The sequence below is a fragment of the Pantoea sp. BS_8 genome, from assembly GCF_041954965.1.
GTDB lineage: Bacteria > Pseudomonadota > Gammaproteobacteria > Enterobacterales > Enterobacteriaceae > Pantoea > Pantoea stewartii.
In genome coordinates this window covers 1-56,121 of sequence record NZ_JAVAXU010000002.1, presented here as the reverse complement: position 1 = coordinate 56,121, position 56,121 = coordinate 1, and the positions used below count along the sequence as shown (strand labels likewise).

Sequence of the window (56,121 nt, the reverse complement as noted above, 5' to 3'; positions counted from 1 at the left end):
TACGCCTACGGTTGGCATGAGTACAACCGGTGCACTCTCATTGCCATTCACGCTAACGGAACAGGTTTCATCACTGACTTCACCTTTAAAATTAATAGTGTTAGCTGAATCCGCCAGTGCTTGTCCTGATACCAGCGCTGCACTAATCAACAGAGGTAAGGTCATAGCTTTAGTATTTAACATGATTGTATTTTCCTTTTACATTTTTAACTGGAGAACAACTGATTCAGGCTGCTTCCCGTCTTACGACGCACCGAATCTTTAATGCAGTAGATCTTTTTTACGCCAAGTTGCATTTTTTTTGATATTTCACCCAGAGATAACCCATGATTCACCAGTTCCAAAAAATTAACCTCATCGCTGGTTAACGGATTAACACCTTTTTTCTCACCTCCTTTTAAACCGTAGTAACATGCGTTAATAGATTTTTTAATCTCGGCAATGCCCGTCCCCGGATAAATGACCGTATTGATACTTTTATCCTGCTGTTTCCAGAAGGCTGCTAAGGATGCCAGGCGGCGATCGCAAATCAGAATAATAATTAAACCTGGAGACTTCAGGTAGTCGAGCCAGTTGTGATTAGTAAAGTAGCGAATGTTGTGTGCGGAAAAGTCTACAAAAATGCAACCTTTCATATATAAGCTTTCATAACGGCCAGTGACTACTGACAAAATTCCTTTAACTAAAAAAGAATTCCTTGCTGGCCAGATGGCTACTTTCTGTATCGGACAGCGTTTGATTTCTGCTGTAAGTTCATTCACTAATTCGCATCGATAGCGGCAGCTAAAACAGGAAATCCTTTCTCGTGTAATCCTTCTCATAAGCTGATTCTGATGCTCTTTAAGAAAGGTGAGGTAAACATAGCATCATTAAGCTTTATAACTCAACGCGTTGGAAAGGCGCAGTATATAATATGTGCGGAATAATCCGAAAGAGTTATGTTTCATTTTTGAGCGGTGTCGAAAAGAGATTTTTCTCACAACAGGGCAATTTCATACGAACTGTCAAAGATGGCACTTTTTTCGAAAGTAAGATAATTCCGCGCTTTCCAGGATTTTTCAATTAATTCTTTTTAAACGATCAATAAAATTATCGCACTTTAAGATAAAATCACTTTTCTGGTTAATTTCCTGTTATGGTTATATTTAAATGATAATAAATCATGGTGTAATGTTAAAATCCCTAGTGTTGGTAATTAATAATGCCGAAATTTTGATGTTATATTTATAATTTATGCTTAAATGTTATCTTGATTAATTTTTGCGCAATAATGCACGAGATACGCGATGGGGTTTGATCCATACGTGTTCATTTACAATTGGAGAAGTTTTCTTAAACTTTTTGACATCACTGTAATGTTTCGCCTTCGTTTGTAAGGTATGAGACCATAAATGCAAACTTGATGAAAAGCTATCACAATATTTGGCCTGTCAGATCAATGATAATGAGAAGACAGCATCGCCGTTTTAAGGCCTCGATAAGAAGCTATGTTGCGCTTATGTAAATCGCCTGTAATGGTGTGTTCTGAATTATAAGGCAAAGTTCTGATAACCGCGGGCTATCACACTAAACAATGATAACAATTTGCCGCATCTGCCCGTCAGCGTGACTATGGGGACATGAAGACATATCGTATTAAAGTGGGTTACCACAACCCCTCTCCACTTACATTCATGCAACTGGATGAGCAGCTTGCTGATCACGCTTTTTACAGCGCGCGTACCGATGCTGATAATGGCGGGTTTCGCTATTTCCAGGAATATGAGTATCAGTCTGATTCTGCCGATTATTGTTCAGTGTGTTCCATGGCTTATCATCACGCCTGCCAGGTCCGAAAATGTCCGCTGGTGCTGGTGGAGGTAAAAGAAGATAGCGCCGGATGACAGGCGCTATACATAAAGCCTGTCCGGGACAGGTCGCAGTATCCCTGTACTTCCTCGGTATTCAAATTTTCCCGGCTGGCATACACTGACCACGTATACAACGAGGGCTAAGCGATGCCATCCATCAAACACATAACCTCCGATTGCTGTATTGTCGGTGGTGGCCCGGCAGGTCTGATGCTGGGATATTTATTGTCACGTGCCGGTTTGCAGGTGGTGGTGCTGGAAAAGCACGCTGATTTTCTGCGCGACTTTCGTGGCGATACCATTCATCCCTCCACCCTTCAAATTATGCACCATCTGGGCTTACTTGATGCGCTGCTCACGCTGCCGCATCAGCGCGTCGAAAAACTGCAGGCAGAAATGGGTGGTGAAGAGGTCACGATGGCCGACTTCTCCCGCCTGCCGGTGCGTTGCCGCTTTATTGCCTTTATGCCGCAGTGGGACTTTCTGAATTTCCTGGCGGAGAAAAGCGCGCAGTTTTCAGGTTTTACACTGCTTAAATCGACCGTTTGTCGTCAGTTGATCACCGAGAATGGTCAGGTGTGCGGCGTACTGGCGGAGCAGGCAGGCCAGCCAATGGAAATTCGCGCCCGTCTGGTGGTGGGAGCGGACGGACGGGATTCTGTTATTCGTGCCCAGGCCGGGCTCAGCAGTCAGCATTTCGGCGCACCGCGCGACGTTCTCTGGTTCCACCTCAATAAACAGCCCGACGATCCGCTGACCGGCATGGGCCATACCGGCCCGCGCAACAATTTTATCGTCATTGATCGGGGGGATTACTGGCAGTGTGGTCTTACCATTCCCAAAGGCCAGTTTGAGGCCTTACAGGCGCAGGGGCTGGATGCGCTTAAAGACACTATTGCGGCGGTTTCGCCCTTTGCCGCTTCACGTCTGGCGGAGGTCGACAGTTGGGAAAAACTCAAACTGTTGTCTATCCGGATAGACCGTCTGGATCAGTGGGCAAAACCGGGCGTGCTGTGCATTGGCGATGCGGCGCATGCTATGTCACCGATCGGCGGGGTTGGGGTTAACCTGGCGATTCAGGATGCGGTGGCAGCGGCAAACCTGTTAACGCGACCACTGCGCAGGGGAACGCTGAAGTTAAGCGATCTCCACAAGGTCCAGAAACGCCGTCAGTTTCCTACCGTGGCGACCCAGTTCCTGCAAATTAAAATGAGCAGCAACAAGCCTCGTGCCAGCGGCCAAAGTAAGATGCCCGCCATGATGCGTAAATTCCCGTTTCTGCGCTTCGTATTTGGCCGGCTTATTGGTTTAGGATTCAGAACGGAAAGGCCGAGGGAATGCCGTTGACAGATGCCTGACTGACGGCAGCAGTCGGCGCTAACGCGGCTCAGGCTGTTTCCGTCAGGTCGACTACTAGCAAACGCGCAATTTTCTGCCCGTATGTCATAGCCACAGGCAGTGGCAGACAGTAAAGTCATTTCTTTTATCTTGTAGGTGTTCTGATGAATCGCAGCGAAGAAATTCTTGATGCAGCCGAATACTGCATGCGGCAAAAAGGGTTTTATCAAACCTCCATTCAGAGTATCGCCAGTCAGGCAAATGTCAGCATCGGATTGATTTATAAATATTATAAAAATAAGGAAGCGATCGTTGAAGCGCTGGTCACGAAAGTGGTGCAACGGATGATTGTTTTACTGAAGGCCGACTTCGAGAAAATGGCGGAGTCGGGTAAGCTGACGCATTCGCCCGGGGATACCGCGTCGCCAGAAGTTGAAAAAAGCATTGTGTTGCTGATCGAAATATCATCAGAATCGACCCGGAATGCGCGAGTTCGTCAGATTCTTCATCATGCCTGGCAAGTACTAAAAGACAATTTCATTGTGCAGCAACAGGCGCTTAATCCGGCACTGCAGGCGAATATCATTCATACGCGGTTATATGTGATTTCGCTGGCGATAGACGGCATGATCATTCGTCGCTTCATGAAGCAACGTGATATCGACACCAGCTTTATGTCGTTCTTTGAGACGATTAATCATGACGTCAACCACCCGAACGCCGGGTAATGCATCACAACAGATGACGATCAAGAACGTCGTAAATCCGGCTCAGTTCCCGCTGGTCAGCGCTTTTATCCCCAAACGCACGACAGGCGACGCCATCCACCAGCATCAGCAAAAACTGAATACGGTTGCTGCGCTGTTGTGGGTTTTCGTCGGGCATTTTTTGTCTGAAAAGCCTGTCTAAATCCGTGATCAATAATGTTTCTTCGCGCGCCAGCACGGCGCGCACCGATTCATGACGCGAGGCCTCGGAATACATTTCAAGCAATAAACACCGGTCCTCAGTTGACCAGTCCTGCCAGAACGAAGATGCCGTATCGATAACAGGTGCGATATGGGTCAGACGGGGTAAATGAGTCAGTAAAAACAGCCGCCAGTTTTCTGCGATACTTTTTATGGTTTCACTGACAATCAATTCTTTACTGCTAAAGTAGCGATAGAGTTGACCCGCACCCAAACCGGACTCACGGCTAATATCGGCCATACTTGCACCGTGAAAACCGGAACGACTGAAGCAGTGTTTCGCGGCTGAGATGATCAACTGCTGCCGCTGCTTAAAGAACGTTTCATTATCGGGCTTACTCAAAATATCTCCCGCATACAGACCGGCATGCGGTCCTTTTTATTGACTTATCACGGCATGGTACGCGAGCCATCAGCGCGAAGGAATCGCCGTCACACATTCTGATACAGAATGGCCGTGCATCACGGCCTGCTGGTGTAATGCGTTTAACGCGTAGCCCTGCGATGTGATTACGCGCACCTGAGTGTCCCAGTAAACCCATTCGCCTGTCGGACGCTTATAGCTTCAGTTCAGACTCTTTTAGCGCCGAACCGCCCCCCATCACTTTGTAGAAGGTATTGAGGTTCTGGTAGTACGCCTGCTCCACACTGACCAGACTGGTTCGGGCAGAGTAGAGCGTACGCTGCGCAGTTAGCGCGTTCAGCCAGGTATCCACGCCGCCCTGATAACGCCTGTCTGCCAGTTGGGCGTAAGTCTGTGAGGCCGCCACATTATTACGCTGGCTGCTTAGCTGGTCTTTGATGGTCCCCCGACGGGCCAGAGCATCGGCGACCTCCTGGAAAGCAGTCTGCACTGACTTCTCGTAGGCCGCGACGTAATAGGCTTTTTGCGCTTTAGTGTAATTCAGGTAAGCAACGTTGTAGCCGCCTTTGAAAATGGGAAGGGTAATGCTCGGTGAAAACGACCAAATGCCCACCCCGTTTCTAAACAGCGACGAAAGATCGGCACTGCCGACACCACCGCTGGCGGTCAGTGAAATACTTGGGAAGAAGTTAGCCCGCGCCGCCCCGATGTTGGCATTCGCCGCCTTCAGGTTGTGCTCAGCCTGCAAGACATCAGGACGATTATTCAACACATCCGACGCTATTCCCGCCGGCACATCGCGCAACGCCTGGCCAATCGACTCAAGGTTTTGCGGCAGCAGCCTGTCGGGAACGGTTTTCCCTACCACCACGTCCAGCGCGTTTTTATCCTGCTCCACGAGAGTGGTATAACTGGCCACGTCGGCCTGTGCTGACTGATAGGTGGTTTCCGCAGAAGCCACATCGACCATCGAATCTACGCCGTTTTGCATGCGTTTCCGCGTGACCTCCAGTGACTGCCGCGCATTTTCTGCCGTCTCTTTTGCAATGGCCAGATTGCTGCGATCCGCCGCCAGCTGTAGCCAGTAATTAATGGTGTTATACAGCACCGTCAGGCGCGTACTTCGTGCGCCTTCCAGTGTACCGAGGTAAGTTTCATACTGCTGGCGCGACAGGCTCTGGTTTTTACCAAATAGATCCAGCTCAAATGCGCTGACGCTGCCCTCGGCAGAGTAGGAATTGCCCAGTGCTGTCTGATTGCCTTCCCCGGTCAGTGCGCGAGAACGTGTCCCGCTTACTCCGGCGTTGACTGCCGGGAAGAGATCGGCACGTTGCTCCGCGTATTGCGCATGCGCGGATTCCACGCTCGCCACGGCTTCACGTAAGTCGCGGCTGCTGTCCAGCGCCATCCCGACAACCTGGCGGAGCTGGCTGTCCAGGACATAATCCTGCCAACCGATATCCCGATAATTAACGGTTTTCCTCTCCAGATTGCGATAGGCATCTCCGGTTGGGGTTACCGCATTCACGGCATCCGCAGGGCGATCATAATGCGGATCCAGTGAGACGCATCCTGCAAGAAGGCAGGGTAAGAACAGGGTGAAAAGTTTTGCAGTCATTGTCATTATTCCTTCGCCTTCACCGCTGATTCGGTTGACGGTACATCGTTGTGCGGTCGGCCAGGAAAGACACGGCGCACCAGCACAAAGAACAGCGGGACAAAAAAGATAGCCAGCAGGGTTGCGGTTAAGGTGCCGCCGATAATGCCCGTACCAATGGCGATACGGCTGTTGGCTCCCGCACCCGTGGAGATCGCCAGCGGCAGGACGCCCGCAGTAAACGCCAGCGAGGTCATGATGATGGGACGCAGGCGCAGTGTTGCTGCATGCACCGCCGCGCTGATCAGGCTTTCGCCTTTGCGGTAGTGCTCCTCGGCAAACTCCACGATCAAAATGGCGTTCTTCGCTGAAAGCCCGATAATGGTGAGCAGGGCCACCTGGAAGTAGACATCGTTTTCCAGACCACGCAGTGTAATCGCCAGCAGCGAACCGATAACGCCCAACGGCACCACCAGCATCACCGAGAGCGGCACTGACCAGCTCTCATACAAGGCGGCCAGGCACAGGAAAACGACAATCAGTGAAATGCCATACAGCGACAGTGCCTGATTACCGGCAAGTTTTTCCTGATATGAGAGCCCGCTCCATGAGAACGTGTAGCCAGCTGGCAAGGTCGCGGCGAGTGTTTCCATCGCGGTAATGGCATCACCGGAACTCTTCCCCTCGGCGGCCGATCCCTGAATTTCATAGGCGGCCAGGCCGTTATAACGAGAGAGCACATCCGGACCATAGGACCACCCCGACGAGGCAAAGGACGAGAAGGGCACCATGGTGCTGTTACTGCTGCTGTCGGTACCACGTACATACCATTGTTCGATATCCTCTGGCTTGCTGCGGAACGGTTGATCGCCCTGAATATAGACTTTCTTCACGCGGCCACGGTCGGTGAAGTCATTCACATAACTTCCGCCGATCGCCGCGCTGAGTGTGGTGTTAATATCGCTGATAGTCAGGCCCAGTGACTGTGCTTTGGCATCATCAATGCTGACATCCAGTTGAGGGAGATCTGGCAGGGAGTTGGCACGGACGGCACTGAGTCCCGGATCCTGATTTGCTTTTGCAATCAGCTGGTCACGCATTTTCAGCAGGTTATCGCGAGTGGTGGCACCGCGCGCTTGCAGTTCAAACGTAAAGCCGTTGGACTGACCCAGACCGGAAACGGACGGCGGCGACAGCACAAAGATTCGTGCATCACGGATACGCGACAGCGCCGCCATCGCCCGGCCTGCTATAGCATCGGCACTGTTCTCGCTGCCTTTACGCTCACTCCAGTTCTTCAGCGAGATAAACCCCACCCCTGCATTCTGTCCGCTACCGGCAAAACTGAAGCCATCCACCAGCATGCTCACGTTGACGTTGGCTTTCTCCTGGGTCTCAAAGTACTGCTGTACCTGACGACGGACTTCACGGGTACGATTTTCTGTCGCACCCGGCGCCAGTTGATACTGCACCATGATATAGCCCTGGTCTTCGGTCGGCAGAAAACCGGTCGGCAGGCGCATATAGAGCACGGCACAACCGATCAGCAGCACGCCGTACAGCAACAGATAACGTACGGAACGGTGCATGACATGGCCGACGCCACGTTGATAGCGCGCCTGCACGTTGTCATAGCGGCGGTTAAACCAGCCGAAGAATCCCTTGCTGCCACTGCCGTGAAGATGCGGTTTGAGCAGGGTGGCACAGAGTGCAGGCGTGAGCGTGAGCGCCACAATAACCGACAGCACCATGGAAGAGACAATTGTGATGGAGAACTGACGGTAAATCACGCCCGTTGAACCGCTGAAAAAGGTCATGGGCAGGAACACGGCAGAGAGAACCAGCGCAATCCCGACCAGTGCCCCTGTAATCTCCTTCATGGATTTCTCAGTTGCCTGACGCGGCGGTAATCCCTCTTCGCGCATCACCCGTTCAACGTTTTCAACCACGACGATCGCATCGTCCACCAATAAGCCGATGGCGAGTACCATACCGAACATGGTGAGCGTGTTGATGGAGTAACCGAAGAGGGACAGTACGCCAAAGGTGCCCATGAGCACTACCGGAACGGCTATCGTGGGAATCAACGTCGTGCGAAGGTTTTGCAGGAACACAAACATCACTATCACCACCAGAACCACCGCCTCGATCAGCGTTTTCACGACTTCTTCAATCGAGATTTTGACAAAGTCTGTGCTGTCGAGCGGGTACGCAATTTCGTAGCCGGCAGGCATGCTGCTCCGGAATTCATCAATGGTGGATTTCACCTTTTCGGCGGTAGAGAGTGCGTTGGCCCCCGATGCCAGCTGGATAGCCATACCGGATGCCGGATGGCCGTTTGCCATGACATTGGCACTGTAGTCTTCATCGCCCATTTCTACGCGGGCGACGTCGCTCAGACGTACCACAGAACCATCGGCCTGGCTTTTCAGCACGATGTTGCGGAACTGCTCAGGCGTTTGCAGGCGCGAACGCGAGCGCACAGTCGCGACCAGTTGTTGCGTGTTGCTGGACGGTTGCGCGCCCAACTGCCCCGAAGAGACCTGGGTGTTTTGGCTCTCCAGGGCGGTGGTGATATCCGAAGGCATAAGCGAATACGACGCCAGCTTGCTGGGATCGAGCCAGATACGCATCGCGTACTCGGCACCAAAAACCTGTACGTTACCTACGCCTGTCACGCGCGCCAGCGTGTCTTCCATGTTGCTGACCATATAGTCAGCGACATCGGATGAGCTGCTTTTATTACGCGTATCGTACACCGCCAGAATCAGCAGAAAGTCGCTCTGGGCTTTCTGCACATTCACGCCCTGTGCGGTCACGGCGCTCGGTAAGCGGCTCTCGGCCTGCTGCACCTTATTCTGCACCTGGACCTGGGCAATATCAGGATCGGTGCCCTGTTTAAACGTGACATTAATTTTTACCTGGCCGGTCGAGGCGGTGCTGGTCGAACTGAAATAGAGCAACCCATCCAGTCCGGTGAGCTGTTGCTCAATAACCTGGGTCACGCTGCTTTCCAGCGTTTCCGCCGATGCGCCCGTGTAGGTGGCCTGAATACTGATTTGCGGAGGGGCGACATCGGGATACTGCGCCACCGGCAGACTGACAATACTCAGGATACCGAACAGCATGATGCAAAGGGCGATCACCCAGGCAAAAACGGGCCGCCGAATAAAGAACTGCGCCAACATATCAGTGGCCCTCACTGTTGGCGGCGGTATCGCCCGGCGTCACGTCCACCGCCTTGACGACACTGCCAGGCTGGACTTTCGCGGTGCCTTCAATGATCAGCTTGTCACCCCGGTTAAGTCCCGAGCTAATCAGCCAGTTGTTGCCAATCACGCGATCGGTTACCACATCGCGGCTTTCGACTTTGTTCGCTTTGTCGACCACCAGCGCTGTCGCATTGCCTTTGGCATCACGGGTGATGCCTTGCTGAGGTGCCAGAATGGCATCGCTTTTCACGCCGTTGACAACGCTGGCGCGCACATACATGCCAGGCAACAGTTCATGTTGGGGATTGGGGAAGATCGCGCGCAGTGTGACCGTGCCGGTGGCTTCATCTACCGAGACTTCCGTCAGCTCCAGCTTGCCGGGATGATCGTAGGTCGTACCATCTTCCAGTTTCACCGTCACGGGTACGCCATCTTTGTTCTGCTGCAGTGACGCCTGCTGGCGTCTCAGTTTGAGTAACTGAACGCTGGATTGCGTGAGATCGACATAGATGGGATCCAGTGCACGAATCGTCGCCAGTGCTGTGGTCTGGCTGGCGGTCACCAGTGCGCCGGGCGTCACCGACGAAATACCGATACGACCGCTAATCGGCGCTTTGATTTGGGTATAGTTAAGGTTGATACGCGCACTTTCCACGGCAGCACGGTACTGATCGACGGAGGCGACGTTCTGTTGATAGGTTGCCAGCGCATCATCCGCATCCTGCCGCGACACGCCGTTATCTTTTACCAGCGCCGCATAACGTACGGCTTTCAGTTTACTGCTCTTCACGAGGGCCTGCGCATTCTTCAGTTGCGCGACGGCCTGATCATAGCTGGCCTGATAGCTTGCAGGATCAATCTGATACAGCACCTGTCCGGCTTTCACGTCATCGCCCTCGGTGAACAGGCGCTTCTGGATGATACCGTCAACCTGCGGCCTGACATCCGACGTCATACTGCCGGTGACGCGTCCGGCAAGCTGGCTGGTCAACGTTACCGATGTACTTTGCAACGTTTTCACCCCGACCTCGGTGGTCATGTCTGCATCAGGTTGGTGACCGCTTTGATCGCAACCCACCATGATCAACGCCAGCCCGGCGATCATACTGCGCTGAAAATTTTTCATGAATTACCTTGTAATGAACGTTCATTCTCAGCGCGTAGTTTAATAAATACGCAGAAATTAGTATGTCAGCAAAGCGAAAAGAAGCATGTCCAGAAATGAGCTGCGCCAGCCGCTTACGGCAGACTCTTCTGACTAAACGAAGCGGTGGTTTATTGAAGTTAATAAGAACGCTGGATGGCGAATACGCGTTGTCGTGTGCTTTGCGATTAGTAAGCGTGACGTCGGGTGCTCACTGCACTTTTTCCGCAATCTCCACATCGCAGTGCATCCGGCGTTTTTACAGCCACAGGGTGTCCGGTTTTCGCCACTTAACCCAACCTGTTGTGAAAAGCCGTGCGGTCCTTTTAATGACTATTCCAGCGCGCTGCAAATCGGTGTGGCATAGCCGCGCGAATGATTCCGTCCTGCGCCAGGGTATCCATCGCTTTGCGTACTCTGATGCGTAAAAAAATTCAACGGCGAAAACACTCACGCTTGCCTGACAGGGCGTCTTCATTACGTAGCAATGCCTCACGCACGGCGCTTTTAATCCCCTACGCGAACCGTTTATCCGACGGTATATTGCTGTCGGCACTGCGCGCAGGGCAGGGCAGGGCGCCAGGGTGTGATGTGATTATTTTCGTCCGGGAGACAAAATCGTATCGGCTGAAATTCTATACTCTCACTGTCAACGCCGTACTGATTTTGTATAAATCCCGGAGGAACCCTGAATGGTGACGCCTCTTTCACCCGTAAAACACTCAAAACGCGCTCTGATCGCGGGTGCGGTAGGCAACTTTATCGAATGGTATGAATTTGCCATCTACGGTTTCCTCGCCACCATTATTGCGCACAATTTTTTTCAGCTTCAGGGCGAGTCTGCGCTGAGTGGCCTGATCCTGACCTGGGCGTCCTTTGCCATTGCGTTCTTTTTTCGCCCCCTTGGCGCTCTGGTGTTTGGCCGACTGGGCGATCGCCTGGGCCGCAAGCCTGTCCTGATCACCGTCCTGATATTGATGACGCTGGCGACCACCGCTATCGGGTTAATTCCCACCTATGCGACGGCGGGCATTCTCGCGCCTGTGCTGCTTACGGCACTGCGTATCCTGCAAGGGTTATTTGCCGGCGGCGAATACGGTGGAGCGGTGGCGCTGATAACCGAATTTGCGCCGCGCGGTCAACGTGGACGCTATGGTGCCTGGCAGTCGCTGACCGTGGCGTTTGGCCTGTTGGCTGGCGTGGGGCTGGTGGCGCTGCTGTCCTGGCTGCTCAGCCCGCAGGCGATGCTGGCATGGGGCTGGCGCATTCCGTTTTGGCTGGCGTTACCGCTGGGCCTGGTTGCGCTATGGTTGCGTATGGCAATTACAGAAACGCCGGACTTTGCACGCCAGCAACAACAGCGCGTCAGGGCTGCACCGCGCCAGACGATAAAAATTATTTTCCTGGCGATCGCGCGCGTCATGCTGTGGTCCTCCGCAGGCTATACCTGTCTGGTGATCATGCCCGGCTATTTGCAGTCGGCGCTACATACCGGTATGAATCAGGCGCTGCTGATTGCCGTGATCGCTAATGTGGGCTTCGCATTGACAATTATCCCGGCGGGCATCGTCAGTGATCGCGTTGGTCGGCGTCGTGTCATGGTTAGCGCCAGCGTACTCCTGCTACTTATGGCGATGCCGCTATTGAAAATAGTGCAGGCGGATGGCGTGAGTTTGCTGCTAAAAGCGCTGGTGGTGCTGATAGCGGGGGGACTGGTTGGTTTGCTCGCCGGGCCGGGGCCTGCGATGCTGGCGGAAATGTTTCCAACAACGGTACGTTATACCGGGCTGGGTGTCGCCTATGCGTTATCCAATGCGGTGTTTTCCGGCTGTGCGGGTTTAATTATTACAGGGTTGATTAAGCAGACGGGCAATCTGGATATTCCGGCTTGGTATATGATGGCAACGGCACTGGTTTCCATCCCGGCCCTGATGACACTCAATAAAGACGACCACACGCGGGAGCTGACATAAAGGAAAAACGGGAGCAAACGCCCCCGTTTTGAACTTACTTACGACCGAGCAGGAAACCCAGTACGACGCCCACACCGGCCGCAACCGCCAGACCCGCAAACGGGTTGGACTGCATCTGATCTTTGATGCAATCGGCGGCATCGCGTGCGGCATAGGATGCCTGGTTGGTGTAGCGGCGGGCTGCACCACGGGCGCGGTGACGCGGCGAATCGGTGACTTCACCCCATTGTTGCTCTGCGGCACCGGCGACTTCTTTTACGGCATCTTCAATTTTTCCTGACATGCTTCATCTCCTTGGTTATCACAGTCATTTAAAGCGTAGCAAACCTTCGCCACTGTGCTGCGTTTAGACGCATTAATCGTCTGTCAGGGGGGAATTGACCAGATGAAAACTCCGCCTGGTGATGGCCATCGGACTGGCGGAAGGCGCGGAGAGACGGGCATGAAGCGGACAGGGCGCGTTAACGCCACCACGCGGAGGGCCCGGCGAGGAAAATTATTACCAGCTGTTTCACCTGACGGGATGAAGTGGATGGGATCGCGTGTTGGGATACCAGCTCACCAGAAAATGCCGCAGATGGTCAAAGCACCACTCGGCATCCTCGGCCTGCTGGCAGTAATACTGAATCGTGATTTTTTCATAATGGCGCTGGCGTTGCTGTAGCGGTGACCAGCCCCAGTCGAGTACACAACGGGCAAAGTTCACCAGCGTGTCGGCTGCCAGCGTGTGCTGCTGCTCTTGTTCCTTCAGATAGTCATAAAAGGCGGCTTCTAGCTGGAGTGCCTCCTTGTGAGAACAGTGAAGGAGTTCGGGCCGAAAGGCGATATCAATGAATCCGCATACCGCGTTTTCCTGCTGCTGCCAGTCGCAGGCCAGGGTCATAAACAGGCCTTCCTGCAGATTCACCTCTTCCAGTAAACGTTGCAGGTTAGGGGAGTGACGAATCACGGTGATCTCGTCCAGCCGTTCTGTCTCCAGGGTCAGGTCGATACCGCAGGGATTGACAGAGCCATCTGCATTGCGGGTAGCAGGGAACGGGAAATCAATATAACCGTTGTTATCCAGCCGTTTTTCCATGATGAGCCTGACCTGTCGCTTGACGTTTCCTGACACTATATCACGCAGTGTCAGGATTGCCCGCTTTACGGACAGGTCCAGGTAATCATGGTGTCCTGATAAGGGTTGATCAGACGAAACTGTTTATCGGACAGGCGCTGGGCGTAGTAACCTTCAGACGTCACCGCAGAGGGGACATACTGAAAGCGATCCAGCGACTGAAGCGGCCCGCTCTGCACGTTTACGCCATCCCGACTGACGCTGAACGCGGTGACCAGATCGAATACCGTTCCCTGCGTTTGCCCCAGTGACTGACCGTAAATTGTGCTGACGTCGCCCGGACACTCCACGCCTTTCGGCGAAGAGGAACAGCCTGAGAGCAGTGCCATAAAAATGAAAAATCCTGGTCGCAACATAGCCTGCTCCTGCCCCGGTCGATAGAATGAATGATCGATTTTAGCCTGAAACGCGACAAATAACATGATCATAGCGTTTACGCGCGCCGGGTTGATTTGCCGTTTGTTCAATCGTTAAGCAGTGGGAATGTAAAAGATGACTTTCGGTGCAAATAAACGTTATTCTTGCCATCTTTGCGCGTCGCTTAAGCAAATTCAGGGATAAAAGATGAAAGAAGAAGAAGCCAGTCTAATGATTATTCGCCATGCCATCGATGCGCTGGACGCAGAGAAAAGGCAGCAGGTGATTGCCTGTGCGACAGAAATCCGCGATGTCATGAGCAGTTTCGACAACGAACCTGCCGGTCTGGCCTTGATGCTGGTCGCGGCGGAGGTTGCGGCAGAGTAAGTTTCATCCGTCGCGCCTGGCATCCGCATGCGCGAGTGTCATCCCGCTGGCGGCAGCCAGTCACGCGTCTCTTACGGCCTGATGTGCCGTTTTTTATTGCGCGGTCGCGCTCACCGCGCGATGCTTTACCCCTGCTTACAGCGTCTTAGCGCCACCTGACATGTGGCCGCCCTTATTTTCAGTGGAGGAATCAGATGAAAGCAGCCCGTCTTGCCCTGTGCCTGATCGCCGGTTTCAGCGCGTCCGCATGGAGCGAAAGTGAGTTTCAGATCCAGTGTCCCGGACGCTCCGTTATGACCGTCTCGCGGGCGCAATATGGGCTCAGCACGCTTTACTGGCCGAAACAGCATTTCCAGATTGCCGCAGGCCAGCTGCAAACCCGCACGGATAACGGCGACAAGGTCGCGATTACACGCTTTCGCAACGGCGATCAGTTGATCGTGAACAAAAGCAACCTCGACACCTTCTTTGTCTACCATGACAGCGACGATCTGATCCCGTGCCGCCGTACCACGACGCGTGAGGTCGATGCGCTGAGCCTTGAGCGCTACGATGATCGCCAGCGCAACGACTCCTGACCCACAGCGATAAGGAAGATAAATGCAGATTACCCTGACTGACACGGTGAGCAGTAAGGATCTGGATGAAATCCGGCTGGGCCTGAATGCCTGGAACAGTCAGTTTTACGATGCTGACCTGATTAAACCCCTTGGGCTGTTCATCTGCGATGCGCAGGGCAGGAAACTGGCCGGATTGACCGGCACGACCACCGGCAACTGGCTACGCATTGATTTACTCTGGGTCGCACAGGCGCTGCGTGGGCAAGGCACCGGTCGCCAGTTGGTGCTGGCGGCTGAGCAGGAAGCCCGCCAGCGCGGCTGCCGTTTTGCACAGGTGGATACCGGCAGCTTTCAGGCAAAGCCGTTTTACGAAAAGCTGGGTTACCGTGTCCGGCTGACGCTGGGCGAGTACATTATGCATCATCAGCGTCACTATCTGACGAAAACGCTATGCTGAGGGCAGCGCCTGCTGCCGCAAATCCAGCGGTTGCTGCTCAGCCTCATCAATCGCGGCCAGCCAGCAGGGCAGTGTGACCTTTTGCCAGGACAGGTGACCACGCGTGGTGCTCATCAGCACCACATCGGGACGCAGGCTACGGTAAAGCTCCAGCGACGCCGCCAGTTCGGCAGGATTGCTGTCGGGTACCAACACCGTTACCCAGCGGTCATGATCACGCGTCAGCGTATCCCCGACAAATAAATAGGTCGGTCCCTGCGGCGAATGGTAAAGGTAGCTGCAGCTGCCGGGCGTATGGCCGGGCGTGGGCAACAGATGAAAATCACCGAAATGGGTTTCCTGCTGGGTAAAGGTGTCGTCCGGCTCCACAAAGCGGCTGATTTGCCCGAGCGAGCGGCTGTGACAGTACAGCGCGCTGCTAAAACGCCTCTGGATTACCGCTGCGCCCGGTGCAGACTCATGCCAGTGAGTCAGATAATGGCGAATCACGCCGTTCTCATCGGCCAGCACTTCATGATCGAGCGGATTTTCCACCCGGCCAATCAGTAAATTACCGCGCGGATGGCGCAGTAAAAACCCATGCATCATGATATCGACGGCATCGTCTTCCGGAAACTCCGGCGTAGAGATCCACAAATCGTCATACAGCGGCTTCAATGTCGATCTCCTGCAACTCCAGTTATGTGCGCAATACGGGATGCCCGCTTGCCTGTAAACTGACCTGTCCCTGATGTACCGCTAAGGTCGCCCTGGCACCCAACGGCAGGGTCACGGTGTCAGGGCCGTGACCGAAATCCAGATCGCTGATAACGGGCAGACCGCTCAGATCGCGGAGGTACTGCCAGACCGTGGCGAAGTCAAACCCGTTATCGTAGTCGGACAAGGCGGTGCTGGTGAAACTGCCGGTGATAATCGCCCGTTGCTGCGCCAGAATCCCGCACTGGTGGAGCTGCAGCAGCATACGTTCAATCCGGAACGGATGCTCATTCACATCCTCAATCACCAGAATGCCGTCTGTGATGGCTGGCATCCACGGCGTACCGATAAGCGAGCTGATCATCGCCAGGTTTCCTCCCCATAACGTACCGTGCCAGGTGCCGTTATCGGGCGTCTTACTTTTCCAGTTCACACTGACTGTAGGTGATGTCAGCGCCTGCCAAAAGTGCTGCAGGGTAAATTCGGATAAAACCGCAGCGCCAAAGTTGCCCGCCAGCATTGGCCCACTGAAGCTGATTATTCCGGCGTGTTGCAGTAAGGCCAGTTGAATCACGGTGAAGTCGCTATGGCCACACAGTGCCAGCGGCTGGTCCGCTAAGCGGCGCTGTAACGCGGCATAGTTGATTGAGGGCAGCAGGCGCGTGGCACCGTAGCCGCCGCGCACTGCCAGCACAATATCAGGTAAGGTCGCCAGATCGGCCAGCGCATTGATATCGTCTAAGCGTTCCGAATCCGTACCGGCAAAACGTTGAAAACGCCGTGCGATTGCCCCCGTATTTTCAACCTGGTGCCCCGCTGCGCGCAGGCGTTCAACCCCCAGATGGGCTGCAGGCTGATTGTGGCAATAACCTGAAGGGGCGATAAGACGGATTGAACGTGACGTCATAGTAAATTCCTGAAATTAGTCAGTGACAGACGTCACGATAATGACGAAAAAGTGCCAATAAGTCATCCGACTACTGTAATTAGGATAAACGGTAATTTTGCAATTTACCCTGCCAGGTATGATAGCTTCCGCCACTTCTGCGACGAGATAAAAAATTGCTTAAAATTCGCTACTTTGTCATTTCAGCACTTTTGCTGACAGGCTGTGCCAGTGAACCGCCGCATACGTATGTTAAAGAGAAGAATACACCGCTGACGCAGGCACCACCGTCGCGTATTTCGGGCACATGGTCACTCTTTACCGAAAGCGCGGCCAGCCAGTACGGGGTGGATGAGAAACTGATCAGCGCGATTATTAATGTGGAATCCGGAGGAAATCCGGGCGTGGTCAGCCGTTCGAATGCTGTCGGGCTGATGCAAATCAAAGCGGCAACGGCCGGACGTGAAGTGTACCGCACCCAGGGGCGCCGGGGGCAACCGACCACCGCTGAGTTACGCGATCCCGCCAGGAATATTGAGATCGGCACCGCCTATATCAAAATCCTCCAGCAGTCTGCGCTGTCCGGCATCCGCGATCCACTCACGCTGCGTTATGCCACGATTGTTTCTTACGCTAACGGTGCCGGGGCATTGCTTCGCACGTTCTCGCGCGATCGTGACCGCGCGATTGCCATGATTAACGCCATGACGCCGGACGAATTCTACCAGCACGTGCAGAACAAGCATCCGGCGGCTCAGGCACCGCGTTACTTATGGAAAGTCACCACGGCCTACCGGGCTATCAGCTGAGTCGCGTTTTTTCTCCTCACCTGACAGAAGGTGAGGAGAAAACACTTAACCCACAAGCAGCCGGGCCGTCGGGTAATCGACGATCAGCACATTGACATAACCGCCGCGCAGGGCTCCGCGAATCGCCTGGGCCTTCTCTTTGCCACCCGCCAGCGCCACCACCTGCGGACACTGTCTGACCTGTTCCAGCTCCATACCAATCACCGGATCTTCGTCGGCCTGCAGCACGGGCTGGCCTTGTTCGTCAAAATAATGCAGACAGATATCGCCGACCGCGCCGCGCGCTGCCAGCGTGCGCAACATGGTTGCATCGTAATAGTTACCGGAGTTGCGCAACAGGGCGGACGGCTCCAGGTCGCCGATGCCGACAATCGCCAGGTCTACTTCGCCGAACTTATTCAGCACCTCGGCCACCTCCGGATTGGCCGCCAGCCGCTGACGGTCGCTCACCGAATGTTCAATCGACTGCGAAGGCAGCAGCCAGGCCGGACAGTTCAGCAGCGCGGCCAGGTTTTGCGTCAGGATAGTCGCCTGCACGTTGCCGTTCGCCCCCACGCCGCCCAGAAGCTGAATCACCCCTTTGCATGAGGCATTCAGCGGATGCAACGCATCGACCATACAGCGAATGGTGCCGCTCCAGGAAGAGATGCCGATCAGCTCATCGGGGCGCAGTCGCGTCTCCAGATAGTGAGCCGCCGCCGATCCAATCGCCTGTTTAATTTCGCTGACAGAAGCCTGTTCTGCCACATCCACTACGATAGCCTGAGGTAACTGATAGGTTTGCTCGATCGCTTTTTCCAGTTCAGGAAAAACGTTGGCGGGGGGAACCACGCTAATTTTCACCACGCCTTCTTTCACACTGCGGGTCAGGATGCGTGAAACAAACGACTGGGACAGCTTAAGTAACTGCGCAATATCGGATTGCTTCCTGCCTTCGACATAGTAGAGCGTGGCAATTTTCACCATGAGCCGCTGTTCGTCCTGCTTCGCCATCTGTTTTTCCTCTCGTATTCTGCCCGACATTGTTAACCACTGACGTGAAAAGCACAATCCAAGGCAATTTGTGATCGTTTTCGCTTTTTATCACTTCGTGCATAGACGCCGTCGTTCGTCGGGCGCATAGTAAGTGTGAATATAAAATCATTATTGAATATATATTCATAATTGTTAAAGCTGTTGTGTTTCTGTGCGTGACAGCAGTCGATGAAAGGGTAGGTTATTGCTGTCATCACGGCGAAAGAAGGGAGAGTTGTACCCTACCTGAATATATATTCAAGTTCGACTTAAAATTCAAAGGTGAAATATGAATCCATTTACGCTTTCTGTGGATGCGCTCGAAAAAAAGGCCCGGGCCGTACGCCGCCGCATCATCCAGCTTAACGCGGGCAGTCCGGCAGGCGGGCATACCGGTGCCGATCTGTCACAGGTTGAGATTCTGACCGCGCTCTATTTTCGCATTCTGAATTGTGCACCGGATCGAACGGAAGACGATCAACGTGATATCTATATCCAGTCAAAAGGTCATGCTGTGGGAGGATACTATTGCGTGCTGGCGGAAGCCGGCTATTTCCCGCTGGACTGGCTGCCTACCTATCAACATGCCGATTCTGCGTTGCCGGGCCATCCGGTACGGCAGAAAACCCCGGGCGTTGAACTCAATACCGGTGCGCTGGGTCACGGATTGCCCGTGGCGGTGGGCATTGCGCTGGCGGCGAAAAAGAGCCACAGCCCGCGCCGTGTGTTTGTGGTGACCGGCGACGGTGAGCTGGCAGAAGGCAGCAACTGGGAAGCCGCGCTGGTAGCCGCGCACTATGGCCTGGATAACCTCATCATCATAAACGACAAGAACAAGCTGCAACTGGCGGGTGCAACGCGTGACATTCTCAATACCGATCCACTGGCAGAAAAATGGCGCGCCTTTGGTCTGGAGGTCAGGGAATGCAACGGCAATGACATGGCCGCAGTGGTGAATACGCTGGAAAACCTGCCTGTGAACGGTAAGCCACAGGTCATTATCGCGCACACCGAAAAGGGCTTTGGCATCTCGTTTATTCAGGGACAAGCCGAATGGCACCATCGGGTGCCGAAAGGGGACGAGATTGCGCGGGCACTGGAGGAATTAAACGATGAGTAATGCACAACACCTGGCCAACGTCATGGTCGACGCGTTAACAGATGCCGTACATCGCGGCATCGATGTGGTGCCGGTCGTGGCGGATTCGACCTCCACGGCGAAGATTGCGCCCTTTATTGACGCCTTTCCCGGTCGTCTGGTTAACGTCGGTATTGCTGAACAGGCGCTGGTCAGCACAGCCGCTGGCCTGGCGCTGGGCGGCAAAATCGCCGTGACCTGTAACGCCGCGCCCTTTCTGATTTCGCGCGCAAATGAGCAGATTAAAATCGATGTCTGCTACAACAACACTAACGTGAAGCTGTTTGGACTGAATGCCGGTGCCAGCTATGGTCCGCTTGCCAGCACCCATCACAGCATCGATGACATCGCCGTCATGCGTGGATTCGGCAATATCGAAATTTATGCACCCGCCTGTCCAGTCGAGTGCCGCCAAATTATCGACTATGCGCTTGACCACAGGGGGCCGGTTTATATCCGGCTGGACGGCAAAGCGCTGCCGTCGTTGCACGACGAAAATTACCGCTTCCGGCCCGGTCAGATTGACCGGCTGCGAGAAGGCCACGATATTGCGCTTGTTGCCATGGGCTCGACGGTACATGAAGCCGTGACCGCCGCAGAGCAACTGGAAAAGCAGGGCGTTTCTGTCGCCGTGATTTCGGTTCCGTCCATTCGCCCCTGTAATACGCAGCAGCTGCACAATCTGCTCAGCCACTTCCGCGCCGTGATTACGGTGGAAGAGCATAACATTAATGGTGGCGTAGGCAGCCTGGTGGCGGAGGTGCTGGCGGAACACGGCTTGCCGGTTAAGCTTCTGCGGCTGGGGATTGCCAACGGCGAATATGCCATAGCCGGCGATCGGGCCGCCACGCGCGCGCACCATGGCATTGATGCCAGCAGCATCGCCGCGCAGGCGTTACGCCTCTGTGCAGGAGGCTGACGATGCGGGAGTCGGTGATTCTGGCCATTGATGAAGGCACCACCAATGCCAAAGCGGTCGCTGTCGATCGAAAGGGACGCATGGTGGCGCGCGGCAGTCAGGGTTTAACGTTACAACATCCGCAACCCGGCCTGGCAGAACAGGATCCCCAGGCGATATGGTCAGCCGTCAGGCAGGCCATCACCGACTGCCTGGCGCAGTGCGACGGAGCAAGCGTGGCAGGGGTGGCTATCAGTAACCAGCGCGAATCCGTACTGATCTGGCAGCGCCGTGATGGCGTGCCGTTAACGCCGCTGGTGAGCTGGCAGGATCGTCGGTCAGAATCGTTTTGCCGGGATTTACAGCAGTCGGGCAGCGCCGCGCGCATCAGCGCTCTGACGGGCCTGGCGGTCGATCCGATGTTCCCGGCCGCCAAACTGACCGGTATGCTGGCAGCCATACCGGACGGTTTCGCCCGGGCAGCGGCGGGGGAACTGTGCATCGGCACCGTGGACAGCTGGCTGACCTGGCAACTGACGGCGGGCACGACATTTGTGACCGATCATGCCAATGCCGCGCGCACGCAGCTTTACAGCCTGCACCGCAATGACTGGGACGATGAACTGCTGTCACTGTTCAGCCTGCCGCGTGCGGCGCTGCCACAGATTACCGCGTCGGCGAGCGTGGCAGGCATGATATGCGTGAGCGATATACCGGGACTCGCACCCGGCACACCGATCCTGGCGCGCATCGGCGATTCTCATGCCGCGCTTTATGCTCAGCGACGCGGCACGGCGGAAGTGGTCAAAGCCACTTACGGCACTGGATCATCGCTGATGATGTCGATGGCCACGCCGCTGCTGACCGATAACGGGCTCAGCACCACCGTTGCCTGGCACGACGGCCAGGCGCGCTTTGCCTTTGAAGGTAATATCACGCACACCGGGTCCGGGGCCGCCTGGCTGGGGACGATGCTGGGCATTCACGATCCCCGGCAACTTACGGCACTGGCTGAAGGCTGTGATGATAATCAGGGCTGCTATTTTGTTCCGGCGCTGTCGGGGCTGGGGGCGCCGTGGTGGGATCTCAAGGCCAGAGGCCTGATCTGCGGCCTGACCGATGCGGCCACGCCCGCCGTACTGGCGCGGGTGGCGCTGGAATCCATCTGCTGGCAGATTGCTGACGTGTTTTTTGCCATGGAAGAGGCCTGCGGCACAGCGCTTCCGGCCTTGTGCGTTGACGGCAGCGCCACGCAAAACCCCTGGCTGATGCAGTTTCAGGCCGACGTATTGCAACGTCCGCTGCACTGCGCGCCGACCGCCGAAGCCTCTGCGCTGGGGGCGGCACTGCTGGCAGGAAAAGGGCTGGGATGGTGGCAGCAGGGCGACGATATGCTGGCCTTGCAGGGCGGGCCGATCATCATGCCGCGCACCCATCTGGCGCAGCACATGCAGGATAACTATCAGGGCTGGAAAAACGCGGTGACCCGCTGTCGCTATCAGCCACAATGAACGGAAAATGAGGGCCAGACTGTAACAGCCAGCCCTCAGTACAGCGAGGTTAACGACTGACGCGTTGCGGGACAGTCTCTTCATCATCCGGCACCGGTTTAAGATCGACCGGCGGTAAACTTCCGCCGCTGAATTCGACCTGACGGATCGGAAAGGCAAAGCGAATATTGCGTTCTTCCAGCGCCGCCATCAGTTGCAGGTTAATCTCCTGCTGAATATCCATGTAGACGTTGTAGTCGGCGCTCAGCACAAAGTAGACCACTTCAAAGGTCAGCTTCGAGTCATCGAAGGCCAGAAAATGGGCGCGGTCAAAGCGCGTCATTTCAATACCCTGAATGATGGTTTTCACCAGTTCGCTGATTTCTCGCACCTGCTCAGACGGCGTGGCGTAGCTGATACCGAATGTAAACACCAGACGACGTTGCTGCATCCGCTTGTAGTTATGAATCGTCTGCTGCAACAAAATGGTATTGGAACAGACGATCTGCTCACCGCTCAGGCTACGCAGCCGCGTGGTTTTCAGGCCTATATGCTCAATAGTGCCGGCAATATCGCCAAATACGATAAAATCGCCGTGCTCAAAAGGCTTATCAAAGCCAATCGCCAGGGAAGCAAACACATCACTCAGGACGGTCTGAATCGCCAGGGCGATGGCAATACCGCCCACGCCCAGGCTGGCTACCAGCGCCGTGATATCGATGCCCATATTCGACAGAATCGCCAGCAGCATCATGACCCACACCACGACCCGCAACAGAATGCCCAGAATGACGGTCGTCACCGGATTGCGCACGTGAAGCGGATCGCGCAGCAGGCTTTTTAACCACAGGCGAATGCCGCAGTCGATCCACAACGCCAGTTGCACAATCAGCGCCAGGAACCAGCTGTGAGAAACCGTCGAGCGCCACGAGTCGGGCAAATCGATGAAACGCAGGGCAATCAGCAGCGAAAAAATCAGCAACAGCAGGTGGCTGGTGCTGCGCAGTATTTCCACCAGGATGCCGGTAAAGCGAACGTGGCGGTCTTCGCTGAAGTGCGCAATGCGGTTGGACACGAAACTGATCAGGCTGCGCAGCAACCAGTAAATAACGAGGGTGGCAACGATGACGATGGCGCTGTTGATCCACAGCGTTTGATTAAAAAGAATGGACTGAAAATGACGCAAACTGAGCCAGTTTTCCATTGGGGAGTGTCTCCTTGCTGGTTCCGGTTAAACGAGAAAGCAAGGAAAGCATAGCCTGGATGCGCCGCGGATGTGCGGCGCGGAAAAAGAGCGGAGGTTACTGAAAGCGTTGCGCTTTGTCGCGCGCCAGCCGCTCCAGGCTAAAAATCACCTGCTGCAACTGCCGTTCCTGATGGGGTTCGAGTGCCGTAAAACGGAAGCTCAGCCGCGGCGTAACTTTGGTTTCATTTTTACTGGTAATCATGCTGCGTTCACCAATATGCATTAACGTCGCATTGACGTTGAACTGGCCGTATTCACCCAGTTCCACCTGCAGATTTTTAAAATCGTCGCCGCTTTTCAGGCCGTCCGGCATCGCGTCGTCCACCAGCACGCCGATACCGCCTAACGATAAATCCTGTAATCGCAGTCGGGCAGCCGAGCCGTCAGGCCATGTGCAGTGACACCAGAACTGCGGGTCCATCGGTGCGCTGATGCGGAAGAATTCACGCCGCTGAATTTGCCAGAGCACCTCCGGTAACGTTGCCTGAAATGCAGGCAGGCCGTCGAATTCCGTTTTCTCCAGCCCGGGTAAGGCAAATTCAACCTTCGCGCCCTGGGTTTCGGCAAACACGGTAATATCGTTGCACTGCAGTGCGTAGTCGTTATCCAGATTATTACTGCCCAGATCAAAAACAATGCGGTTTTCATCCGCCGCCAGCATACGGCTGATAAACTGCCCACGTGAGAAATTCACCAGCAAAGGTGTTTGCGCCTGAAGCAGGTCTTTCATGACGCCCAGAACCGCCAGCGTGCCACGTTTGAGATAATGTTCTTTATCGGCTTCTTTCACTTGCTGGCCCCCGATGAGCAACGCTTTATCATTTGTATTTATCCTGTTACTACCCGTTCGTTATCGGCTGACAATAATAAAGCTTTAACACAATAACCACTATCATAACCTTCACGCGCAGCATTTTTAAAAATTGCGACTATACTAAGCGCGTGAACCGCTTGATTAATCAGGCGATCGCCATTGACTAACCAAAAGGAAGGAGTAACAGATGGGTATTATTTCATGGATCATCTTTGGTTTAATCGCTGGTATCCTGGCGAAGTGGATCATGCCAGGCAAAGATGGTGGTGGATTCATCATTACTATTATTCTGGGTATCGTGGGTGCCGTTGTCGGTGGATGGATCAGTACCCGCTTAGGTTATGGAACTGTGGATGGATTCAACTTCGGTAGCTTCGTTATCGCGGTTATCGGCGCGCTTATTGTGCTGTTTATCTACCGCAAAGTACGCAGTTAACGTACGCAGATAACCAAAAAAGGCCCGCCTCGCAGCGGGCCTTTTTTATGTTAACGCGATCTCTCGCCTGTTCGCTTTATTTCGCGCTGCTTTGCGCCTCGGGAATATCGTGGGCGCTGTTACAGGTTTTATCTTTCGGACAATATTTATCCAGCAATTTTAACGTGACCCCGTTCGTCCAGCCAAAACCGTCCTGAAGCGGATATTCACCACCGCCGCCGCCGCCAAGATTGTTGCCTTCGACCACGTATTTTTCGACCAGCTTATGCTCTTTATCGTACGTCAGCTGAACGTTACGCAGGAAACGCAGGCCCACCTGCTGCGCCAGCTGCGGCTTTTTATAGTGCTCCAGCCCTTCAACGGCCACCCACTGCAGCGGTGCCCAGCCGTTGGGAGCATCCCATTGCTGGCCGTTGTTCACTGTGGTGGTCACCAGACCGCCCGGTTTCAGCAGCTGTTTTTCCACCGCGCTGGCGGTGCTGTCAGCCTGTTTGTCACTGGCAATCTGCATATAGAGCGGAAACAGCGTAGCAGCCGTTAGCTGCGGATGAATCTTACGCGTTTTCCAGTCGTAGTCGGCGTACCAGCCCTGTTTGCTGTCCCACAGATAGCGGTTAATCGCCGCCTGACGTTTTTCAGCCCGATCGGCAAAGGCTTTAGCCTGCGCATCCTGTTTATTCAGGCGATACGCCGTCGAGAGCGTTTTTTCCAGATGGAACATCAGGCTGTTGAGATCGACCGGGGCCAGTTGCGTGGTGCGGATGGTCGAAAGGTTATGCGCATCGGTAAACCAGCGCGAGCTGAAATCCCAGCCCGATGCCGCACCGGCGCGCAGATCGCGATACATCTCTGCTTTGTTGCGCTGTGGCGCTTTGTTTGCCGTTGCAATGTCGTCCATCCATGACTCGGTACGCGGCACGTCGCGTGCATCCCAGTAGCGGTTCAGCACTGTCCCGTCGGCCAGTTTGAGCACCCGCTTGCTGGCATTACCTGCGGCGACGCTGTCGCTGTCCGCCATCCAGTAATCGTACTCTTTTTGTAACTGCGGCAAATAACGCACATAGACGTTATCGCCTTCATGCGTCGCCAGCAGATCTACCATCAGGCTAAAGAATGGCGGCTGTGAGCGACTCAGGTAATAAGTGCGGTTGCCGTTGGGAATGTGGCCATAGCGATCCAGCAGCGAGGCGAAGTTGTCCACCATATCCTGCACTTTATCCCAGTGGCCGCTTTCCGCCAGGCCGAGCATGGTAAAGTAGCTGTCCCAGTAGTAAACCTCACGGAAACGCCCGCCTGGCACCACATAGGGTTTGGGCAACGGCAGCAACGAGTCATATTTTCCTGTGTTACTTGTCGTCCGCGTTAACACCGGCCACAGGCCGTTAATATGGTCACGAAGGTTCTGGCCCGCAGGCGGCACATATTTGTCACTGTCGGTGGGCAGGGTGAAATTCGCGGCGACGAAGCGCTTTAAATCAAAACCGCGCTGATTCTTCTGCATCTGCCAGTCGGCCAGAATGGAGGACGGATCATATTTAGGCACGGCATCTGCAAACGTTTTTTGGTCAGGGTAAAATTTTGCCTGTTGTACGGCATTGAACAACGGTCCTAAACGGACATCGGGCGGCTGGGGTTGACTGGTCAGTAATCGGGAATCCTCGGCTGCCCAGGTGCTGAAAACGGTCGCACTTAACAACACGCCAAGCAAAACGGGCGCATGACGTTGAGACCGTTTAGTCGTTGTTACCTCAGTGTTTCTCATCGGTGTTTCTCCTTGTCCGAAATGTGATCATGTGTCACGCATTGACCACTCTCCAACTTTAGACCTTAACCGCAATTTTCACCCTTTCGTCCGGCGGAAATGTGAAGCCGCGTAACTTATTGATGATCATAGCCTGCGAAATTTTGTGCTTTTTTTTCAGGCTCCGCTTGCCCTGAGACCACTTTTCCCCGAGGCTGAGAAAAAAAGAGGATCACTATGGACATCATCTGGTTTCATCCATCGCAACCTGCTGACGACTGGATCAGCGGATTACAGCAGCGCTTACCTCATGCACGTGTCCGTCACTGGACGACCGACGATACGTCCCCGGCAGATTATGCGCTGGTCCGTTCGCCGCCGCCGGCCATGCTGCGGGGCCGCAACGATCTGAAAGGGGTATTTGCGCTGGGGGCGGGCGTCGACGAAATTTTGCGTCAGCTGCAGCAAAACCCGGACATGCTGGCAGACAGTGTTCCCCTTTATCGTCTGGAAGACACGGGCATGGCGCAACAGATGCAGGAGTACGCGGTCTGTCGGGTGCTGGGCTGGTTTCGTCGCTTTGATGATTACCAACAGCAGCAGCAGTCGGCCCGGTGGCAACCGCTGCCGTCGTATTCGCGTGACCAGTTTCATATCGGGATTTTAGGGGCGGGCGTGCTGGGGCAACAGGTGGCGAAAAGCCTGACGGCCTGGGGATTCCCGGTGCGCGTCTGGAGCCGTTCAGCCAAGCAGATTGCCGGTGTGACCAGCTTCGCCGGGCGCGACGCGCTGGACGATTTCCTGCGTGACACTCAGGTGCTGATCAATCTGCTGCCCAGCACCGCAGAAACGCGCAATCTGATTGATCAGAAACTGTTAGCCCGGTTGCCGCAGGGCGCGTTTTTCCTTAACCTCGCTCGTGGGGATCAGGTCGTGGAAGCCGATTTGCTCATCGCCCTGGATAGCGGGCAAATAAAGGGCGCCGCACTGGATGTTTTCCAGGTCGAGCCACTGCCTGCCGATCATCCGTTGTGGTTCCATCCGCGCGTCACAATTACTCCGCATAATGCGGCGGTCACCCTGAAAGAGGAAGCGATGGACTACATTGCCCGCGCGATTACTCAACTTGAAGCAGGTGAAAACCCACAGGGCTACGTCGATCGCCAACGTGGCTATTAACGATTCGGGCCATAACCGGCCCCTACAGGAGCAGACAATGTATCCCGTCGATCTTCACATGCACACAGTTGCCAGCACCCACGCCTACAGTACGCTACATGATTATGTCGCGCAGGCTAAACTGAACGGACTGAAACTGTTTGCCATCACCGATCACGGCCCGGATATGGCCGATGCACCGCACTACTGGCACTTTGTGAATATGCGTATCTGGCCCCGTATCATTGACGGCGTGGCGATCCTGCGCGGCATCGAGGCCAACATCAAAAACCAGCAGGGCGAGATCGACTGTTCCGGCCCGATGCTGGAATCGCTGGATCTGATTGTGGCGGGCTTCCACGAACCCGTCTATGCACCGCGCGACCTTACTCAGAATACCGAGGCGATGATTGCCGCCATGGCGGGAGGGTTAGTGCATATCATCAGCCATCCCGGCAACCCGAAATATCCCGTTGATATCCCGGCGATTACCGAAGCGGCCGCACACTACGATGTGGCGCTGGAGCTGAACAATTCCTCCTTTACCCATTCGCGTCCGGGCAGCGAACCGAACTGCCGGGCGATTGCCGAAGCCGTCGGCAAGGCGGGTGGACGCCTGGCCTTCGGCTCTGATTCCCATACGGCATTTACCCTGGGCAATTTTGAGCACTGTCTGCGTATCGCCAGAGAAGTGGATTTTCCGGAGGATCGCGTGTTAAATGTCACGCCGCGTCGCCTGCTCGATTTTCTGGCACTGCGCACGGGCAAGACGATCCCCGAGCTGGCGGACTTTTAATTTTTCTCCTTCAAGGGATTGCTGGAAATTACTTCACTAAAAGATATTAGCGGCGCGAGATTAACTGACTTACAGGCTGGTCTTTTTTTAGATGCCTGCCATCTGGCGTTACTAAGTTTAGAGCCAGCCTGTGACAGATAAATAAGAGGTAGGAAAAGCATTTTGAACAAACAATGCATGATTATTATCGCGCTTGATAGTTCTGGTGACGCGGTTACCGGTTAGTCGACTCGTGGCCCCGTCGAAATTCCCAGGCGGCGATATACACCTGTTTGAAAACAGTCTTGTATCTCAGATAAGATTAAGCATTGCTCACCTTAAGGATGAAGACATGGACGCATCGAACATCGCACATGGCATATGGGACAGCATCAAGGGAATTCCTCAGAGCGCCTACTACGGAGCTAAACGCACTTACATCAGTACTGGTGCATTGGGTTATGATCGGCAGCTCAGAAATGAGCGGGAAAACGAGCGGTTCTATCAGGTCGTCAAATCACTTGCGAGCAATGAAGAACCTTTACGTCGTCTCGTCACCACTGTCATTACGGAGTTTTACAACAAACTTGATGAGCAGGGGAAAGAGAAAGTTCAAAATCAGGTAGCCTATGGTGCTGGACGTATCGGTGGACGAATTGGCGGTCAAGTGGTCGTGTCTCAGTCGATCGCAATGTTAATCATTAAAAATGCTCGCAGTAGCTACGCATACAAAGCACTGTTCCGCTTCAGTACTTCATTTGCTGTCAGTACTGCCTTGTGGCAAGGACTTATAGAAGAAGCAGCCCTTGCCAGCAGGCGTATGGCAAATCATTACAGTTCGACGTATTGGAAGGTACAGCCGCAAGGGCTTGATATGATTTACTTCGTAGTTGAAGATCAATTGAAACCCTACCTGGACTTTATCAGCAGCCATCCACAGACATGTAAAAGGATTAACGATGAAATCTGTAAATTTGCTGGCTAAGCTCTCGGCACATCTTCTTGAAGGAACAATTACAGTGATAATGAGTTTTCTTGCTCTTGCTTCGCTGTACGTCTTCGATAGCTGGCCATTGAAACTCTGCGGCTTCGTCGGATGTTTCCTCGTAGGTTATGGTGCTGCTTACTGGCTTGGTAAAGTCAGGGGAGAGCACAAGGAATGAATTAACGCTTTTTATCTTTAGCTCTGACATTGATAAATAATTATGCTGATCCAGCTTACTATTTTGATGTTGGCGAAAACGTAGCAAAAAGAAGGGGATTCTATTTTTTAATAATAGTAGTGATTCTTTTACAGAGTTAGTTCCAATGATCGTTGTTTCAGCAGTGTTAACCGAGCGATGAGCTTCTTTATCTCTCTAGAACTATGTTTCTATGTCGAGAAAAATTAAACCTGAAATTTATATGATGAAATAAATTTAATTTCTGAAGTCGTCTTTTTCTGCTCCTGAAGCCCAAGGTCCAATAACAGCATAAATAGCGATAGCATTGAAAATATCTATCTTACGCCTTTGCTATTGATCTTATTCCCATTTTTTAGTCCATCAGCCTAAACCTAACAGGGTGAGGATTAAAGATTCGACACCAAATATAAAGCTTCTTTATAAATTGATGAAAAGCATTAAGAATGCATTGGTTACTAGAAAAAAAGGGGGTAAAAATTAAAATGAACATTAACTCCTGTCCTTAATAGAATATTTCTACTTTATGGAATTTTTTATGTGAATCTTTATGTCCTGTTAAAGTTACTATATACACTAGCTCATCGGTTTACTTTAAGTTAATCTCAACCTCTTCAAGTTCGTGTTGATCCATAGTTCCTGTTAAAAGAATGTTGAGATTTATGTATTGGAATAATTTATGCGTGAAAGTAAGTTAAAATCATTAATTATATATTTTTATTGTCTGAGAATGATCATCACATGCTCTGATTATTAATCTTTCTTGTGCGTTTTAACAGAAAAATCGATCATTCTATAATGAGTTTTAGATAACAAGAAAATTTTAAAGTTAATAGGGAGTAAGAGGGTGTCTCTTGTTTAAAAAATTTTGAAATAGAGCTTTATCATTATATTCTGTATAGGATTTCCTCTTGGCACCCGAAATATCCCGTTAATATCACGGCGATTGCCGAAGCCGTCGGCAAGGCGGGTGGACGCCTGGCCTTCGGCTCTGATTCCCATACGGCGTTTACCTTGGGCAATTTTGAGCACTGCCTGCGTATCGCCAGAGAAGTAGATTTTCCGGAGGATCGCGTGTTAAATGTCACGCCGCGTCGCCTGCTCGATTTTCTGGCACTGCGCACGGGCAAGACGATCCCCGAGCGGGCGGACTTTTAATTTTTCTCCTTCAAGGAATTCTGACTCATGAATGAGTTTTCCATTCTGTGCCGCATTATCGGCTCGCTGTTTAACCGCCATCCGCAGGATCCCCTGCTGGCACCGCTGTTTACGCTGATTCGCGAAGGCAAACTGGCGGCGCAGTGGCCGCTGGAGCAGGATGCGCTGTTGAAACGGTTACAGCAGAGCAGCGATCCGCAGGCACTGACTGCCGACTATGAGGCGCTGTTTGTTAGCGAATCATGTAACGTTTCGCCCTTTGCCTCACACTGGCCGGAAGGAAAGCCGGAGTCCGAGATCCGCGCCTTTTTAACCTCGCGCGGTATGCCTCTGGGTGAAGCACCGACGGACCATTTTGGCGCGCTGTTGCTGGCGGCGTCATGGCTGGAAGATCAGTCTGCGGCAGACGAAAGCGCCGCTCAACTGGCGCTGTTTGATACGTTTCTGATGCCGTGGTGCGGCGCATTCCTGGGCAAAGTCGAGGCGCATGCCACTACCGCCTTTTACCGCACCCTGGCCGAGCTGAGCCGTGAAGCGATTCAGGCCATGTACGATGAGCTGGTGGAAAGCGCCAGCGAGCAGGGCGACGACGCCTGATTTACCACGTCGCCGGATGGCTGCCGGGTGGGCAGCCGGGCGTGGCACACTTCAGGGCGGTGCCGGGCAGCCATGCGGCGGAGTGCAGACGTACGCCGATTCCCCACGGTGTCAGTTCCAGGCTGGGCTGATTGTCGCTGTGCTGCGGGATGATCCCCGAATGGGCCATGTCGCTGGCGTAACGGTGCTGCTCCAGCAGCCAGGCGGTGCGCGCCAGCGAGAGGCGCGTCTGACTTCCGCTGCCTTCATGAAGGCAGCGGAAGTCAGACCGGCCAGCACGGCCGCCGCTATCAGGTAACCCGTGGCATGATCCAGCGCCTGAACCGGCAGAGGCACCGGTGCAGTATGTTGCTTCCAGCGCATGCCCTGTTCGGCAATACCGCAACCCATCTGCACCAGACTGTCGAAACCGCGCCGGTTGCGCCAGGGGCCCTGCCAGCCCCAGGCATTCAGGCCCACGTCCACCAGGCCGGGACACAGGCTTTGCAGCGATTCCGCATCAAATCCCAGCTTTTCCAGCGCATCGGCACGGTAACCGTGCACAAGCACATCGGCCTGTTTCAGCAACCAGATAAACTGCGCACGGTCAGCGGGCTGTTTCAGGTCCAGCACGGCGCGGCGCTTGCCGCAGGCAAGCTCCTCATCCGCGCCCGGCTCCTGCCAGCCGGGTGGATCGATACGCAACACATTTGCCCCCAGGCTGGCGAGAAAGCGCGTGGCCACCGGGCCCGCGATGATGCGCGTCAGATCCAGCACCCTGATGCCCAGTAACGGACGCGCGTCGGGCAACGCCCAGTCGACCGCAGGGCCTTCGGTCATGGTCTGCCGGGCAAACAACGGTTCATGTATGACGGCCAGTCCCTGCGGGTGCTGTCGCCAGGCTTCAGCACTGCGCATTTCGGCAGCGCAACCGCCAGCGTCAATCACGGCCTGCTCCAGCTCGGTAGCCTGCCACTGCGCCACTTCCCGCGCCAGCGCATCCCGATCCGGATGCTGACCCAGCACGCTCTCCATCGCCAGGCGATGGTGGGGCGCATTGGTATGCAGACGGATCCAGCCGTTGCGGCAGGCGTAATCGCCCGCGAAGGCATCCCACAGTGCGGGTGCAGGGCGGTTAAGCGGCATAAAACTGTGCTGGAACCAGCGTGAGGCAAGGCGGACATTGATCTGTGCACGGACAGGACGATTGAGTAATTCAGCGATGCCCTGCGTCGCTAATCCCAGACTGGTGGCCGCCAGTTCACTGACGGCATAGGCGGAGGAAAAGGTCGCGTGATCGGTGAAAACGGGCAGCGCGTGTGGCGCAGGGTTGCCATGCAATCCTTGCCACATCTGCTGCCAGAGTGCGTTGGCCAGATGATTCATGCTACAGGCTCCTGAAGCGGACGATTCCTGAAGCATAGCATGTGCCTTTAACGACGTCGTAAGCGCGGAAACCGGGCGTGCATGCGCAGATTACGCAGGTTGATTACCGCAATGGTAGTGCCGAGGATCACCAACGAGGCACCAATAATTTTGAAACTGTTCAGGCTGTCGCCCAGCACTACAATGCCCATGATCACTGCCAGCACCGGTGTCAGCTGGGAGTAGGGCATAATCAGGTTCACGTTGTATTTCTTCAGCAGTGAATACCACAAGGTATAGGCGACTACCGAAGAGGCAATCGCACTGTAGAGAATGGCAAACCAGCCGCGCCAGCCCGCATGTTGCAGGGCATAAAGCTGATGTGATTCGGACATATAGCTGGCCGCGCCGACAATGGGCAACGCCAGAAACGCGATCCAGCCCGTCATGGTCAGCGGCTTAATCGGGGGCGATTTTTTCACAATCAGATTGCTCACCGCCCAGCCCGTGGCGCTGCACAGCAGGATACAGAGCACCCACCAGGCGGGGATCGTCGGGCTGCCGGACAGCACCACTACACCGCTCAGCGAAATCATAATGCCGATAAGCTGGATAAGCCGCAGCTTCTCTTTCAGGAATACCATCGCCAGCAGCATCGCAATCGGCGTGCCCAGTTGCACCACAATCGCTCCTGTTCCGGCATCGGTGTAACGCATGCCGAGAAACAGCAGCGAGAAGTGCATAAAGCCAAACGTAAAGGCCAGCAGTAACAGCCAGGGAAACTGTTGACGGTTAATCCGGCAAAACGGTACCAGGACAATCGCCACGACGAAAAACCGCATCCAGGTCAGGAACAGGGGCGGTAAATCCACTAAGCCCCATTTCACCGCCACGTTATTAAAGGCCCAGATGGACACGACCATCAGAACCGTAAAGAAATGCCGCACTGCCACAATGTCATCCTTTGAAAAAACACGTTACCCGATAATCATGGCATGAACCCGCGCGGTTAAGACAATGATTAACGTTTTTTTTATTTAGTTAACTCTAAAAATTCATAAGACTTTTACAACAGTTGCTGTCAGACTGATTTTCCGAAACGTTAACGCCTGTGAGGATCCGATTCGGTATGACTTATGCACCTGCCTTGCCGCTTGCCCTGATTCAGTTAGATGTTCCTCCTGCCAGTGTGGTCGAAAAAATCGGTGAACAACCGGTCTGGTTTATTGATGCTCTGAATTTACAGCCTGAAGATTACCTTATCGTCCGTCCGCATCTGGGTGAGCCGTTGCCGCAGTTTACTGAAATCTCCGGCGCGGTATTAAGCGGTTCGTGGGCAATGGTGACTGACCATGAGGAGTGGAGCGAACGCACCGCCGCCTGGGTTCGCGCGGGGATGGACGCGCAGTTGCCACTACTGGGCGTGTGTTACGGGCATCAGCTCATGGCGTATGCGCTGGGAGGTAAAGTCGCGGACAACCCTCATGGCTGGGAACGGGGATTACTGGCGCTGAACACGACGACCGCGGCGAAGCACGATCCCCTGCTTGCGACCCTGCCGGAACACTTCGAGGCCTGGCTTTCTCATCGTCAGTCGGTGGTGATACCGCCGGCGCAGTCGACGATTCTGGCACAGTCAGAAAAAGATCCCTGCCAGGTATTGCGCTATTCGCCGAATGCGCTGTCCATGCAGTTCCATCCCGAATTTGATCGCCAGATTATGGATGCCTGTCTGCCCGACGATGTAGACAGCGATGGCGCCGAACTGCATGGGGCGGACTGGGCACGCAGCATTTTAACCCATTTCTGGCTGCAAACGCGCCCGGCGGTCGACAGCGCTCAGGGCGCATAGTGACGGGTGCAGCGGTAAACCCAGGCGGGCGGCACGTTTTTTAAAACCCGCTGACGTTCCCAGGTAAAGTAACGGGACAAATCGGGCTGGGTCAGGGATGTGTACTGAAACTGTACAAAGACGCCGTTGGGGCCCAGCGCGTGGAAAACCGCCTGTAAAATCGCCTCGCGCAGTTCCGGCGACAGCGACAGAAGCGGAAGGCCAGAAAAAATAGCGTCATAGCTGCCGTTCAGGTACTCCGCCGAACAGGTGCGTACCGTCATGCGTTCATCATCCAGCGCGTTAAGCTTTTGTGCCAGCGCGCTGCTGATTTCAAATACGTCCAGTGTGGCCTCAGGTGCCATCTTTGCCAGCAGGCGACGCGTCAGCACACCATCGCCTGCGCCTAACTCAGCGATCCGGAATTGATGACGCCAGTCGACCGCTTCCACCATGGTGCGACACAGCGCTTCGGAAGACGGGGTGATGCTGCCCATCTTGCGCGGATTGCGGATGAACTGGTGGACAAAATCTGCTTTTGCGCGCATTAACGTGAAAGCCGAAGCCAACATGCTGACCTACCTCCAGAGTGAACATATCCTCATATTGACCTCACTCGCGCCGAAAGTTTCCAGTTAACAGACGAAGCGGTAAAAAGTCGGAATTATCTGTAGTGGCTCTGGCGGGTATTTCCTTCGCCGCGGTCACAGTTTAGGGACAACAAACCTGTCAGGCTGGCGCTGATCGAATATGTTAACAACAAGTTTCATAGTTGTTTCACATCACACAGCGTAAGGAGATCCAGCATGCGTTATGCCGCTCCAGGAGAACAGGGTTCTCTCATCACTTTGCAGAAGCACTACGGCAATTTCATCAACGGCGAGTTCGTCGCCCCGGTAAACGGTAACTATTTTACCAATACGTCCCCCGTTAACGGCTCAGCCGCGGGCGAGTTTCCCCGATCGGACAAGGCCGATGTCGATAAGGCCGTGGCGGCCGCCGCCGCAGCCGCTGACGCATGGGGCAAAACCTCACCTCAGCAACGTGCGCTGGTACTGTTAAAAATTGCTGACAGCCTGGAAGAAAATCTGGAATACATGGCGGTCAATGAAACTTGGGATAACGGTAAGCCGGTGCGGGAAACGCTGGCTGCGGATATGCCGCTGGCGGTGGATCATTTCCGTTATTTCGCCGGTTGCGTCAGGGCGCAGGAGGGCAGCGCAGCTGAAATCGACGAGTTTACCGCCGCCTATCACTTCCACGAGCCACTGGGCGTGGTGGCGCAGATTATTCCGTGGAACTTCCCGCTGCTGATGGCGGCCTGGAAGCTGGCACCGGCACTGGGTGCGGGCAACTGCGTGGTGCTTAAACCGGCAGAACAAACGCCGCTGTCGATCACGCTGTTTGTTGAACTGATTCAAGATCTGCTGCCGCCCGGTGTGGTGAACGTGGTTCACGGCTACGGAAAAGAAGCCGGTGAGGCGCTGGCCTCGCATCCCGGTATTGCCAAGGTGGCCTTTACCGGATCGACGGCGACGGGCGGACACATTCTGGAGCTGGCGGCGAAAAGCCTGATCCCGTCTACCGTTGAGCTGGGCGGTAAATCACCTAACATCTTCTTCGAAGACATTATGCAGGCCGAAGAGAGCTTCATTGAAAAAGCGGCAGAGGGCGTAGTACTGGGCTTCCTGAATCAGGGCGAAGTCTGTACCTGCCCGTCGCGCGCGCTGGTGCAGGAATCCATCTATGAGCCCTTTATGGCGGCGGTGCTTAAACGTATCAAAACCATCAGACGCGGCGATCCGCTGGATACGGAGACCATGGTCGGTGCTCAGGCGTCACAGCAGCAGTTCGACAAAATACTCTCGTATCTGGAGATTGCCCGTCAGGAAGGGGCCGAAATCCTCACCGGCGGCGGCGTTGAAAAGCTCGATGATGCGCTCGCCAGCGGCTACTACATCCAGCCGACGCTGCTGAAAGGCAACAACAGCATGCGCGTCTTCCAGGAGGAGATCTTTGGGCCGGTCGTCGGCATCACCACCTTTAAAGACGAGGCAGAAGCCATCGCCATCGCCAATGATTCCATCTATGGGCTGGGCGCGGGCGTCTGGACGCGGGATATCAACCGCGCCTATCGGGTGGGCCGTGCGATCAAAGCCGGTCGCGTCTGGACTAACTGTTACCATCTCTATCCTGCCCATGCCGCCTTTGGCGGGTACAAGAAATCGGGCATTGGTCGTGAAACCCACAAGATGATGCTTGATCACTATCAGCAGACTAAAAACCTGCTGGTGAGTTACAGCATTCAGCCACTTGGCTTCTTCTGACCTGGAGCGGCGTGCCCTGTGCACGCCGCATTTTCCTCTGCTGGTTGTCATATAAGCGTAATCTGCTTGTGACAGGGTGATTAGCGGCTATTATCGATCCTTCGCAGTGATCATTTCGTGCCTGTGTTGACTGGATTACCTGCTTCACTATGGATAACTGAACAGAGACGATTTATGCAAAATGCTTACGACTATCTGAACCTGATGGATGAGGTGCTCGACGGACCGGAAGAGAGCATCATCATCGTTAATCTGCCTGAACGGCACAGCGCTTACCCGTCTTGTGCGCAACAACCTGATGCGCCTTTCTCCGCGCGCGCACCCCAACAGGCCGCCAGACCGTGTCGGGACGGCGTGTTCTGACAGGACCTTCACGTCGGGTCACGCAGGTTATGTCGGCCAGACGCCGCACTCGTCCGACTTATCTGCGCCCTGGTCAGGCGGTCAGGACACCACCGTCATGCTGGCCGCATAACCTGATCGCCCGTTATACAGTCAATTCAACTTATGCCTGCTCAGTCACCCGCCTGCGCCGGTGCACTCACTGGCCTGCACCTGTAACAAAGTGTGACCAAAAACGATACGAAGGCCGGACGCGAAACTTATCTTTTCGTGCCAGTTCTGGGGCATTATCAATAAGAAAACTTAACCATTCCTAAACCAGCGGCAAAGAGTTCGCACGCGTTGATAACTTCTGCGCCATACCTGTCTTGTGGTTGTCATCAAAATTTACATATCACTTAAATAAAATTTAACTTTCCCCGCTATACATTCCTTAGGACAGTGCATGTCGGTGACTTTATCAGCAAGGAACGAGGTAGTGTATTTATGAGTAAATTAACCCGAAGAAGTTTTATGGCTTTTGCGGCGGGCGGCACCGTCGCGCTGGCGGCCGGACAGGTGCACGCGCATGACAGCATCCAGTCTTTTTCCGGCGGGGGCCGCGATCCCGGCCCGCACGATCCGATCCGCGAAGCCGAAAACCCGGATATCGTGAATCCACCGGCGACGGACAGCGGCACGTTACCGAATCTGCGCTTTTCCTTCAGTGACGCGCACGTTCGTAAAAGCAGCGGTGGATGGACCCGCCAGGTCACTCAACGTGAGCTCGGCGTCTCCACCACGATTGCGGGCGTGGATATGCGCCTCAATGCCGGGGGCATTCGTGAGTTGCACTGGCATAAAGAGGGCGAATGGGCGTACATGACCTACGGCAACGCCCGCGTCACGGCGTTTGATACCGACGGCACCTGGTTCGTGGACGATATTGGCGTGGGTGATTTGTGGTATTTCCCGCCGGGCATTCCGCACTCTATTCAGGGCCTGGGGCCGGACGGCTGTGAGTTCCTGCTGGCCTTTGACAACGGTGGATTCGATGAAGACAGCACCTTCCTGCTGTCCGACTGGTTTAAACATATTCCGCCCGAGATCCTGGCGAAAAACTTTAAGGTCCCTGTCTCAACCTTTGCGAAATTACCGTCGCCGCAGGACGAATATATCTTTGCCGCACCGGTGCCCGGCAACCTGTCATCGGTGCAGGTACAAGGGGCAACCAAAGCCAAGCGCACCTTTACTCACCGTATGCTGGCGCAGGACCCGATCAAAGCGCCAGGCGGCACGGTCCGCATCACCGACTCTTCCACCTTTAAGGTCTCCAAAACCATTGCGGCGGCACTGGTCGAGATCGAACCCGGTGGCTTGCGTGAGCTGCACTGGCATCCAAACAACGATGAGTGGCAATACTATCTGGAAGGCGAAGGACGCATGGGCGTGTTTGGTTCATCCGGCCAGGCCAGAACCTTTGATTACCGGGCCGGAGATGTCGGCTATGTGCCGTTCGCCATGGGGCACTATGTGGAAAACACCGGCAAGAGGCCGCTGCGGTTCCTGGAGCTGTTCAAAAGCGATTATTACGCTGACATTTCACTGAATCAATGGCTGGCCGGTACGCCGCGCGACCTGGTGAAACAACATCTGCAACTGGACGATGCGTTTATGGATGCGCTGTCGTTGCAGAAAAACCCGGTAGTGAAATAGCCAGGCGGGCGCATCCGTCTTCAGGATGCGCCGGTATCCGCACTAAAAATCCGGTTCTGCTGCGGGGCTGGCCTGATGAAAAATCATCTGCCAGCCTTGCGTTGCGTGGTACACCCAATGGGACGACCGCCATGCGGCATGTCGGCCATCGGGTCTTGCGGTACGGTAAAGCAACAGGGCGTGATGTGTTCCTGTCTGTATCAGCTGAAAATCGCGGCTGACGATTGCCGGCGCATGCGCTTCAGCTTGTAAGGCTGCAATCGTCTGCGCGCGATTCACCCGCACGCCCGAGCGGGTAATTTCCTGAAATTCAGGATGCAGTCGCTGCGCCAGCCAGGCTGCATCGTAACGTTTTTCCTGATGCAGACTGCATTCCAGCGCCGTCAACGCGGCAAGCAGTGTCTGATAGCGTCCTGTCTCCGTCTCACAGGGGGCGGAGTGATGTAGCACTGCCACCTGTGAATCGAGCTGAATCGCGGGATAGTGCTCCTGCATGCCTGCCAGCAGTTCCGCATCGGGCCATTCCTCATCTTTGCCCAGATGCTGCGCGACGGATGACAGCGGCATCATGACAACCCGTTCAACAGTCACTATGACGCTGTCAGCAGGATCTTCGTGGTTGATATAACGCAGCGGACCGGGCGTAATGGCCTGTTCCTGCCAGCGTATCGTATGGCGTTTGTTGCCCGCCCGCACCGCTGTCATCAGGCGAGGCACAATGTGCAGCATTTGCATCACTTCACTCCGTGAGCCCTGGATGGACGTTAACCCTGGCCTGGCTGAGTATCAGGGCGCAAAGCGCGACAGCCAGATTTGGCGCAGTTCCCGGGCCTGCAACGATACTGCCGCCGTCTCACTGCCGTGGAAACCATGAAACGCGCCCGGCCAGACGTGCAACTCCACGGCAACCCCGGCGCGGATTAACCGTTGTGCATAGTCGAGGTTCTCATCCAGAAACAGGTCCAGCGTGCCCACGCCAATCCAGGCCGGGGGAAGTCCGCGCAGGTCTGTGGCGCGAGCGGGGGCCGCATAAGGCGAAACGGCTTCGCCACCGGGTGCTTCGCCCAGCAGCGCCGACCAGCCGATGCGGTTGTATTCCCGCGTCCAGACAAACTCGCCGGTCACGGGATTGGGACGGGTTTCGGTGACTGTGCGGTCATCCAGCATCGGGAACATCAGATTCTGAAAGGCCAGCGTGGGGCCATTCCGATCGCGGGTTAACAGCGCCAGTGAGGCCGCCAGCCCGGCACCGGCGCTGTCGCCCATAACACCGATACGTGCCGGATCGATGCCCAGCATCGCGGCTTCATTCACCATCCAGTTCAGCACCTGATAGCTGTCTTCCAGCGATCCCGGAAATACGGTTTCCGGTGACAGCCGATAGTCCACCGAGACCACCACATAGTTATGTCGCCGTGCCGTCGCGCTGGTCAGCGACAGGGACTGCTCCGGGCTGCCAAACAGATGACCGCCGCCATGAAGATGTAATATGCCCATGCGTTTACCGACGGCCGCAACGGGCGTGATCACACAGACTCTGACCGACGGATGGCCGGGAAACGCGATCAGGTGTTCATCAATGTTCAGCCCCTGGTCGCGGTACGACGGGACCTGCTTAAGCGCAGCATCCTGGCGCTGCTGGCGTAGCGCAATGATTGCGTCAGGCGTGAGTTCCAGCGGCGCGCTGTTAGCGAGCAGGGGACGTAGCTCGGGATCGACGAGATGCAGCGTGTTCAACTTAACCCTCTCTTCAGGTTGATGTGACAGCAACGTGTTTCTGCCAGATATGCATGGCAGCGGCTGAGATCAAAATGACCTGCTGACAGCGACTGCCAGCAGGTCACAGCAATGGCGTTCAACCGGCTTAATGACCTGTGTCTTCGCCATTAGAGGCTATCAGTTTTTTATACCAGTGATAGCTCTTTTTTAAGGTACGTTTCTGCGTGCCATTGCCCATATCGTCCTGATCCACGTAGATAAACCCATAACGTTTAGACATCTGCGCCGTACCTGCGCTCACCACGTCAATCGGTCCCCACCAGGTGTAGCCAAACAGGGGAACGCCATCCGCAATGGCCTCTTTCATTTGCGCGACGTGCTGGCGCAGGTAGTCAATGCGGTAATCGTCATCAATACTGCCATCGGCCTTGACGGTATCCACTGCGCCCAGGCCGTTTTCGGCAATAAAGAGCGGCTTTTGATAGCGATCATACAGCTGATTCAGTGCCAGTCGCAGGCCTTTGGGATCGATTTGCCAACCCCATTCACTGGTTTCCAGGTGTGGATTTCTGATGCCGCCGGTGATCAGATTGCCCTGCGCGCCGGTGAGTTTTTCAGGATGGGCGCTGACCGTGCTGGACATGTAATAGCTAAAGGAAACAAAGTCCACCGGATGTTGCCGAAGGATTTCATCGTCGCCCACGGCTTTAATCAGCTGTACGCCTTTTTCCGCCAGCATTCTTTCTGCATAAGCCGGATAGTAGCCGCGTGCCTGCACATCGCTAAAAAACAACGACACGCGCTGCATCTCTTCGCACGCCTGCACATCATCCGGATGGCAGGTGTGCGGATACAGGATTTGATAGCTGATCATACAGCCCACCTGCGCACCGGGAATAATGGCGTGGCAAGCCTTTGTCGCCAGCGCGCTGGCGACAAACTGATGATGGGCACCCTGGTATTTATCCTGTTCAATATGCGGGTGACCTTCTTCAATTACGCCAATGCTCACGTAAGGGTGATGCTTAACACAGTTGATCTCGTTGAACGTCATCCAGTATTTCACTTTTTTGCGATAGCGCATGAAAACTGTGGTGGCAAAACGCACATAGAAATCTACCAACTGGCGATTGGGCCAGCCGCCGTAATCCGTCACCAGCGCAAGCGGCATTTCGTAATGTGACAATGACACAATCGGTTCGATCCCGTGAGCGAGCAGAGCATCCAGCACTGCATCATAAAACTGCAGGCCCGCCTCGTTGGGTTCTGCTTCATCGCCGCGTGGAAAGATGCGCGTCCAGGCAATCGACATCCTGAAGCACCTGAATCCCATCCCGGCGAACAGCGCGATATCCTCTTTAAAGTGGGTGTAAAACCCGTTGCCTTTACGTTTGGGATAATATTTTTTGCTCTCCGGATTCTGTGCTTCCGCTACCTGCGCATGGGTCATGCTTAACCACTGATCCAGCCACTGGTCTTGCGGTGTGGATGCGTCAAAGGTGTACACATCCGATACGGACAGCCCTTTACCGCCGACATGCCAGGCGCCCTCAAGCTGATTCGCGGCCGTGGCACCGCCCCACAGAAAACCTTCGGGAAAAGAGGGTGAATACGTCATGCTTTGCTCCTTAAACCGCCGCAGCGGTGAGTGTCAGAAAAGCGTCACGGCAGGCGATATGTCCCCCGGCTTTTACCGGGCGAACCTCGCCATAGCGTTCGCAGTTGGTCACGATTACAATCACGCTCGGATCGATGCCTTCGGCCTCAAGCGCGTTCAGATCGAATGTGATCAGCAGATCGCCGGTGCGGATAAACTGGCCCGGCTGAATATGGCTGGTGAAATGGCGGCCGCCGAGTTTCACGGTATCGATGCCAATGTGGATCAGGATTTCCGCGCCAGTGTCACTTTTCAGCCCCAGCGCGTGGTGGGTTTCAAAGAGCGACTCGACGCGGCCATCAATGGGGGAGCGCAACTTGCCGCCGGTCGGGTAAATCGCCAGCCCTTTGCCAAAAATTTCATCGGCAAAAACCGGATCGTCTAAGGCGCTTAACGGAGTGATCTCACCGCTGACCGGCGCAAAAAGCCTTACGTGGTCCTGCGTATGATGACAGTGTGAGGAGGCTGTATTGTCCACGTTCTTCCGGGGCGCTTCCTCAAAACCCAGTATGACGGTCAGCAGGGCCGCACTGGAAAAGGCAATGACCAGACTCAGCAGTGCTGATAAGAAGGTGGGACCAACCAGGGCGGGAATGCCGGGCAGGCCGCTGAGTGCAAACGCATAGGTTTTTACGCCCATCGCCATCGCAAACGCACCACCACAGGCACCGCCAAGCAGAGCGGCGGCAAAGGGACGTTTGTAGCGAATGTTGATGCCGTACATCGCAGGCTCGGTGATGCCCATGGCAGCACTGAAGCTGGTGGTAAGCGCCAGCGATTTAAGCTTTTTATCCCGGGCCCGCAGAAAGACGCCAAACGCCGCACCGGCCTGACCAAGGTTGGCCACATAGAAAAGAATTTTAAACGGGTCGAATCCCAGATGGCTGATGTTGTGGATCATGACCGGCACCAGCACATAGTGCATACCGGTAATAATAATCAGCGACAACGTCCCGCCGACCACCACGCCCGCGATAATGCCCATGTTTTCGACCAGCCAGATAATGCCCCCGGTCAGCGCGTTACCGGCAAAAATCCCTAATGGCCCGATAGCGATCAGCGTCACCGGCGTGACGATAAGCAGGCTTAAAAGCGGAACAAACATGGTTTTGAGGGCGGCAGGGATAACGCGGTCAATCAGGCGCTCCACGTAACTCAACAGCCAGATTGATAGCAGGACCGGAATGACTGTCGAAGCATAGTTCACCGTGGGAACGGGTAAACCCAGAAAACGTATCGGCTCACCTGCGGTAAAGAGGGTTTGCAGGGCAGGGTGAAAGAGTGATGCCGCCAGCGCAACAGCGACATAAGGATTGGCACCAAAGCGTTTTGCCGCACTGAACGCCAGCGCCAGCGGCAAAAAATAGAACACGCCATCACTGATCGCCAGCAGGATCTGGTAGCTCTGGTTTTGTGTCTCCAGCCAGTGAAACGCCACCATTAGCGCCAGAATGCCCTTGAGAATCCCTGCACCCGCTATGGCCGGAATAATCGGTGAGAATATGCCGGACAACCCTTCAAGCACTGCGGAAACAGGGTTACAGCGCGAAGCAGGGCGGACAGAAGCTTCCTGAAGCGGAAGCTGACTGAGCAGCGCATCGCACAGTGGTTTGACATCATTACCGATGATGAGTTGAAACTGGTCGCCAGAAATATTAACCCCGATCACGCCATCCAGTGCTTCAAGCGCGTGACGGTCGGCTTTACTGTTATCTCTTAGTAAAAAACGCAGGCGGGTAATGCAGTGAAATAAAGACTGTACGTTATCTTTTCCGCCTATCAGGGGAATAATTTGCTGTGCGGTGTCCTAATAATTCATAAATCCCTCCAGACTGAAGTCGATATGACGTCATCCACAATGACCGGCATAAACCGGGTGGCATATTTTCTGGGGTTTGCCTGATTAAACAGTCACAAGCCGGTAAAGCAATTCAGTAATGCATTATGGGGTGTCAACATCATGCGCACTGCGCTGCACGATGTTTTCAATGTGTACCGTTAGATAGAGTTTTTCTGAGTGACTCATACTGTGGTGATAATGTTTTTTTACGAAGGTGCTGATGGCTTCTACGCACTCAAACGTTCGGGCATATCGCTGTTGTGCCAGCGTGAATAATTCCTCGTCGTCGTTATTTAATACTTCGCCATCAATGACCCGCTGCGCAAAGAATTTTAAATGGGTAATGAAGCGCTGGTAATTCAGACTGTGTTCATCGCGGGTCAGCGTAAAAAAGTATTTTACGATTTGTTGTAACTGACAGAGGAGTTGGGTGATTTTTGTGGTTTTGCCTAAGTTATCATTGAGCCCGGCATTCACGATATGCAGCGCAATACTGCAGGCTTCGCTGTCTGGTAGCACGGTGCCGGTGCGGGCCACTACCATGCCCAGTGCCTGGCGGCCAATCGCATATTCTGCGGTGTAAAAATGACGGACTTCCCATTCCAGTGGGTTGGCGAGCTGCGCGTTATTTTTATGCCGCTCCAGCGCAAAGTAGAGGTGATCGGCCAGCGTAACATACAGCCCTTCGCTTAGTTTATGCTTCAGCGTTTCATGCGCCAGGCTGACGATATCGGCGGTCAACTGGAGAATATTGATGGGAACTTCACTGACCAGATCTTTAAAGCGTGCAGAGATGCCTGAATCTTGCAGCCGAAATATCTTTTCTGCTTCGTGCAGATGAATACGGGCCCCGTTGCGTGTATTAAATCCCAGCCCCCGACCGGTTAAAATCACTTCAAGGCCGTTATCATCTACGGCACTGACCACATTATTATTCAGTATTTGTCTGACCAGCATCGCTCACTCCTGAAACACAATCGGGCAAAACATAAATACAGCGTTGAAGGGATTATCCCTCAGCCTGCATTCAGGTTTTGCCCGATAATCGGTAACAAGCGTGATGCCGGTTAATCCTGGCACCTGGAAAATTGATATTCAATATGAAATTGTGCAGTGAGTCATCTGGCGCGCTGATTTGTGATCCGCTTTACGAAAAGTAATAGATAAAGCCGTTACGTGATCGGGGGGAATGGGCGATGCCGGCGAGTTAGTGCGCTGGCAGGTGAGGGGCAGGGTATTAGGTAGCAGGCAGCTCGGGAATGAGAAGATACGTGATGGCTGTTAAAAAATGAACGTCTGCTATGAGCGAAGACCGGACGTTTTATCATTAGTCATTTTGGTTGGGACTGGTAATAAATTTCTTAACGCTACTGAAATACAGCAGGATTGAGCATGGTCTTCAGTAGGCACACTTCTATTCGTTAAACAAATGGTTGCCTTTGCTGAAGGAAAAGACATTATATCCTTTTAAGTTAAAAGGATTTTTGATGAGTGATTCTTTATGCACATCTATCGGACTGCTCCTGTTTCCGGCTCTTACTCAGCTTGATCTTACCGGCCCTTATGAAGTTTTCGTAAGAGCACCACATACCAAAGTTCATCTCATCTGGAAAAACCTGGACCTCGTGGTTTCTGATCGTGGTATGGCTATACAGCCAACAACCACATTCAACGCATGTCCCGAACTGGATGTAATTTGTGTCCCGGGTGGTCCAGGGCAGATAAATCTGATGGAGGACGAAGAAGTCCTTTCGTTTATCCGTACTCAAAGTAAACAAGCAAAGCTCGTAACTTCGGTATGCACTGGGTCGCTTGTTTTGGGCGCAGCAGGCCTTCTAAGGGGATACAAAGCAACTACACACTGGGCTTCTCTAGATCAGCTCGCTTTGTTAGGTGCAGAGCCAGTAAATGAGCGCATAGTTCGTGACCGCAACCGTATAACTGGCGCAGGTGTGACTGCAGGTATAGATTTTGCTCTCAACGTCGTGTCAGAAATTTACGGTAGTGATATCGCTCAGAATATTCAATTGCATATGGAATACGACCCCGCACCTCCCTTTACCTGTGGCTCACCCCGTTCAGCATCTGAAGAACAGCTGAAAAAAGCACAGGAACAGGCTGCGCCATTTATTGAAAAGAGGCGGCAGGCTACTTTAAAAGCAGCAGCCAGACTTTAGAAATAAGGGCATCACGGAAGAAGATTATTTCCCTCTTTATTTTCCAACGTCCGCTCCTGGCACAGAGCGAACGTTCTATGGAGGATGCCGGTGAAGCACAGAAATGGTGTACTGTTGCTGCCGTGTGCTTACATCGTTTTTTGGGGCCTGCAAAAGACGAAGCGTACTGCTGTGTATTACTTTCAGCGGAGTAATTCCAGTCCCCATTGCTGACAGCAGGCACTGATATCACGGGATGACTTCAGCATCACTTTTGGAAGAGTGCTGTGGCAGAAAAGCTCTCTGTGACGAAGCTGGTTTTTCGGCGCAGTCAGCGTGATGTATTTGAGCATTTCCCAGGTCACGCTGTCCTTTCCGGTATAAAGACCACCGATTCTGGGACTCGACGAATAGCACCGCTTTATATATCGCAGCAGTGCCAGAGGCATCGAAACATTCAGCAGTATCAGCCCAGTGGCACGCGCAAGTCGCTGTTGTAAGCACTTCGTGTAATTGCCATCCATCACCCATTTTTCCGTATTCACGGCTTCGGCATGTAATCGATGAAAATCTTCTGGTTTTCTGGGGATCCATTTTGTACCCAACTGGTGATGGAGTTGGTCCAGATGGATTAAAGGCAGAGATGTTTTGGCTGCTATCGCGCTGGCCAGCGTGGATTTACCACTGTTGGAGGGGCCCAAAATGCAGATGCGATGGCCGAGTTCTTCCAGTGACACTGATATATCCATAAATCACCCCCGATCACTCTTGTCCCATGTAAACCCGGCTATCTTAACATATCTATCTTATCTGCCCTCTCCTGAGACACTGGCGAACGGGGACTGAGCGGCTACCTCAACCCGGAATACAACGAAGACCGTTGACGCCGACAAGTCTCAGATGAATCACATGACCGAAACAATGCAGAGCATTCAGGAGCGCGCTGAAGGTACGGGATATTACGTCGGTGATTGAAAACATTGCCTTCCAAACCAATATCCTTGCGCTCAACGCCGCGGTCGAGGCAGGCGTATGAAGGCGCCTCCCTCAGCGTCAGGGGGCGTACCTGCCGATAATCAGGCCGACTATCTGAATCGATATCAGTCTTCCGTGCGCGAATTACTATAAAGAATGCCTTACACGCTATATTTCCGGAACCGGGCAGATTCAGATGCGACTGAAGAAGTGCCGGTTTATGCCGATATATTAGCTGCTTACACAATATTTACTGAACACTGGCGAAAATCATACATTAACCCATGCAGGACGATATGAAATCTAAAAGGCTGATACTGTTATGCCTGCTCTGTCTGGGACTGAATGGTTGCGCAAAAGTCCTACCTCTTAATTACACAAACTATGAGGGAATTGACGCTGCGACACTGTATGTCCTTAACAGTCAGGGAAACGTGGGCACTATCTATCTGGCATCTTATGTCTATAACAATAAAGACAGCTGCTACGACATGTCTGATCGTTACGAGCTCGACTCCAACTTCTTCAAAGCAAAAGGGAGCGTGATAACGGCCAGGATAAAACCCGGCGTTTTTTATTCCGTATCCCAGATCAGAAATGACGGGAGGTTTATTGAGAATACTGACTCTTCAGTCATTCCAGAGGCCGGGAAATCTTATTATGTATCTTCAGGCAGCCGTGCCGTTCAGGTTCCCGACAGCTTCAGACCAGACGCATCAGAGAGCCCTGATGAAGTTGTTAAAGTTTACGGAAATAATAAAGTGACTTACTGGAATGTAAAAAAAATCTGTTCCCGACCTTTCTGGAAGATTGGCTGAGGGATTATCACAGCCCTGAGATAACCCCGTACTGTGCGAATCACTATCAGCTTTCTGCCGGCTCCGCTAAAATAGCAGAGCCGGTACATTCATTTCAGACGCGAAACGCCTCCACCATACCCCGCAGGGGGGTGAGCCTGCTCTGAGAGTGAACGGGAGACCGGGGACGCCTCCTCAACCAGCGCCGCGTTGTTCTGCGTCAGGCCGTCCATCTGGCTCACGGCCACGCTGACCTGCGAAATCCCCTGCATCTGCTCCGACGAGGCCAGGGCGAGGATGTCTATGAACTCAGCCAGTTCGCCGACCATGCCCATTATCTTCAGGATGCTCTGGCTGGTTCCCGTAGCGCTCTCCACGCCGCTTTCCACCTGGGCAACGGCCTGCTCAATCAGGCGCTTGATGTCTTTCGCGGCCACGGCGCTGCCCCAGCGTCCGCACCTCTCCGGCCACCACCGCGAAGCCGCGACCCTTTTCGCCGGCACCACTGGTATATGGCGAAAGAACGTGAAACGTCGGTGGGCAGGCTTAGTCGGGAGGAGATTGCATAACTCAGAGAGGAGTGGCATTCGCTAAATACTGAATTTATCAGTAAAGAATATGCGTTTCACCAGAATCTGTCTCAGCTCGCAAGGCCGGTAATCACGCAGCTACAGACGACCCTGAACGCTGCGCCAGACTTTTAATGGTGATGGATAAAAAGGAAGCTGCACGGCGAATGAGTCTGGGTGCCGCCATGTTCAGAAGCCGGGCCAGGCTGAAAATGTCATCTGACTGGCCCTAAGAGAGGGCGTGCAGGGAAAGTACGGAATTGTAGGTTGATAGACTACAGGGTCGGTGAAAAAACCGTATCCCTGGAAGTCAGTCAGGTATGTTTCTCACCCTCGGACCGGGACATCAGGCAGTAATTCAGGTTGCTCAATTTAACAACGTAAACCCGATGAACGTCCGCTTCTGGCACAAGGTGGACGAACGGCGCTAAAGGTCCGCTATGAGCGAAAAGCGGACCTTGAACGATTACAACTTATTTATCGACGTACTCTATATCTGACCTGCAAGATAAAAAACCACCAAAAATATATGTTTTACCGAATGTATAGTTGCTCGCTACACCCTACTTAGCGATACTGCTCACTGTTTGTTAAACAGGAGTTGTAATGCTTCAGCTTAATCCTCTACAGCTTTTCAAAACGCTTTCTGACGAAACACGGCTCAGTCTGGTGCTGTTGCTGCGGGAAAAGGGAGAACTTTGCGTCTGCGAACTCACATCTACTCTCAGAGAATCTCAGCCCAAAATTTCTCGTCATCTTGCATTACTTCGGGACGCCGGTCTGCTTATCGACAGGCGTGATGGCAAGTGGATTCATTACCGGCTGTCACCTCATATGCCCGCTTGGGCGGCAGCTGTAATTGAACAGGCTTATCTGTGCCAGCGGGATGACATCCTGCAGCTCAGCCAGCAGGCTGAGCGGGACAATGTAACCACCAACGGCAAGCCAATCTGCATTTAAATTTTTTAATTATTCATATGCGTTTTAACGTATGTGTATCTTTAAGTTCTCTGCGCCAGGTCTGACAGGTGCAGTATTAAAGGAGAGTATATGTTTCTGGCGGGTGCGATTTTTGTTCTGACGCTGGTACTGGTTATCTGGCAGCCGAAAGGACTGAGTATTGGCTGGAGTGCCGTTATCGGGGCCGCTCTGGCGCTACTGACCGGCGTGGTGCATATCGGTGATATTCCTGCGGTATGGCAGATTGTCTGGAATGCGACGGCCACGTTTATCGCGGTCATCATCATCAGCCTGCTGTTAGATGAGTCCGGCTTTTTTGAGTGGGCAGCACTCCATGTTTCCCGCTGGGGAGGCGGCAGAGGAAGGCTGCTGTTCACCTATATTATTTTGCTGGGCGCGGCAGTGGCATCGCTGTTCGCCAATGACGGCGCGGCGCTTATCCTGACGCCAATCGTTATTGCCATGCTCCTGGCGCTGGGCTTCAGTCCGGCTGCCACGCTGGCATTTGTAATGGCAGCGGGCTTTATCGCGGACACTTCCAGCCTGCCGCTGATCGTGTCGAACCTGGTCAACATCGTCACGGCGGACTTCTTTAAGCTGGGCTTCAGTGAGTATGCTTCCGTCATGGTGCCGGTGAATATTGCTTCCGTGGTGGCTACCCTGGTGATGCTGCATCTGTTTTTCCGCAAAGAGATCCCGGCAACCTATGACCTGGTGAAGCTGAAAGCGCCAGCGGAAGCTATACGCGACATGCGCACCTTTCGGGCCGGATGGTTTATTTTACTTCTGCTGCTGGTCGGATTTTTCGGCCTTGAGCCCCTTGGAGTACCGGTCAGCCTGGTAGCAGCGGTTGGGGCGTTTGTTCTCTGGCTGGTTGCCCAAAAAGGACAGGTTATCGACACCCGCAAGGTGCTGAAAGGTGCGCCCTGGCAGATAGTCATTTTCTCGCTGGGCATGTACCTCGTGGTATATGGCCTGCGTAACGCCGGCCTGACAGATTACCTCTCTGCTGCTTTGAACCGTTTTGCTGAGCACGGCGTCTGGGGCGCCACACTTGGCACCGGCTTCCTGACTGCGGCACTCTCTTCCGTAATGAACAACATGCCTACCGTGCTGATTGGCGCGCTTTCGATTGACGGCAGCACGGCTCTGGGCGTGGTGAAAGAGGCAATGGTATACGCCAACATCATCGGCTGCGATCTCGGCCCGAAAATCACACCCATCGGCAGCCTGGCGACACTGCTGTGGCTGCATGTGCTGGCTCAGAAAAACATCACCATCAGCTGGGGCTACTACTTCCGCGTGGGCATTGTGATGACCCTGCCGGTACTTTTTGTGACGCTGGCGGCGCTGGCCCTGCGCCTGTCTTTTCAACCTTAACCCCGGGGCTGCGTCTGTGCAGCTCCTTAACGGAGTACCGTTTATGACTGATATCACTATTTATCACAATCCGGCCTGCGGAACGTCCCGTAATACTCTGGCGCTTATCCGTAACAGTGGCGTGGAGCCAACAGTGATTTTGTATCTGGAGATGCCACCATCCCGCGACGAGCTTAAAAAGCTGATAGCTGATATGGGTGTTAGCGCACGCGCCCTGCTGCGCAAAAATACAGAGCCGTATGAGCAGCTGGAGCTGGCAGAAGACCGGTTCAACGATGATGAACTGCTGAATGCGATGCTGGCTCACCCTATCCTCATCAACCGCCCCGTGGTTGTGACGCCGCTCGGCACAAGACTCTGTCGTCCGTCTGAAGCGGTTCTGGACATTCTGCCTGACCCGCAGCAGGGAGCATTTACGAAAGAGGACGGCGAAAAAGTCATTGATGAACACGGAAACCGGATCAGCCACTAATTTTTTCAGTGTGCTGCCGGCAGGAAGGGAGACGCAAAAACAGAAGCCGGCAGATGCCGGCTTTTTTCATATACTGCGCTGATTAACCCGCTCAGAGAGCTGCGCGGCACTTTCTTTCCTTTCGCTGTAGCGATCGGTCAGGTACTCACTGCGCCCGCGCGTCAACAGAGTGAACTTCATCAGCTCCTCCATTACGTCCACGATGCGATCGTAGTAAGGCGAAGGCTTCATGCGACCATCTTCATCAAATTCAGCCCAGGCTTTTGCCACGGATGACTGATTCGGGATAGTAATCATACGCATCCAGCGCCCCAGAATGCGCATCTGATTAACTGCGTTGAAAGACTGCGAGCCGCCGCTGACCTGCATGACGGCCAGGGTTTTTCCCTGCGACGGGCGAACCGCACCTGACGTCAGCGGTATCCAGTCAATCTGCGCCTTCATGATGCCGGTCATAGCGCCGTGACGCTCTGGGGAGCACCAGATCATGCTTTCCGACCAGAGAACCAGTTCACGCAGTTCCACAACTTTGGGATGCGTTTCAGGGGCATCATCAGGCAGTGGCAGACCGGACAGATTAAAAATTTTGACCTCTGCACCCATTGCCGTCAGCAGCCGGGCAGCTTCTTCCGTCGTCAGCCGGCTATAAGATCGTTCCCGCAGCGAGCCGTAGAGCATCAGAATGCGGGGCGGGTGCGCCACTTCTGCAGCCCTCAGCTTATCTTCCGTCAGCGGCACGTCCAGGAGTGAAGTATCAACATTTTTCAGAGTATCGTTCATGTCATTCACAATGAGGTCTCTTCGTGAGTCGTCGCGGGTGACAGGCTGCAGCTACTGCCTGCGCAGCATTCTTCTGTAAGAAAGGCCATCAGTTGTTCAAGCTGCGTATAGGAAGGTCTGCAAAACAAGGTACGGCTCTGCCGTTCCTGGCTGATCAGGCCCGCGGACATCAGCGCCGAAATATGATGACTGAGCGTGGAGGGCGGAATACCGAGGCGCTTCTGCAGAACACCGACTGGCAGGCCGTCATGACCCGCTCTCACCAGCTCCCGGTATACGCTAAGACGGGTCGGGTGCCCCAGCTCCCGAAGCGCATTTGCTGCTGTTTTTAAATCCATACGCCCTCCTTGAACTATATTTCCAGAATAATAGAAATATAATCAGCGTCAAATATTTTTCCCCGGAATGGATGGCTCGCCCTTATCCCGGTTCGGTCCAGCAGAGGAAGGATGACGACGCCAGATCACTATGGAAATCGCCGTGATGAACAGGGTAAGGATGGCAGATAAAAGCAGCGTGCCGGGTGTGCCGTATTGCTCCAGCAGTATGGCGTAAACTGACGGCGCGAGCGCCGCGAGCAAAAAAGCGGGTGACAGCAGTAAGCCTGTTTTACGGGCATACTGCTGCGGATCAAACAGCAAAAGAGGCAGGACGGCCTTAATGACCGTACTCAGTCCGTTTACAGCCCCGTAACTCAGAATAAAGATGGCTGTAGCCACCGGGGTAACATTCCCTGCAAGGCCAACCAGAAAGCATAATGGCAGAATAATGCCGGTAAACAGGCTCAGACGGATCGCTGAAGTACGTGCACCGGAAGCCACGTCCAGCAGTCTGGCGCTCACCTGTCCCACCCCCCACAACATACCCGCTACGGCGGGCATACCATAAGCGGCCAGTATCTGAGGAAAATGAGCGGACACGCCGGTGGAAACAAAGCTTATCAGCGCTATCAGCGTGGCGTACCACAGGCCGCTGATGAAGGCTTTCCGGTCTTCTGCTGGTCCGATCGCCTGAAGAGCGGGCTGCCCGGCAACGGGAGGTTGACGCCGATAACCTGCCGGAACGGTGGTCAAAAAAAGCAGGCTGACAATGCCTGCACAGCCGTAAACGATAATGGCATGCCGCCAGTCGGTAAAGTGCAGTAGCGCAGCGCCAGCAGGCCAGAACGCGACTGACGCGAGACCACCCAGCAGTGTGACCAGGGTGATTGCCCGGCGGGCCTCTGCGCCTGCAATTTCTACAAGCAGCGCAAATGCGGCATCATACAGGGCAAGTCGCATGCCAGCTCCCATCAGGAGCCAGACGGCAACCCACGATGTTGTTGAATGGGTAAAAGCCATCAGAAAACAACCGAGGACTATGACGAAGGTTCCCACCATCATCACCGTACGCCCGCCGGTACGTGCTATAAGGGGGCCGGTAAGTGGCGAGACAAGCCCCATAACAAGCATGGCAATAGTCAGCCCGGAGAATGTCACAACTGGTGACCGGCCTGTCTCCGACATGATGGCGGTCCCGAAGACCCCCGGCATATAGAATGTGATACCCCAGTTGATTAGCTGCGTCATGCCAATGCAGAAAATGGTGCGGCCTGTCAGATGCCCGTCAGTCAACCCGTGCTCTCCGGAAATGTGGCGTCGCCCTGCCCGAGCGTACGCTGCATGATGACCGTATCAAGCCAGCGTCCGTGCTTGAAGCCCACAGATCTGAGCGTTCCTGTAATGCTGAAGCCTGCCGCGCGATGCAGGGCAAGAGAGGCGCTATTTTCGCTGTTTCCAACTACGGCCACGAGCTGGCGAAAGCTACGGTCCTCTGCCCATGTGACCGCACTCAATAACAACTTTTTTCCGATCCCCTGGCCCTGAAAGTTGGGGGCAATATATACAGAATTCTCTAGGGTGAATCTGTAGGCACACCGTTCCCGGTAGAGTGACAGGTAGCAGTATCCGCGGACATTGCCGTCCTCAACAGCCACAAACCAGGGCAGTCCTGCTGCACGCACCTTTTTCAGGCGGGCTGTCATTTCAGCCGGATCCGGCGGTTCAGTTTCAAAAGTGGCGGTGCCATGCAATACGTGATAAGCATAAATCTGCTGGATGGCAGGAATATGTCGTTCATCTGCTTCGGTTATTTCCATCGGTACGGCTCCTTCTGCGGTCATAAGCAGAGACTAACCGGAATGAATAATTTCAGACAGGCAGCAGGACTTATCAGCGGCATAAGGAAAATTTTGGCATGGCAAACCTGAACCTCGATCACCTGGCTACTTTCAGACTGGTCGTCAGCCGGGGCAGTTTCTCCGGAGCGGCTGAAGCACTTGGTCTGTCGCAGCCGGCAGTGAGCCTGCATATAAGACAACTGGAGCAGGCGCTTCAGGTCCGGCTTATTGAGCGAACCAGCCGGGGAGTAAGGCCCACGCCAGCCGGGCTGACTCTCGTTGAGCACAGCATGAAAATTGATGCAGTGGTAAGTACAGCAGTTGAATCGGTGTGCCAGCATTCTGATGAGATAACCGGCACTGTTACTGTTGGCACAGGCGCAACGGCCTGTATTCATTTACTTCCCCCCTTACTACAGCAACTGCGGCAGGCCCATCCCCTGCTGAAGGTGGACGTACGCACAGGTAACACTTCCGATATAGTGCGGGGCGTGGAGGAAAATCGTATAGATATTGGCCTGGTGACTCTGCCAGCTGCAGGTAAAAACCTGAGCATCATCCCGCTGGGTACGGATGAGTTTGTTGTCATCATGGAAAAGGATGCATCAGAGCCGAGTGCGAAAATATGGAATCCGGGCGCTTTGCTGCCGCTGCCGCTGATTATCTTTGAACCGGGAAGCGGGACACGCGCCCTGATTGACCAGTGGTTCCGGGAGACGGGACATATTGCCTGCCCGGTCATGGAGCTTGGCAGTATCGAAGCTATTAAAAGAATGGTCCGTGCCGGTCTTGGCTACAGCATTGTTCCCAGAATGTCCGTTGCATGCATTGAGGAAAGATCGGGGCTCGATCTTTACTCTGTGACGCCCTCTCTTCACCGGACTCTCGGGACAGTCATGCGGGAAGACCGGATTGTAAGCAGAGGTATCAATGAAGTGCTGAAAAACCTAAACAGCAGTTTTGCAAAAAACGAAATCAAATAAATATTCTTCGATATCTAAACCGGACAGGTCTACTCTCTCCGGCAAAGTATCACTACAGCTTTTACCAGCTACCAATGTCCGCTTTTGGCACTAAGCGGACGTTCCGTAGACCCGCTAAAAATTACATTTATGGTTTAATTAATTATTAGCGTACAAGCATGCGTACTTGCTTACCGCGATAGGTAACATAATCTTGAAACTGGAAACCAAAGCGCTCAGCCAGATGATTTGAACGTTTATTTTCTTCGTCAATAATGCAGCACAATGGGGAGGATAATGTCTGATCGGCCCATAGTAAAACTGCGGCCAGTGCTTCAGACGCATAACCTTTGCCTTGAACTTCAGGAATTAATGTCCATCCAGCTTCAGGGTATTTTAACTGAGGTGTGATATCACGATGAACATCCTGGAAACCAAACGAACCAGCATAACGGCCTGTAGTTTTCTCAAACACCGCCCAGTAGCCATACCCTAACGCTTGCCAGTGTCCGATATAACGTAATAAGCGGCTCCAAACACTTTCTGTCGTTGGTTTCTCACCGCCATTAATTTTAATCATTTCAGGCGTGCTCCAGCACGCCATAAGCGCTGGAAAATCGTCGAGCGTAAATTGCTTTAAAATTAGTCGTTCTGTCTCAAGTCGAGGCGCATCCTGAAATGTCATCACTTCTCCTGGTGTTAGCATATTTAAAGCGACTGCTTTACCAAAATGCACAATTCTTCTTTCAGGGACAATAAAATTTTGCCAATGCCCGCTTCTGGCACAATGCAGACC

The 56,121-nt window shown here is 53.9% G+C and carries 55 protein-coding genes and 4 pseudogenes (1 of these 59 only partly in view); 29 read left to right on the top strand and 30 right to left on the bottom strand.

Annotation, left to right across the window (positions count from 1 at the left end; translation table 11 throughout):
* Positions 1 to 183, bottom strand: the 5' portion of a protein-coding gene (locus tag RAC65_RS05695; protein WP_054687907.1) for a fimbrial protein. It extends 357 nt beyond the left edge of the window; 183 of the gene's 540 nt are visible here — the first part of the coding sequence; it begins with the start codon at positions 181 to 183; the stop codon falls past the left edge of the window.
* A gap of 23 nt (positions 184 to 206) precedes the next feature.
* Positions 207 to 761 (bottom strand): LuxR family transcriptional regulator, encoded by a 555-nt coding sequence (locus tag RAC65_RS05690; protein WP_283787202.1) that lies wholly within the window; start codon positions 759 to 761, stop codon positions 207 to 209.
* An 858-nt stretch (positions 762 to 1,619) separates the two neighbouring features.
* On the opposite strand from RAC65_RS05690, the gene RAC65_RS05685 reads away from it, so the two are divergent.
* From RAC65_RS05685 to RAC65_RS05675, 3 genes are all read left to right on the top strand, one after another.
* Entirely contained in the window at positions 1,620 to 1,883 is a 264-nt protein-coding gene (locus RAC65_RS05685; protein WP_375096486.1) for a hypothetical protein, read from the top strand.
* 114 nt (positions 1,884 to 1,997) lie between these two features.
* Complete coding sequence (locus tag RAC65_RS05680; protein WP_375096485.1) at positions 1,998 to 3,197, top strand: FAD-dependent oxidoreductase; 1,200 nt, start codon at positions 1,998 to 2,000, stop codon at positions 3,195 to 3,197.
* Between the two features lie 155 nt (positions 3,198 to 3,352).
* Positions 3,353 to 3,916: a TetR/AcrR family transcriptional regulator gene (locus RAC65_RS05675; protein ID WP_375096484.1), complete on the top strand. Its 564-nt coding sequence runs from the start codon at positions 3,353 to 3,355 to the stop codon at positions 3,914 to 3,916.
* Positions 3,917 to 3,920: 4 nt separating this feature from the next.
* On the opposite strand, the gene RAC65_RS05670 is transcribed toward RAC65_RS05675, so the two are convergent.
* The 4 genes from RAC65_RS05670 to RAC65_RS05655 all read right to left on the bottom strand — a co-directional run bounded on the left by RAC65_RS05670 (position 3,921) and on the right by RAC65_RS05655 (position 10,455).
* Positions 3,921 to 4,499, bottom strand: a complete 579-nt coding sequence (locus RAC65_RS05670) for a TetR/AcrR family transcriptional regulator (RefSeq protein ID WP_375096483.1) — start codon at positions 4,497 to 4,499, stop codon at positions 3,921 to 3,923.
* Positions 4,500 to 4,713: 214 nt separating this feature from the next.
* Positions 4,714 to 6,144 (bottom strand): efflux transporter outer membrane subunit, encoded by a 1,431-nt coding sequence (locus RAC65_RS05665; protein WP_375096482.1) that lies wholly within the window; start codon positions 6,142 to 6,144, stop codon positions 4,714 to 4,716.
* Positions 6,144 to 9,305, bottom strand: a complete 3,162-nt coding sequence (locus tag RAC65_RS05660; protein WP_375094325.1) for an efflux RND transporter permease subunit — start codon at positions 9,303 to 9,305, stop codon at positions 6,144 to 6,146. Before RAC65_RS05660 ends, RAC65_RS05665 begins: the two co-directional genes overlap by 1 nt.
* A 1-nt stretch (position 9,306) precedes the next feature.
* Positions 9,307 to 10,455, bottom strand: coding sequence for an efflux RND transporter periplasmic adaptor subunit (locus RAC65_RS05655; RefSeq protein ID WP_058708840.1), 1,149 nt, complete (start codon positions 10,453 to 10,455; stop codon positions 9,307 to 9,309).
* A gap of 710 nt (positions 10,456 to 11,165) precedes the next feature.
* Between RAC65_RS05655 and RAC65_RS05650 the strand changes: the two genes are divergently transcribed.
* Positions 11,166 to 12,446, top strand: a complete 1,281-nt coding sequence (locus RAC65_RS05650) for an MFS transporter (RefSeq protein WP_375096481.1) — start codon at positions 11,166 to 11,168, stop codon at positions 12,444 to 12,446.
* Between the two features lie 34 nt (positions 12,447 to 12,480).
* Here the strand turns inward: RAC65_RS05650 and RAC65_RS05645 are convergent, their stop codons facing one another.
* From RAC65_RS05645 to RAC65_RS05635, 3 genes are all read right to left on the bottom strand, one after another.
* The gene (locus tag RAC65_RS05645) at positions 12,481 to 12,729 is read right to left on the bottom strand and encodes a DUF883 family protein (protein ID WP_006119721.1); all 249 of its coding nucleotides are present in this window, start codon (positions 12,727 to 12,729) and stop codon (positions 12,481 to 12,483) included.
* A 228-nt stretch (positions 12,730 to 12,957) separates the two neighbouring features.
* Entirely contained in the window at positions 12,958 to 13,524 is a 567-nt protein-coding gene (locus RAC65_RS05640) for a hypothetical protein (RefSeq protein ID WP_375096480.1), read from the bottom strand.
* A 65-nt stretch (positions 13,525 to 13,589) separates the two neighbouring features.
* Positions 13,590 to 13,919: a hypothetical protein gene (locus tag RAC65_RS05635; protein ID WP_033737760.1), complete on the bottom strand. Its 330-nt coding sequence runs from the start codon at positions 13,917 to 13,919 to the stop codon at positions 13,590 to 13,592.
* A 208-nt stretch (positions 13,920 to 14,127) separates the two neighbouring features.
* Between RAC65_RS05635 and RAC65_RS05630 the strand changes: the two genes are divergently transcribed.
* From RAC65_RS05630 to RAC65_RS05620, 3 genes are all read left to right on the top strand, one after another.
* Positions 14,128 to 14,307 (top strand): hypothetical protein, encoded by a 180-nt coding sequence (locus RAC65_RS05630; RefSeq protein WP_375096479.1) that lies wholly within the window; start codon positions 14,128 to 14,130, stop codon positions 14,305 to 14,307.
* Positions 14,308 to 14,501: 194 nt separating this feature from the next.
* Complete coding sequence (locus RAC65_RS05625; RefSeq protein ID WP_205950027.1) at positions 14,502 to 14,885, top strand: hypothetical protein; 384 nt, start codon at positions 14,502 to 14,504, stop codon at positions 14,883 to 14,885.
* Positions 14,886 to 14,907: 22 nt separating this feature from the next.
* Entirely contained in the window at positions 14,908 to 15,324 is a 417-nt protein-coding gene (locus tag RAC65_RS05620; RefSeq protein WP_006119715.1) for a GNAT family N-acetyltransferase, read from the top strand.
* Here the strand turns inward: RAC65_RS05620 and RAC65_RS05615 are convergent.
* Together RAC65_RS05615 and ldcA are read right to left on the bottom strand one after the other, a co-directional pair.
* Positions 15,316 to 15,981, bottom strand: a complete 666-nt coding sequence (locus tag RAC65_RS05615; RefSeq protein ID WP_375096478.1) for an MBL fold metallo-hydrolase — start codon at positions 15,979 to 15,981, stop codon at positions 15,316 to 15,318. The genes RAC65_RS05620 and RAC65_RS05615 overlap by 9 nt on opposite strands.
* A gap of 22 nt (positions 15,982 to 16,003) precedes the next feature.
* Complete coding sequence (ldcA, locus tag RAC65_RS05610) at positions 16,004 to 16,927, bottom strand: muramoyltetrapeptide carboxypeptidase (RefSeq protein ID WP_375096477.1); 924 nt, start codon at positions 16,925 to 16,927, stop codon at positions 16,004 to 16,006.
* A 155-nt stretch (positions 16,928 to 17,082) separates the two neighbouring features.
* Between ldcA and emtA the strand changes: the two genes are divergently transcribed.
* Entirely contained in the window at positions 17,083 to 17,715 is a 633-nt protein-coding gene (emtA, locus tag RAC65_RS05605) for a membrane-bound lytic murein transglycosylase EmtA (RefSeq protein WP_006119712.1), read from the top strand.
* A 45-nt stretch (positions 17,716 to 17,760) separates the two neighbouring features.
* On the opposite strand, the gene RAC65_RS05600 is transcribed toward emtA, so the two are convergent.
* Positions 17,761 to 18,708, bottom strand: coding sequence for a sugar-binding transcriptional regulator (locus RAC65_RS05600; RefSeq protein ID WP_033737518.1), 948 nt, complete (start codon positions 18,706 to 18,708; stop codon positions 17,761 to 17,763).
* A gap of 310 nt (positions 18,709 to 19,018) precedes the next feature.
* Here RAC65_RS05600 and RAC65_RS05595 point away from each other — a divergent pair, with 310 nt between their 5' ends.
* The 3 genes from RAC65_RS05595 to RAC65_RS05585 are packed head-to-tail and all read left to right on the top strand — an operon-like array spanning position 19,019 to position 22,276.
* Positions 19,019 to 19,849, top strand: a complete 831-nt coding sequence (locus RAC65_RS05595) for a transketolase (RefSeq protein ID WP_006119710.1) — start codon at positions 19,019 to 19,021, stop codon at positions 19,847 to 19,849.
* Complete coding sequence (locus tag RAC65_RS05590) at positions 19,842 to 20,786, top strand: transketolase family protein (RefSeq protein ID WP_375096476.1); 945 nt, start codon at positions 19,842 to 19,844, stop codon at positions 20,784 to 20,786. Before RAC65_RS05595 ends, RAC65_RS05590 begins: the two co-directional genes overlap by 8 nt.
* Before the next feature lie 2 nt (positions 20,787 to 20,788).
* Positions 20,789 to 22,276: an FGGY family carbohydrate kinase gene (locus tag RAC65_RS05585; RefSeq protein ID WP_375096475.1), complete on the top strand. Its 1,488-nt coding sequence runs from the start codon at positions 20,789 to 20,791 to the stop codon at positions 22,274 to 22,276.
* Between the two features lie 49 nt (positions 22,277 to 22,325).
* Here the strand turns inward: RAC65_RS05585 and RAC65_RS05580 are convergent, their stop codons facing one another.
* Both RAC65_RS05580 and RAC65_RS05575 read right to left on the bottom strand, forming a co-directional pair.
* On the bottom strand, positions 22,326 to 23,459 hold the full coding sequence (locus RAC65_RS05580; RefSeq protein WP_033737515.1) for a mechanosensitive ion channel family protein: 1,134 nt from the start codon (positions 23,457 to 23,459) through the stop codon (positions 22,326 to 22,328).
* Positions 23,460 to 23,556: 97 nt separating this feature from the next.
* On the bottom strand, positions 23,557 to 24,291 hold the full coding sequence (locus tag RAC65_RS05575; protein ID WP_006119706.1) for a flagellar brake protein: 735 nt from the start codon (positions 24,289 to 24,291) through the stop codon (positions 23,557 to 23,559).
* Between the two features lie 211 nt (positions 24,292 to 24,502).
* Here RAC65_RS05575 and RAC65_RS05570 point away from each other — a divergent pair, with 211 nt between their 5' ends.
* On the top strand, positions 24,503 to 24,751 hold the full coding sequence (locus RAC65_RS05570) for a GlsB/YeaQ/YmgE family stress response membrane protein (RefSeq protein WP_367143151.1): 249 nt from the start codon (positions 24,503 to 24,505) through the stop codon (positions 24,749 to 24,751).
* Between the two features lie 76 nt (positions 24,752 to 24,827).
* Here the strand turns inward: RAC65_RS05570 and treA are convergent, their stop codons facing one another.
* Positions 24,828 to 26,513, bottom strand: coding sequence for an alpha,alpha-trehalase TreA (gene treA, locus RAC65_RS05565; protein ID WP_375096474.1), 1,686 nt, complete (start codon positions 26,511 to 26,513; stop codon positions 24,828 to 24,830).
* Between the two features lie 216 nt (positions 26,514 to 26,729).
* Here treA and ghrA point away from each other — a divergent pair, with 216 nt between their 5' ends.
* The 6 genes and pseudogenes from ghrA (at position 26,730) to RAC65_RS05535 (ending at position 31,361) form a co-directional block, all read left to right on the top strand.
* Positions 26,730 to 27,671 carry a glyoxylate/hydroxypyruvate reductase GhrA gene (gene ghrA, locus RAC65_RS05560; protein WP_375096473.1) on the top strand — a complete coding sequence of 314 codons (942 nt, stop codon included), beginning with the start codon at positions 26,730 to 26,732 and terminating at the stop codon, positions 27,669 to 27,671.
* Between the two features lie 37 nt (positions 27,672 to 27,708).
* Positions 27,709 to 28,446: a phosphatase gene (locus RAC65_RS05555; protein WP_006119703.1), complete on the top strand. Its 738-nt coding sequence runs from the start codon at positions 27,709 to 27,711 to the stop codon at positions 28,444 to 28,446.
* Positions 28,447 to 28,777: 331 nt separating this feature from the next.
* On the top strand, positions 28,778 to 29,410 hold the full coding sequence (locus RAC65_RS05550) for a hypothetical protein (protein ID WP_033737511.1): 633 nt from the start codon (positions 28,778 to 28,780) through the stop codon (positions 29,408 to 29,410).
* Entirely contained in the window at positions 29,385 to 29,588 is a 204-nt protein-coding gene (locus RAC65_RS05545) for a hypothetical protein (protein WP_133745140.1), read from the top strand. The genes RAC65_RS05550 and RAC65_RS05545 overlap by 26 nt, the downstream gene beginning before the upstream one ends.
* Positions 29,589 to 30,539: 951 nt before the next feature.
* A pseudogene (locus tag RAC65_RS05540) lies at positions 30,540 to 30,764 on the top strand (phosphatase); the annotation flags it as partial.
* A 27-nt stretch (positions 30,765 to 30,791) separates the two neighbouring features.
* A complete protein-coding gene (locus RAC65_RS05535; RefSeq protein WP_375096472.1) occupies positions 30,792 to 31,361 on the top strand; it encodes a molecular chaperone in 570 nt (189 codons plus the stop codon).
* Between the two features lies 1 nt (position 31,362).
* On the opposite strand, the pseudogene RAC65_RS05530 reads toward RAC65_RS05535, so the two are convergent.
* Both RAC65_RS05530 and RAC65_RS05525 read right to left on the bottom strand, forming a co-directional pair.
* A pseudogene (locus RAC65_RS05530) lies at positions 31,363 to 32,726 on the bottom strand (CoA transferase).
* 47 nt (positions 32,727 to 32,773) lie between these two features.
* The gene (locus RAC65_RS05525) at positions 32,774 to 33,658 is read right to left on the bottom strand and encodes a DMT family transporter (RefSeq protein ID WP_375096471.1); all 885 of its coding nucleotides are present in this window, start codon (positions 33,656 to 33,658) and stop codon (positions 32,774 to 32,776) included.
* Between the two features lie 176 nt (positions 33,659 to 33,834).
* Here RAC65_RS05525 and RAC65_RS05520 point away from each other — a divergent pair, with 176 nt between their 5' ends.
* On the top strand, positions 33,835 to 34,557 hold the full coding sequence (locus RAC65_RS05520; RefSeq protein ID WP_375096470.1) for a glutamine amidotransferase: 723 nt from the start codon (positions 33,835 to 33,837) through the stop codon (positions 34,555 to 34,557).
* Here the strand turns inward: RAC65_RS05520 and RAC65_RS05515 are convergent.
* Positions 34,545 to 35,108: a class I SAM-dependent methyltransferase gene (locus tag RAC65_RS05515; protein WP_039340985.1), complete on the bottom strand. Its 564-nt coding sequence runs from the start codon at positions 35,106 to 35,108 to the stop codon at positions 34,545 to 34,547. The genes RAC65_RS05520 and RAC65_RS05515 overlap by 13 nt on opposite strands.
* Before the next feature lie 234 nt (positions 35,109 to 35,342).
* Between RAC65_RS05515 and RAC65_RS05510 the strand changes: the two genes are divergently transcribed.
* From RAC65_RS05510 to RAC65_RS05500, 3 genes are all read left to right on the top strand, one after another.
* Complete coding sequence (locus tag RAC65_RS05510; protein WP_375096469.1) at positions 35,343 to 36,863, top strand: aldehyde dehydrogenase family protein; 1,521 nt, start codon at positions 35,343 to 35,345, stop codon at positions 36,861 to 36,863.
* A 174-nt stretch (positions 36,864 to 37,037) separates the two neighbouring features.
* Positions 37,038 to 37,226, top strand: coding sequence for a hypothetical protein (locus tag RAC65_RS05505; RefSeq protein WP_205954458.1), 189 nt, complete (start codon positions 37,038 to 37,040; stop codon positions 37,224 to 37,226).
* A gap of 465 nt (positions 37,227 to 37,691) precedes the next feature.
* On the top strand, positions 37,692 to 38,900 hold the full coding sequence (locus RAC65_RS05500) for a cupin domain-containing protein (RefSeq protein ID WP_375096468.1): 1,209 nt from the start codon (positions 37,692 to 37,694) through the stop codon (positions 38,898 to 38,900).
* Between the two features lie 42 nt (positions 38,901 to 38,942).
* Here the strand turns inward: RAC65_RS05500 and RAC65_RS05495 are convergent, their stop codons facing one another.
* The 5 genes from RAC65_RS05495 to licT all read right to left on the bottom strand — a co-directional run bounded on the left by RAC65_RS05495 (position 38,943) and on the right by licT (position 45,073).
* On the bottom strand, positions 38,943 to 39,635 hold the full coding sequence (locus RAC65_RS05495; protein ID WP_375096467.1) for a DUF4440 domain-containing protein: 693 nt from the start codon (positions 39,633 to 39,635) through the stop codon (positions 38,943 to 38,945).
* 51 nt (positions 39,636 to 39,686) lie between these two features.
* Entirely contained in the window at positions 39,687 to 40,637 is a 951-nt protein-coding gene (locus tag RAC65_RS05490; protein WP_375096466.1) for an alpha/beta hydrolase, read from the bottom strand.
* Between the two features lie 127 nt (positions 40,638 to 40,764).
* On the bottom strand, positions 40,765 to 42,237 hold the full coding sequence (locus tag RAC65_RS05485) for a glycoside hydrolase family 1 protein (protein ID WP_164483154.1): 1,473 nt from the start codon (positions 42,235 to 42,237) through the stop codon (positions 40,765 to 40,767).
* A 10-nt stretch (positions 42,238 to 42,247) separates the two neighbouring features.
* A complete protein-coding gene (locus tag RAC65_RS05480; protein ID WP_375096599.1) occupies positions 42,248 to 44,068 on the bottom strand; it encodes a beta-glucoside-specific PTS transporter subunit IIABC in 1,821 nt (606 codons plus the stop codon).
* Between the two features lie 150 nt (positions 44,069 to 44,218).
* Positions 44,219 to 45,073, bottom strand: a complete 855-nt coding sequence (gene licT, locus RAC65_RS05475; protein WP_375096465.1) for a BglG family transcription antiterminator LicT — start codon at positions 45,071 to 45,073, stop codon at positions 44,219 to 44,221.
* A 530-nt stretch (positions 45,074 to 45,603) separates the two neighbouring features.
* Here licT and RAC65_RS05470 point away from each other — a divergent pair.
* Positions 45,604 to 46,293: a DJ-1/PfpI family protein gene (locus RAC65_RS05470; protein ID WP_375096464.1), complete on the top strand. Its 690-nt coding sequence runs from the start codon at positions 45,604 to 45,606 to the stop codon at positions 46,291 to 46,293.
* A 182-nt stretch (positions 46,294 to 46,475) separates the two neighbouring features.
* On the opposite strand, the gene RAC65_RS05465 is transcribed toward RAC65_RS05470, so the two are convergent.
* Positions 46,476 to 47,021 (bottom strand): AAA family ATPase, encoded by a 546-nt coding sequence (locus RAC65_RS05465; protein WP_263752175.1) that lies wholly within the window; start codon positions 47,019 to 47,021, stop codon positions 46,476 to 46,478.
* 188 nt (positions 47,022 to 47,209) lie between these two features.
* On the opposite strand from RAC65_RS05465, the pseudogene RAC65_RS05460 reads away from it, so the two are divergent.
* A pseudogene (locus RAC65_RS05460) lies at positions 47,210 to 47,299 on the top strand (methyl-accepting chemotaxis protein); the annotation flags it as partial.
* Positions 47,300 to 47,543: 244 nt separating this feature from the next.
* On the top strand, positions 47,544 to 48,065 hold the full coding sequence (locus RAC65_RS05455) for a hypothetical protein (protein WP_324021027.1): 522 nt from the start codon (positions 47,544 to 47,546) through the stop codon (positions 48,063 to 48,065).
* 89 nt (positions 48,066 to 48,154) lie between these two features.
* On the opposite strand, the pseudogene RAC65_RS05450 reads toward RAC65_RS05455, so the two are convergent.
* Positions 48,155 to 48,545: pseudogene (locus tag RAC65_RS05450) on the bottom strand (methyl-accepting chemotaxis protein); the annotation flags it as partial.
* Between the two features lie 674 nt (positions 48,546 to 49,219).
* Here RAC65_RS05450 and RAC65_RS05445 point away from each other — a divergent pair.
* From RAC65_RS05445 to arsC, 3 genes are all read left to right on the top strand, one after another.
* Positions 49,220 to 49,573 carry a metalloregulator ArsR/SmtB family transcription factor gene (locus RAC65_RS05445; RefSeq protein ID WP_185199981.1) on the top strand — a complete coding sequence of 118 codons (354 nt, stop codon included), beginning with the start codon at positions 49,220 to 49,222 and terminating at the stop codon, positions 49,571 to 49,573.
* Between the two features lie 90 nt (positions 49,574 to 49,663).
* The gene (locus RAC65_RS05440) at positions 49,664 to 50,953 is read left to right on the top strand and encodes an arsenic transporter (RefSeq protein WP_375096463.1); all 1,290 of its coding nucleotides are present in this window, start codon (positions 49,664 to 49,666) and stop codon (positions 50,951 to 50,953) included.
* Positions 50,954 to 50,996: 43 nt separating this feature from the next.
* Complete coding sequence (arsC, locus tag RAC65_RS05435; RefSeq protein WP_375096462.1) at positions 50,997 to 51,425, top strand: glutaredoxin-dependent arsenate reductase; 429 nt, start codon at positions 50,997 to 50,999, stop codon at positions 51,423 to 51,425.
* Positions 51,426 to 51,491: 66 nt separating this feature from the next.
* Here the strand turns inward: arsC and arsH are convergent, their stop codons facing one another.
* Genes arsH through RAC65_RS05415 form a run of 4 tightly spaced genes read right to left on the bottom strand, consistent with a single transcriptional unit; the run spans position 51,492 to position 54,342 of the window.
* Positions 51,492 to 52,205 (bottom strand): arsenical resistance protein ArsH, encoded by a 714-nt coding sequence (arsH, locus tag RAC65_RS05430; protein ID WP_375096461.1) that lies wholly within the window; start codon positions 52,203 to 52,205, stop codon positions 51,492 to 51,494.
* Between the two features lie 5 nt (positions 52,206 to 52,210).
* A complete protein-coding gene (locus RAC65_RS05425; RefSeq protein ID WP_375096460.1) occupies positions 52,211 to 52,543 on the bottom strand; it encodes an ArsR/SmtB family transcription factor in 333 nt (110 codons plus the stop codon).
* Between the two features lie 48 nt (positions 52,544 to 52,591).
* A complete protein-coding gene (locus RAC65_RS05420) occupies positions 52,592 to 53,773 on the bottom strand; it encodes an MFS transporter (protein ID WP_375096598.1) in 1,182 nt (393 codons plus the stop codon).
* Between the two features lie 41 nt (positions 53,774 to 53,814).
* The gene (locus RAC65_RS05415) at positions 53,815 to 54,342 is read right to left on the bottom strand and encodes a GNAT family N-acetyltransferase (RefSeq protein WP_058702411.1); all 528 of its coding nucleotides are present in this window, start codon (positions 54,340 to 54,342) and stop codon (positions 53,815 to 53,817) included.
* A 98-nt stretch (positions 54,343 to 54,440) separates the two neighbouring features.
* On the opposite strand from RAC65_RS05415, the gene RAC65_RS05410 reads away from it, so the two are divergent.
* Positions 54,441 to 55,346, top strand: coding sequence for a LysR family transcriptional regulator (locus RAC65_RS05410; RefSeq protein ID WP_375096459.1), 906 nt, complete (start codon positions 54,441 to 54,443; stop codon positions 55,344 to 55,346).
* A 145-nt stretch (positions 55,347 to 55,491) separates the two neighbouring features.
* Here the strand turns inward: RAC65_RS05410 and RAC65_RS05405 are convergent, their stop codons facing one another.
* Complete coding sequence (locus RAC65_RS05405; RefSeq protein ID WP_014606774.1) at positions 55,492 to 56,010, bottom strand: GNAT family N-acetyltransferase; 519 nt, start codon at positions 56,008 to 56,010, stop codon at positions 55,492 to 55,494.
* Positions 56,011 to 56,121 lie beyond the last annotated feature (111 nt).

Excerpts from the sequence above, each read along its gene's own strand:
- RAC65_RS05440 (WP_375096463.1), top strand. The coding sequence starts at position 49,664 with ATGTTTCTGGCGGGTGCGATTTTTGTTCTGACGCTGGTACTGGTTATC.
- RAC65_RS05635 (WP_033737760.1), bottom strand. The coding sequence starts at position 13,919 with ATGTTGCGACCAGGATTTTTCATTTTTATGGCACTGCTCTCAGGCTGT.
- RAC65_RS05500 (WP_375096468.1), top strand. The coding sequence starts at position 37,692 with ATGAGTAAATTAACCCGAAGAAGTTTTATGGCTTTTGCGGCGGGCGGC.
- RAC65_RS05555 (WP_006119703.1), top strand. The coding sequence starts at position 27,709 with ATGTATCCCGTCGATCTTCACATGCACACAGTTGCCAGCACCCACGCC.
- RAC65_RS05520 (WP_375096470.1), top strand. The coding sequence starts at position 33,835 with ATGACTTATGCACCTGCCTTGCCGCTTGCCCTGATTCAGTTAGATGTT.
- RAC65_RS05545 (WP_133745140.1), top strand. The coding sequence starts at position 29,385 with ATGAAATCTGTAAATTTGCTGGCTAAGCTCTCGGCACATCTTCTTGAA.
- RAC65_RS05585 (WP_375096475.1), top strand. The coding sequence starts at position 20,789 with ATGCGGGAGTCGGTGATTCTGGCCATTGATGAAGGCACCACCAATGCC.
- RAC65_RS05625 (WP_205950027.1), top strand. The coding sequence starts at position 14,502 with ATGAAAGCAGCCCGTCTTGCCCTGTGCCTGATCGCCGGTTTCAGCGCG.
- RAC65_RS05515 (WP_039340985.1), bottom strand. The coding sequence starts at position 35,108 with ATGTTGGCTTCGGCTTTCACGTTAATGCGCGCAAAAGCAGATTTTGTC.
- RAC65_RS05465 (WP_263752175.1), bottom strand. The coding sequence starts at position 47,021 with ATGGATATATCAGTGTCACTGGAAGAACTCGGCCATCGCATCTGCATT.
- RAC65_RS05675 (WP_375096484.1), top strand. The coding sequence starts at position 3,353 with ATGAATCGCAGCGAAGAAATTCTTGATGCAGCCGAATACTGCATGCGG.
- RAC65_RS05425 (WP_375096460.1), bottom strand. The coding sequence starts at position 52,543 with ATGGATTTAAAAACAGCAGCAAATGCGCTTCGGGAGCTGGGGCACCCG.
- treA (WP_375096474.1), bottom strand. The coding sequence starts at position 26,513 with ATGAGAAACACTGAGGTAACAACGACTAAACGGTCTCAACGTCATGCG.
- RAC65_RS05630 (WP_375096479.1), top strand. The coding sequence starts at position 14,128 with ATGAAAGAAGAAGAAGCCAGTCTAATGATTATTCGCCATGCCATCGAT.
- ghrA (WP_375096473.1), top strand. The coding sequence starts at position 26,730 with ATGGACATCATCTGGTTTCATCCATCGCAACCTGCTGACGACTGGATC.
- licT (WP_375096465.1), bottom strand. The coding sequence starts at position 45,073 with ATGCTGGTCAGACAAATACTGAATAATAATGTGGTCAGTGCCGTAGAT.
- RAC65_RS05420 (WP_375096598.1), bottom strand. The coding sequence starts at position 53,773 with ATGACGCAGCTAATCAACTGGGGTATCACATTCTATATGCCGGGGGTC.
- RAC65_RS05405 (WP_014606774.1), bottom strand. The coding sequence starts at position 56,010 with ATGACATTTCAGGATGCGCCTCGACTTGAGACAGAACGACTAATTTTA.
- RAC65_RS05495 (WP_375096467.1), bottom strand. The coding sequence starts at position 39,635 with ATGCAAATGCTGCACATTGTGCCTCGCCTGATGACAGCGGTGCGGGCG.
- RAC65_RS05645 (WP_006119721.1), bottom strand. The coding sequence starts at position 12,729 with ATGTCAGGAAAAATTGAAGATGCCGTAAAAGAAGTCGCCGGTGCCGCA.
- RAC65_RS05680 (WP_375096485.1), top strand. The coding sequence starts at position 1,998 with ATGCCATCCATCAAACACATAACCTCCGATTGCTGTATTGTCGGTGGT.
- RAC65_RS05550 (WP_033737511.1), top strand. The coding sequence starts at position 28,778 with ATGGACGCATCGAACATCGCACATGGCATATGGGACAGCATCAAGGGA.
- arsH (WP_375096461.1), bottom strand. The coding sequence starts at position 52,205 with ATGAACGATACTCTGAAAAATGTTGATACTTCACTCCTGGACGTGCCG.
- RAC65_RS05580 (WP_033737515.1), bottom strand. The coding sequence starts at position 23,459 with ATGGAAAACTGGCTCAGTTTGCGTCATTTTCAGTCCATTCTTTTTAAT.
- RAC65_RS05535 (WP_375096472.1), top strand. The coding sequence starts at position 30,792 with ATGAATGAGTTTTCCATTCTGTGCCGCATTATCGGCTCGCTGTTTAAC.
- RAC65_RS05655 (WP_058708840.1), bottom strand. The coding sequence starts at position 10,455 with ATGAAAAATTTTCAGCGCAGTATGATCGCCGGGCTGGCGTTGATCATG.
- RAC65_RS05685 (WP_375096486.1), top strand. The coding sequence starts at position 1,620 with ATGAAGACATATCGTATTAAAGTGGGTTACCACAACCCCTCTCCACTT.
- RAC65_RS05640 (WP_375096480.1), bottom strand. The coding sequence starts at position 13,524 with ATGGAAAAACGGCTGGATAACAACGGTTATATTGATTTCCCGTTCCCT.
- ldcA (WP_375096477.1), bottom strand. The coding sequence starts at position 16,927 with ATGACGTCACGTTCAATCCGTCTTATCGCCCCTTCAGGTTATTGCCAC.
- RAC65_RS05415 (WP_058702411.1), bottom strand. The coding sequence starts at position 54,342 with ATGGAAATAACCGAAGCAGATGAACGACATATTCCTGCCATCCAGCAG.
- RAC65_RS05650 (WP_375096481.1), top strand. The coding sequence starts at position 11,166 with ATGGTGACGCCTCTTTCACCCGTAAAACACTCAAAACGCGCTCTGATC.
- RAC65_RS05445 (WP_185199981.1), top strand. The coding sequence starts at position 49,220 with ATGCTTCAGCTTAATCCTCTACAGCTTTTCAAAACGCTTTCTGACGAA.
- RAC65_RS05600 (WP_033737518.1), bottom strand. The coding sequence starts at position 18,708 with ATGGCGAAGCAGGACGAACAGCGGCTCATGGTGAAAATTGCCACGCTC.
- RAC65_RS05410 (WP_375096459.1), top strand. The coding sequence starts at position 54,441 with ATGGCAAACCTGAACCTCGATCACCTGGCTACTTTCAGACTGGTCGTC.
- RAC65_RS05595 (WP_006119710.1), top strand. The coding sequence starts at position 19,019 with ATGAATCCATTTACGCTTTCTGTGGATGCGCTCGAAAAAAAGGCCCGG.
- RAC65_RS05485 (WP_164483154.1), bottom strand. The coding sequence starts at position 42,237 with ATGACGTATTCACCCTCTTTTCCCGAAGGTTTTCTGTGGGGCGGTGCC.
- RAC65_RS05590 (WP_375096476.1), top strand. The coding sequence starts at position 19,842 with ATGAGTAATGCACAACACCTGGCCAACGTCATGGTCGACGCGTTAACA.
- RAC65_RS05455 (WP_324021027.1), top strand. The coding sequence starts at position 47,544 with ATGAAATCTAAAAGGCTGATACTGTTATGCCTGCTCTGTCTGGGACTG.
- RAC65_RS05510 (WP_375096469.1), top strand. The coding sequence starts at position 35,343 with ATGCGTTATGCCGCTCCAGGAGAACAGGGTTCTCTCATCACTTTGCAG.
- RAC65_RS05620 (WP_006119715.1), top strand. The coding sequence starts at position 14,908 with ATGCAGATTACCCTGACTGACACGGTGAGCAGTAAGGATCTGGATGAA.
- RAC65_RS05665 (WP_375096482.1), bottom strand. The coding sequence starts at position 6,144 with ATGACAATGACTGCAAAACTTTTCACCCTGTTCTTACCCTGCCTTCTT.
- RAC65_RS05505 (WP_205954458.1), top strand. The coding sequence starts at position 37,038 with ATGCAAAATGCTTACGACTATCTGAACCTGATGGATGAGGTGCTCGAC.
- arsC (WP_375096462.1), top strand. The coding sequence starts at position 50,997 with ATGACTGATATCACTATTTATCACAATCCGGCCTGCGGAACGTCCCGT.
- RAC65_RS05660 (WP_375094325.1), bottom strand. The coding sequence starts at position 9,305 with ATGTTGGCGCAGTTCTTTATTCGGCGGCCCGTTTTTGCCTGGGTGATC.
- RAC65_RS05470 (WP_375096464.1), top strand. The coding sequence starts at position 45,604 with ATGAGTGATTCTTTATGCACATCTATCGGACTGCTCCTGTTTCCGGCT.
- RAC65_RS05570 (WP_367143151.1), top strand. The coding sequence starts at position 24,503 with ATGGGTATTATTTCATGGATCATCTTTGGTTTAATCGCTGGTATCCTG.